General features: G+C 70.9%; 46 protein-coding genes and 1 tRNA gene. 16 read left to right on the top strand and 31 right to left on the bottom strand.

Annotation, left to right across the window (positions count from 1 at the left end):
- Positions 1-325: 325 nt before the first annotated feature.
- Entirely contained in the window at positions 326-1,366 is a 1,041-nt protein-coding gene (locus tag ISU10_RS19310) for an alkaline phosphatase family protein (protein WP_194698069.1), read from the bottom strand.
- Between the two features lie 89 nt (positions 1,367-1,455).
- Between ISU10_RS19310 and murI the strand changes: the two genes are divergently transcribed.
- The 4 genes from murI (at position 1,456) to ISU10_RS23905 (ending at position 8,305) form a co-directional block, all read left to right on the top strand.
- The gene (gene murI / locus ISU10_RS19305; RefSeq protein ID WP_370865717.1) at positions 1,456-2,313 is read left to right on the top strand and encodes a glutamate racemase; all 858 of its coding nucleotides are present in this window, start codon (positions 1,456-1,458) and stop codon (positions 2,311-2,313) included.
- On the top strand, positions 2,310-3,068 hold the full coding sequence (locus ISU10_RS19300; protein WP_194698068.1) for an MBL fold metallo-hydrolase: 759 nt from the start codon (positions 2,310-2,312) through the stop codon (positions 3,066-3,068). Before murI ends, ISU10_RS19300 begins: the two co-directional genes overlap by 4 nt.
- A gap of 256 nt (positions 3,069-3,324) precedes the next feature.
- Positions 3,325-5,565 carry a fibronectin type III domain-containing protein gene (locus tag ISU10_RS19295; protein ID WP_194698067.1) on the top strand — a complete coding sequence of 747 codons (2,241 nt, stop codon included), beginning with the start codon at positions 3,325-3,327 and terminating at the stop codon, positions 5,563-5,565.
- Positions 5,566-5,728: 163 nt separating this feature from the next.
- Positions 5,729-8,305: a fibronectin type III domain-containing protein gene (locus ISU10_RS23905; protein ID WP_194698066.1), complete on the top strand. Its 2,577-nt coding sequence runs from the start codon at positions 5,729-5,731 to the stop codon at positions 8,303-8,305.
- 9 nt (positions 8,306-8,314) lie between these two features.
- Here the strand turns inward: ISU10_RS23905 and ISU10_RS19285 are convergent, their stop codons facing one another.
- Together ISU10_RS19285 and ISU10_RS19280 are read right to left on the bottom strand one after the other, a co-directional pair.
- Entirely contained in the window at positions 8,315-8,974 is a 660-nt protein-coding gene (locus ISU10_RS19285) for a response regulator (protein ID WP_194698065.1), read from the bottom strand.
- Positions 8,974-10,125 carry a sensor histidine kinase gene (locus tag ISU10_RS19280; RefSeq protein ID WP_194698064.1) on the bottom strand — a complete coding sequence of 384 codons (1,152 nt, stop codon included), beginning with the start codon at positions 10,123-10,125 and terminating at the stop codon, positions 8,974-8,976. The genes ISU10_RS19285 and ISU10_RS19280 overlap by 1 nt, the downstream gene beginning before the upstream one ends.
- A gap of 132 nt (positions 10,126-10,257) precedes the next feature.
- Here ISU10_RS19280 and ISU10_RS19275 point away from each other — a divergent pair, with 132 nt between their 5' ends.
- From ISU10_RS19275 to rdgB, 4 genes are read left to right on the top strand one after another with little or no spacing between them, the layout of a single operon-like run.
- Positions 10,258-11,187 (top strand): ABC transporter ATP-binding protein, encoded by a 930-nt coding sequence (locus tag ISU10_RS19275; RefSeq protein WP_194698063.1) that lies wholly within the window; start codon positions 10,258-10,260, stop codon positions 11,185-11,187.
- A complete protein-coding gene (locus ISU10_RS19270) occupies positions 11,184-11,987 on the top strand; it encodes an ABC transporter permease subunit (protein WP_370865714.1) in 804 nt (267 codons plus the stop codon). The genes ISU10_RS19275 and ISU10_RS19270 overlap by 4 nt, the downstream gene beginning before the upstream one ends.
- Positions 11,988-12,031: 44 nt before the next feature.
- Complete coding sequence (gene rph, locus ISU10_RS19265) at positions 12,032-12,754, top strand: ribonuclease PH (RefSeq protein WP_194698062.1); 723 nt, start codon at positions 12,032-12,034, stop codon at positions 12,752-12,754.
- Between the two features lie 4 nt (positions 12,755-12,758).
- The gene (rdgB, locus tag ISU10_RS19260; protein WP_194698061.1) at positions 12,759-13,403 is read left to right on the top strand and encodes an RdgB/HAM1 family non-canonical purine NTP pyrophosphatase; all 645 of its coding nucleotides are present in this window, start codon (positions 12,759-12,761) and stop codon (positions 13,401-13,403) included.
- Positions 13,404-13,460: 57 nt separating this feature from the next.
- On the opposite strand, the gene ISU10_RS19255 is transcribed toward rdgB, so the two are convergent.
- From ISU10_RS19255 to bcp, 4 genes are all read right to left on the bottom strand, one after another.
- A complete protein-coding gene (locus tag ISU10_RS19255) occupies positions 13,461-14,081 on the bottom strand; it encodes an HAAS signaling domain-containing protein (RefSeq protein ID WP_194698060.1) in 621 nt (206 codons plus the stop codon).
- Positions 14,078-14,422, bottom strand: a complete 345-nt coding sequence (locus ISU10_RS19250; protein ID WP_194698059.1) for a PadR family transcriptional regulator — start codon at positions 14,420-14,422, stop codon at positions 14,078-14,080. Before ISU10_RS19250 ends, ISU10_RS19255 begins: the two co-directional genes overlap by 4 nt.
- A 59-nt stretch (positions 14,423-14,481) precedes the next feature.
- Positions 14,482-14,563: transfer RNA gene (locus ISU10_RS19245), tRNA-Leu, on the bottom strand.
- A gap of 29 nt (positions 14,564-14,592) precedes the next feature.
- Entirely contained in the window at positions 14,593-15,066 is a 474-nt protein-coding gene (gene bcp, locus ISU10_RS19240) for a thioredoxin-dependent thiol peroxidase (protein WP_194698058.1), read from the bottom strand.
- A 44-nt stretch (positions 15,067-15,110) separates the two neighbouring features.
- Here bcp and ISU10_RS19235 point away from each other — a divergent pair, with 44 nt between their 5' ends.
- From ISU10_RS19235 to ISU10_RS19225, 3 genes are all read left to right on the top strand, one after another.
- Positions 15,111-15,359, top strand: coding sequence for a DUF3618 domain-containing protein (locus tag ISU10_RS19235; RefSeq protein WP_370865711.1), 249 nt, complete (start codon positions 15,111-15,113; stop codon positions 15,357-15,359).
- A gap of 65 nt (positions 15,360-15,424) precedes the next feature.
- Positions 15,425-15,727, top strand: coding sequence for a GroES family chaperonin (locus ISU10_RS19230; protein ID WP_194698071.1), 303 nt, complete (start codon positions 15,425-15,427; stop codon positions 15,725-15,727).
- A 65-nt stretch (positions 15,728-15,792) separates the two neighbouring features.
- Positions 15,793-16,698 carry a hypothetical protein gene (locus tag ISU10_RS19225; protein WP_194698057.1) on the top strand — a complete coding sequence of 302 codons (906 nt, stop codon included), beginning with the start codon at positions 15,793-15,795 and terminating at the stop codon, positions 16,696-16,698.
- A 309-nt stretch (positions 16,699-17,007) separates the two neighbouring features.
- Here ISU10_RS19225 and ISU10_RS24240 read toward each other — a convergent pair whose 3' ends face one another.
- From ISU10_RS24240 to ISU10_RS19185, 8 genes are all read right to left on the bottom strand, one after another.
- Positions 17,008-19,476, bottom strand: a complete 2,469-nt coding sequence (locus ISU10_RS24240) for a CHAT domain-containing protein (protein ID WP_194698056.1) — start codon at positions 19,474-19,476, stop codon at positions 17,008-17,010.
- 7 nt (positions 19,477-19,483) lie between these two features.
- On the bottom strand, positions 19,484-21,118 hold the full coding sequence (locus ISU10_RS24235) for a S8 family peptidase (protein WP_194698055.1): 1,635 nt from the start codon (positions 21,116-21,118) through the stop codon (positions 19,484-19,486).
- Positions 21,119-21,325: 207 nt separating this feature from the next.
- Positions 21,326-21,862: a hypothetical protein gene (locus tag ISU10_RS19210; protein ID WP_194698054.1), complete on the bottom strand. Its 537-nt coding sequence runs from the start codon at positions 21,860-21,862 to the stop codon at positions 21,326-21,328.
- Entirely contained in the window at positions 21,859-22,455 is a 597-nt protein-coding gene (locus ISU10_RS19205) for an RNA polymerase sigma factor (RefSeq protein ID WP_194698053.1), read from the bottom strand. The genes ISU10_RS19210 and ISU10_RS19205 overlap by 4 nt, the downstream gene beginning before the upstream one ends.
- 74 nt (positions 22,456-22,529) lie before the next feature.
- The gene (locus ISU10_RS19200) at positions 22,530-23,096 is read right to left on the bottom strand and encodes a hypothetical protein (RefSeq protein WP_194698052.1); all 567 of its coding nucleotides are present in this window, start codon (positions 23,094-23,096) and stop codon (positions 22,530-22,532) included.
- A 10-nt stretch (positions 23,097-23,106) separates the two neighbouring features.
- Positions 23,107-24,489: an alpha/beta hydrolase gene (locus tag ISU10_RS19195; RefSeq protein ID WP_194698051.1), complete on the bottom strand. Its 1,383-nt coding sequence runs from the start codon at positions 24,487-24,489 to the stop codon at positions 23,107-23,109.
- Positions 24,490-24,519: 30 nt separating this feature from the next.
- Positions 24,520-25,101, bottom strand: a complete 582-nt coding sequence (locus ISU10_RS19190; RefSeq protein ID WP_194698050.1) for a hypothetical protein — start codon at positions 25,099-25,101, stop codon at positions 24,520-24,522.
- Positions 25,098-25,607: an RNA polymerase sigma factor gene (locus ISU10_RS19185; RefSeq protein ID WP_194698049.1), complete on the bottom strand. Its 510-nt coding sequence runs from the start codon at positions 25,605-25,607 to the stop codon at positions 25,098-25,100. Before ISU10_RS19185 ends, ISU10_RS19190 begins: the two co-directional genes overlap by 4 nt.
- 180 nt (positions 25,608-25,787) lie before the next feature.
- Between ISU10_RS19185 and ISU10_RS19180 the strand changes: the two genes are divergently transcribed.
- Positions 25,788-26,753, top strand: a complete 966-nt coding sequence (locus ISU10_RS19180) for a cation diffusion facilitator family transporter (RefSeq protein WP_194698048.1) — start codon at positions 25,788-25,790, stop codon at positions 26,751-26,753.
- A gap of 151 nt (positions 26,754-26,904) precedes the next feature.
- Positions 26,905-27,681 (top strand): hypothetical protein, encoded by a 777-nt coding sequence (locus ISU10_RS19175; RefSeq protein WP_194698047.1) that lies wholly within the window; start codon positions 26,905-26,907, stop codon positions 27,679-27,681.
- A 19-nt stretch (positions 27,682-27,700) separates the two neighbouring features.
- On the opposite strand, the gene ISU10_RS19170 is transcribed toward ISU10_RS19175, so the two are convergent.
- The 6 genes from ISU10_RS19170 to ISU10_RS19145 form a co-directional block, all read right to left on the bottom strand.
- Positions 27,701-28,429, bottom strand: coding sequence for a sigma-70 family RNA polymerase sigma factor (locus tag ISU10_RS19170; protein WP_228501356.1), 729 nt, complete (start codon positions 28,427-28,429; stop codon positions 27,701-27,703).
- Between the two features lie 328 nt (positions 28,430-28,757).
- The gene (locus ISU10_RS19165) at positions 28,758-29,489 is read right to left on the bottom strand and encodes a response regulator transcription factor (protein WP_194698045.1); all 732 of its coding nucleotides are present in this window, start codon (positions 29,487-29,489) and stop codon (positions 28,758-28,760) included.
- Positions 29,490-29,564: 75 nt separating this feature from the next.
- Positions 29,565-30,266, bottom strand: a complete 702-nt coding sequence (locus tag ISU10_RS19160; RefSeq protein ID WP_194698044.1) for a hypothetical protein — start codon at positions 30,264-30,266, stop codon at positions 29,565-29,567.
- Positions 30,266-31,495, bottom strand: a complete 1,230-nt coding sequence (locus ISU10_RS19155; RefSeq protein WP_194698043.1) for an NRAMP family divalent metal transporter — start codon at positions 31,493-31,495, stop codon at positions 30,266-30,268. The genes ISU10_RS19160 and ISU10_RS19155 overlap by 1 nt, the downstream gene beginning before the upstream one ends.
- Positions 31,492-31,965 carry a hypothetical protein gene (locus ISU10_RS19150; protein ID WP_194698042.1) on the bottom strand — a complete coding sequence of 158 codons (474 nt, stop codon included), beginning with the start codon at positions 31,963-31,965 and terminating at the stop codon, positions 31,492-31,494. Before ISU10_RS19150 ends, ISU10_RS19155 begins: the two co-directional genes overlap by 4 nt.
- 80 nt (positions 31,966-32,045) lie before the next feature.
- Complete coding sequence (locus ISU10_RS19145; protein ID WP_194698041.1) at positions 32,046-32,378, bottom strand: hypothetical protein; 333 nt, start codon at positions 32,376-32,378, stop codon at positions 32,046-32,048.
- 182 nt (positions 32,379-32,560) lie between these two features.
- Here ISU10_RS19145 and ISU10_RS19140 point away from each other — a divergent pair, with 182 nt between their 5' ends.
- Together ISU10_RS19140 and ISU10_RS19135 are read left to right on the top strand one after the other, a co-directional pair.
- Positions 32,561-34,432: an ELWxxDGT repeat protein gene (locus ISU10_RS19140; protein WP_194698040.1), complete on the top strand. Its 1,872-nt coding sequence runs from the start codon at positions 32,561-32,563 to the stop codon at positions 34,430-34,432.
- Entirely contained in the window at positions 34,429-35,502 is a 1,074-nt protein-coding gene (locus tag ISU10_RS19135) for a TIGR03032 family protein (RefSeq protein WP_194698039.1), read from the top strand. The genes ISU10_RS19140 and ISU10_RS19135 overlap by 4 nt, the downstream gene beginning before the upstream one ends.
- A gap of 268 nt (positions 35,503-35,770) precedes the next feature.
- Here ISU10_RS19135 and ISU10_RS19130 read toward each other — a convergent pair whose 3' ends face one another.
- The 6 genes from ISU10_RS19130 to ISU10_RS19105 form a co-directional block, all read right to left on the bottom strand.
- The gene (locus ISU10_RS19130) at positions 35,771-36,925 is read right to left on the bottom strand and encodes an SAM-dependent methyltransferase (RefSeq protein ID WP_194698038.1); all 1,155 of its coding nucleotides are present in this window, start codon (positions 36,923-36,925) and stop codon (positions 35,771-35,773) included.
- 195 nt (positions 36,926-37,120) lie between these two features.
- Positions 37,121-38,251 carry a sensor histidine kinase gene (locus ISU10_RS19125; RefSeq protein WP_194698037.1) on the bottom strand — a complete coding sequence of 377 codons (1,131 nt, stop codon included), beginning with the start codon at positions 38,249-38,251 and terminating at the stop codon, positions 37,121-37,123.
- Between the two features lie 7 nt (positions 38,252-38,258).
- Positions 38,259-38,969 carry a response regulator transcription factor gene (locus ISU10_RS19120; protein WP_194698036.1) on the bottom strand — a complete coding sequence of 237 codons (711 nt, stop codon included), beginning with the start codon at positions 38,967-38,969 and terminating at the stop codon, positions 38,259-38,261.
- Between the two features lie 46 nt (positions 38,970-39,015).
- Positions 39,016-39,270 carry an anti-sigma factor family protein gene (locus tag ISU10_RS19115; protein ID WP_194698035.1) on the bottom strand — a complete coding sequence of 85 codons (255 nt, stop codon included), beginning with the start codon at positions 39,268-39,270 and terminating at the stop codon, positions 39,016-39,018.
- Positions 39,267-40,046, bottom strand: coding sequence for an RNA polymerase sigma factor (locus tag ISU10_RS19110; RefSeq protein WP_370865703.1), 780 nt, complete (start codon positions 40,044-40,046; stop codon positions 39,267-39,269). Before ISU10_RS19110 ends, ISU10_RS19115 begins: the two co-directional genes overlap by 4 nt.
- Positions 40,043-40,753: a flavodoxin family protein gene (locus ISU10_RS19105; protein WP_194698034.1), complete on the bottom strand. Its 711-nt coding sequence runs from the start codon at positions 40,751-40,753 to the stop codon at positions 40,043-40,045. The genes ISU10_RS19110 and ISU10_RS19105 overlap by 4 nt, the downstream gene beginning before the upstream one ends.
- Positions 40,754-40,900: 147 nt before the next feature.
- Between ISU10_RS19105 and ISU10_RS19100 the strand changes: the two genes are divergently transcribed.
- Positions 40,901-41,992 carry a lactonase family protein gene (locus tag ISU10_RS19100; protein WP_194698033.1) on the top strand — a complete coding sequence of 364 codons (1,092 nt, stop codon included), beginning with the start codon at positions 40,901-40,903 and terminating at the stop codon, positions 41,990-41,992.
- A 69-nt stretch (positions 41,993-42,061) separates the two neighbouring features.
- Here the strand turns inward: ISU10_RS19100 and ISU10_RS19095 are convergent, their stop codons facing one another.
- The 4 genes from ISU10_RS19095 to ISU10_RS19080 form a co-directional block, all read right to left on the bottom strand.
- Complete coding sequence (locus ISU10_RS19095) at positions 42,062-44,080, bottom strand: DNA/RNA non-specific endonuclease (RefSeq protein ID WP_194698032.1); 2,019 nt, start codon at positions 44,078-44,080, stop codon at positions 42,062-42,064.
- On the bottom strand, positions 44,077-47,358 hold the full coding sequence (locus ISU10_RS19090) for an ATP-binding protein (protein WP_194698031.1): 3,282 nt from the start codon (positions 47,356-47,358) through the stop codon (positions 44,077-44,079). The genes ISU10_RS19095 and ISU10_RS19090 overlap by 4 nt, the downstream gene beginning before the upstream one ends.
- On the bottom strand, positions 47,355-49,118 hold the full coding sequence (locus tag ISU10_RS19085; protein ID WP_194698030.1) for a trypsin-like serine peptidase: 1,764 nt from the start codon (positions 49,116-49,118) through the stop codon (positions 47,355-47,357). Before ISU10_RS19085 ends, ISU10_RS19090 begins: the two co-directional genes overlap by 4 nt.
- Positions 49,119-49,382: 264 nt before the next feature.
- Positions 49,383-50,141 (bottom strand): MBL fold metallo-hydrolase, encoded by a 759-nt coding sequence (locus tag ISU10_RS19080; protein WP_194698029.1) that lies wholly within the window; start codon positions 50,139-50,141, stop codon positions 49,383-49,385.
- Positions 50,142-50,348: the final 207 nt, after the last annotated feature.

Here is a 50,348-nt window from a genome sequence, read left to right as displayed (position 1 = left end):
AAGGCGCGCTAGCGCCTGTCTCGAAACCCCGCGAGTGAACCGCCGACGTCGCGGTCACCGGGTTTCGAGACGGTTGCTAGCGCAACCTCCTCAACCAGCAGAGACCGCGCAACCTCCTCAACCAGCGACACGGGCGAGCGACTGTCCACTCACCGGGTTTCGAGACGGTTGCTAGCGCAACCTCCTCAACCAGCGGAGACCGGCGCAACCTCCTCAACCAGCAGAGACCGGCGCGCCCTCCTCAACCAACGACACCCACCGGGTTTCGAGACGGTTGCTGCGCAACCTCCTCAACCAGCGAACGGTGCGGGCCTGGCAGCAGCGATCAGGGCGTCGGGGTGAAGACCTCGAGGTCCTGGTCGGCGTCGAGCTCGCTGTGGGGGATGGCTGGCAGGCCGAGTACGTCGAGCACCAGGTTGGCGACGTCGGCGTTGCGGATGGGCTGACGGTTGGCGCCATAGCCGGGACGGCGGGTGCCGGGATCGCGGTACGTCGGGTTGAGGTCGTAGAGGTCGACGCCGGCCGGCACTCCAGGGCCCCAGACGAAGAACGGGATCCGGTAGTCGGCCAGCAGGCCTGGGTTGGAGTGGCCCTTGCCCTTGCCGCCGTGGTCGGAGGTGACGACGACCAGCGTGTGGTCGCTGGACGCGGTGGTGGCGGTGACCGTGTCGAGGATCTCCGCGATCCGGTCGTCGGTCTGCTCCACGGCCTTGAGGTACGGCGCCGAGAGCCACCCGTAGGCGTGGCCCTTGACGTCGGGCAAGGAGAGATGGACGAACGTCAGCGCCCGCCACTGCGTGGTCAGGTCCTGGTCGACGTCGTCGACCAGCGTCGGGTTGTAGCCCTGGATCACCATCCGGTCGACCCCCGAGGGCCACGACCTCTTGAACAGCTTGAACTTGCTCTTGGAGGCGAACAGCGCGGCGTCCAGGCCCGCCCGGTCCAGGGAGGAGAACACCGATCCCACGGGATGGCCGGCCGCGCGCTGGACTGTCCGCGGCACGAGGCGGTCGTCGTTCCAGGTGACCCCGTGCCCGCCGTACGCCTTGTCGATGCGTCGGCTGGTCACCATCCCCGTGTGGTTGGGCAGCGTGATGGTCTTCTCGACCTCGGTGCGCGCGTTGAGCGTCGAGGCCCCCTCGTCGATGAGCCGGTGGAACGTCGGGGTCTTGGCCCGACCCAGCCGGGACAGCGCCGTCGGGTTGAGCCCGTCGACGGAGATCACCACCACGCGGGTGATCTCATCGGGCGCGGTGGCGCTGCGGGTGGGCGAGGCGATGGCGGCAGGGACGATGGGCGTCGCTGCCGACACGACGAGAGCTGCTGTGCAGACCGCGGCCGAGAGCGCCGCACGGGGAAGGAGCATGGGCCCACGCTACGCGGAGGTCGGGGCGGCCAACGTGATCTCGGTCGCGTCGGCATGCGTGCGGCCAGTGCAGCCCCTAGCCTTTCCGGGTGCAGGAAGAGAGGCCCACGGGCGGCGCGGTGTCCCCTGGCGTGGACGCTCCGATCGGCATCTTCGACTCGGGTTTCGGTGGGCTGACCGTCGCCCGTTCCGTGATCGACCAGCTACCCCACGAATCCATCCTCTACGTCGGCGACACCGCCCGTCAGCCCTACGGACCCAAGCCGATCGGTGAGGTCCGCGAGTACGCGCTGGAGTGTCTCGACCACCTGGTCACCCTGGGGGTCAAGGCCCTGGTCATCGCCTGCAACTCCGCGAGCGCGGCGATGCTCCGCGACGCGCGGGAGCGTTACGACGTCCCGGTGGTGGAGGTGATCCTGCCGGCGGTCAGGCGAGCAGTGGCGGCCAGCCGCAGCGGCGACATCGGCGTGATCTGCACGCGATCGACGGCCGAGTCGATGGCCTACGACGACGCCTTCGCAGCGGCGCCGCACGTCACGCTCTCCACCCAGGTCTGCCCGCGCTTCGTCGACTTCGTCGAGGCCGGCGTCACGGGCGGGGACGAGCTCATCGGTGTCGCCCACGACTACCTCGACCCGCTGGTGGCAGCCGGGGTCGACACGCTGATCCTCGGCTGCACGCACTACCCACTGCTGACCGGTGTCATCTCCTACGTGATAGGCGATGGCGTGACCCTGGTCAGCAGTGCCGAGGAGTGCGCCAAGGACGTCTACAAGATGCTCGTGTCGACCGGCCTGATGCGCGAGTCGGGGGAGCCGACCTACCGCTTCTTGACCACCGGCTCGCCCGAGGAGTTCGAGCGGATCGGTCGACGGTTCCTCGGCCCCGAGCTCGCCGACGCGCGCCAGTTCGTGGGCACCCCGGGCCTGTTCGGGGTGGTCTCATGAGGATCACCGTCGTCGGGTGCTCGGGCTCCTATCCCGGGCCCGACTCGCCGGCCAGCTGCTACCTCGTCGAGCATGACGACGCTGCCAGCCGCACCTGGCGGGCGCTGTTCGACCTCGGCTCGGGATCGCTGGGTGCCCTGCAGCGCTACGTCGACCCGCTCGCGGTCGACGCCGTCTTCGTCAGCCACCTGCATCCCGACCACTGCGCCGACCTCTGCGGCTACTACGTGCTGCGCGCCTACCACCCCGACGGCGCCCAGCCACGTCTGCCCGTGTGGGGTCCCGACGGTACCGCCGAGCGAATGGCCGCCGCCTACGGTCTCCCGGCCGATCCCGGCATGAGCAGCGTGTTCGACTTCCTCACTCTCGGCGAGAGCGTCGCCGTCGGCCCGTTCACCATCGAACCGGTTCCGGTCGTGCATCCCGTGCCGGCGTACGGCTTCCGGGTCGTGGCTGGTGGCCGCACGTTCGCGTACTCCGGGGACACCGGGCCGTGCGAGGGTCTCGACGACCTCGCCACGGGCGCCGACCTGCTCCTCGCCGAGGCGTCGTTTCGCAGCGGCGACGACAACCCGCCCGATCTGCACCTCACCGGCGCCGACTGCGGCCGAGCCGCCGCCCACGGCAACAGTGGGCGACTCGTCCTGACCCACGTGCCGCCGTGGTACGACCCGGCCCTGGCCGTCGCCGAGGCCAAGGAGCAGTTCGCCGGCGAGATCGACCTCGCGGTCGCCGGCGCTCGCTTCGACGTCTAGCGCCGCGCGTCGGGAGTTCTTGTGCGCTTCGCGCACCCATGGCGCGCACCTCCCAGCGTTGCCGTCGCTCGCGAGACGACCGGGTATGGCTTCGCTCCGGCGCCTTGCGACGCACACACCCTGAGCACGCCAACCGTTCAACAACTCCCGACGCGCGACACTAGCCACCAGCGCCTGTCTAGCCGAATCGCGCGCAACCGGTGTGATCCACCGGAATCGGCCGGTGCACAGCCACGGGCTCCGTCACCCTGTCCCCGTGCCTACGACGTCCCCCTACGTCGGCCCCGCAGCTGTGGGTGCTGTCCTGCTCCTGGTCGCACCCATCTGCGCTGCCGTGCTCGCGACCGGTCCCGCGGCGGGTGCCGGCACACCTCGCGCCGAGAGTCACCTGATCGCCAAGCGGGCACACGGCAAGGCGGCCATCGACGCGCTCGGAAGCCATCTCGAGGTGGCCGCGGCGCGCAGCAGCATGACGCCGGCGCGGCTGCGCCGGGTGCTGGCCGAGGACTCCTCGGCCTGGGTCGACGTCACCGGACACCTCTTCTACGTCGAGCGCGACCACGCAGCCGACGACCCGGTGGCCATCATCGAATCCACGACGGGGTCCACGACGGGACCTGCCGCGGCCGCGTTCCCCTACCCCGACACCTTCACGCTGCACTCGCGACCCAACGCCACCCGCAAGCTCTTCCTCGACTTCGACGGCCACACCGTCAGCGGCACCGCGTGGAACGACGCGACGCATCCCGTCATCGACGTGGCCGCCTACACGCGCGACGGGAGCGCGGACTTCTCCGACAGCGAGCTCGATGTCGTGCAGGAGGTCTGGGCCCGGGTCGCCGAGGACTACGCACCCTTCAACATCGACGTCACCACCGAGGACCCGGGGACCGCGGGGCTGTTGCGCACCTCGACCGAGGACGCGTCGTACGGCATGCGCGCCGCCATCACCAGTGACACCGGGATGCGCACGATCGTGTGCGGCGGCGGGTGCGCAGGCGTTGCCTACGTCGGGGTGTTCGACTACATCACCTCGGCGTCCTACGACCCTGCCTTCGTGCTGCCGACGCCGACCTACACCGCCGCGCAGATCGCCGAGATCGTCAGCCACGAGATCGGTCACACGTTGGGGCTCTCCCACGACGGACTGGGCTCCGCGCCCTACTACCAGGACTCCACCGGCACCAAGATCTGGTCGCCCCTGATGGGGGCGGGCTACACGCCGCTGACGCAGTTCTCCAACGGCGACTACTCCGGCGCCACGCAGACCGAGGACGACTTCGCGGTGATCGCCCAGAACGGGCCGACCCTGGTCAGCGACGACTACGGCGACACGCGCGGTGCCGCGCGTCCTCTAGGAGAGGGCACCGTGTCGGTGGACGGGCTGATCACGACTCGCACCGACGTCGACGTCTTCGAGGTGACCAGGGCCTGCACCGGCACCCTGTCCGCGTCCCTCACGCCCGCAGCACTCGGACCAGACCTCGACACGCAGCTGCGCCTGCTCGACGCGAGCGGCTCCGAGGTGGCTGTCTCGGCGCCACCCGCGGCCCGTGGTGGCACGTGGTCGCCGGTGCTCACCGGGATGGCCTCGGCCGTCGCGCCGAACGTCGGTCCGGGCACCTACTACCTCGAGGTCGACGGCGTCGGGCTCACAGATGTGACGCTCGGCTACAGCGACTACGGCTCGGTCGGCACCTACACCCTGACGGTCGACGGCTGCCCCGGCACGACGCACGCCGCCACGCCGCCGAGCGCACCCGTGGTCGAGGCCATCGAGCGAGACGGCGCAGCCCACGGTCTGCGCCTGGTGTGGGACCCGCCCGCGGACGACGGGGGAGCACCCGTGACGTCGTACGTCGTCACGGGGGGCGGTCAGGAGGTGACGGTGCCCGCGGACACGCGGTCCTACACGCTGGCGCCGCTTGCCTCGAACACCGGCTACACGCTGCAGGTATCCGCCGTGAACAGTGCCGGAACCGGCCCGGCGGCCAGCCGCTCGGCGACCACCGGCACGTTCTCGGGCACGCCATCGACCTCGACCCCGACGACCTCGACCCCGACCGTGACCCCGACCGTGACCCCGACCGTGAGCCCGACCGTGAGCCCGACCGTCACGAGCACCACGACGACCACGACCACCAGCACGCCGACGAGTACGCCGACCAGTACGCCGACCACCGGGAGCGCCGTACCTTCGGCTCCGCAGGGTCTCAGGGCGACGAGAGGCAGGTCGGGACGCCCGCTGACGGTGCGGGTCTCGTGGCGCCAACCGACGAGCGTCGGCAGCTCGCTGTTGAACGGGTACGTCCTGAAGGTGTGGAAGGCGAGGCCGGACGGCCGGTCGGTGCTGTCCCGCACGTTCTTCATGCCACCCACGAAGCGCTCGCTGACGCTGACCCTGCTGGCTGGTCGCTACCGGTTCGCGGTCGCGGCCTCCAACGCCGAGGGCACCGGTCCCCGTTCGGCTCGAACGGCGTGGATCCGGCCGCGCTAGCACGCCGGGCGCGGCTTGGTCGGCCAGTTCGGCACGGACGGGTGAGTTCGGTGCCGCCCGTCTAGATGTCTAGTCGACCCTTTGCCACCAAAGACCTAGTCACAACAGGTGGTTTAGCCCAGTTAGGCCGGTCTATTGCGGCGAATCCGGCCAACCTCGCCCCGTGCGAACGACGTCCCCCCGCGTCGGTTCGGTCGCTGTCGGTGCTGTCCTGCTCCTGGTCACATCGATCTGTGCGGCTGTCCTGGCGACCGTCCCGGCATCCGGCGCTGCCTCCAACCCCGCCCCGAGTCGACTGCTGCCTGCGAAGGCCAACGGCCACGCTGCCCTGAAGGCGCTCGGCGCCAACCTCGGTGCAGCCGCGCAGCGCAACGAGATGTCGGCCGCCCGGCTCAGCGAGCTGATGGGCAACGACTCGACAGCGTGGCTGGACCAGACAGGACACCTCTTCTACGTCGATCGTGCCGAGGTGGCCGACACGACGGTCAACGCGACCACCACAGAGGCGAGCTACGCGTACTCCGACACCTTCCTGCTCCACTCGCGCCCGAACGCGACCCGCAAGATCTTCTTGGACTTCGACGGCTCACAGGTCAGCGGCACCGGCTGGAACGACGCCGCCCACCCCGTCCTCGACATCGCGCCCTACAGCATGGACAGCAACACGAACTTCTCCCGCAGCGAGATGGACGTGATCCAGGAGGTCTGGGCGCGCGTCGCCGAGGACTACGCGGCCTTCAACATCGACGTGACGACCGAGGACCCCGGGACCGACGGGCTGCTGCGTACCTCCACGGAGGACGTCCGCTACGGCATGCGCGCAGCGATCTCGACCGACACCTCGCTCCGGACGATCCTGTGCGGCAGCAGCTGCGCCGGCATCGCCTACCTCAATGCCTTCAACCGGGTCTCGACCACTGGCTTCCAGCAACCCGCGTTCGGCCTGCCCACGTCGACGGCGTCGGCCCGGCAGGTGGCGGGCATCGTCAGCCACGAGCTCGGCCACGGCCTCGGGCTGAACCACGACGGGTACTACTCCTCGGACTACTACCTCGACGGCACCGGCCTGAAGATCTGGTCGCCCACGATGGGCGCGGCCTTCACGCCCCTGACCCAGTTCTCCAACGGCGACTACCCCGGTGCGACCGATACGCAGGACGACTTCGCCGTCATCGGGCAGCACGGCCCGTCCCTGCTCAGCGACGACTTCGGCGACACCCCGGCCACGGCGCGGCTGCTGGGCAACGCCGATGTCACCGTCCAGGGCCTGATCAGCACCCGATCCGACCTCGACGTGTTCGCCGTGGACCGCACGTGCAGCGGAACCCTGTCCGCGACGCTCAACCCCGTGGCCGTCGGTGCAGACCTCGACACCAAGCTGCGCCTGCTCGACGCGTCGGGTCGCCAGGTCGCGGTCTCGGACCCCCCGACCGCGCGCAGCGGCTCGAGCCTGACGGGCATGGACTCCGCCATCGCCACCTCGGTGGCGCCGGGCACGTACTACCTCGAGGTCGACGGCACCGGCCTGAGCGACCCGACGCAGACGGCGGGCATGTTCTACAGCGACTACGGCTCGGTGGGCCACTACACGCTGACCGTCGACGGCTGCCTGAGCTCTCGCACGGCCTCCCCGCCGAGCGCCCCGGTCGTGGTGGCCGTCGAGCCGGACAGTGCGGCCCAGGGACTGCGCCTGGTGTGGGACCCGCCCGCTGACAACGGCGGCGCCGCCGTGACGTCGTACGTCGCCCGCGCCGGTGGCCAGCAGGTCACCGTGCCTGCGACCACCCGCGAGATCACGGTCGCCCCCCTCGCGACCAACGCGACGTACACCATCGAGATCGCGGCGGTGAACAGCGCCGGCACCGGTCTGGTCGCGAGTCGGACGGTGACGATCGGAACGGCGCCCACCTCGTCGCCGACGCCTACGCCGACGCCGACACCGACGCCGACACCTACGCCGACACCTACGCCGACGCCTACGCCGACGCCTACGCCGACGCCTACGCCTACGCCGACGCCTACGCCTACGCCGACGCCGACGCCGACGCCGACGCCGACGCCGACGCCGACGCCGACGCCGACGCCTACTCCGACGCCCACGCCGACGCCTACCCCCACGCCGACGCCCACGCCGACGCCCACCCCCACGCCGACGCCCACGCCGACGCCCACGCCGACGCCTACTCCGACGCCGACCCCGACGCCGACCCCGACGGTCACGCTGACGCCGACGCCGACGCCGACGCCGACGGTCACGCTGACGCCGACGCCCACCCCGACGCCCACGCCCACGCCGACGGAGACCATCACGCTCACGCCGACGCCCGACCCGACGGCTACCTCGACGCCGACCGAGACGATCACGTTGACGCCGACGCCGACTCCCAGCCCGACGGTGACCGAGACGGTGACCGACACGCCGACGACGGCCGAACTGCCGGGCAAACCCCGCAGGGTCAGCGTCACGCGAGGCAAGCGCGACCGGCCCCTGACGCTGCGCGTGACGTGGCGGGCGCCGTCCGCCACGGGCGACGCGCCGATCACCGGCTACGAGGTGGCGGTCTTCGGGTTCCGCGCAGACGGGCGCCTGGCCCGGGTCGCCACGCGCGTCCTGTCTCCGAGGAAGAGGTACGTGAACCTCAGGCTCGCGGCTGGGCGCTACCGCTTCAGCGTGGCCGCGGTGAACGCCCTCGGCGAGGGACCCCACTCGGCCCGCACGCCGTGGCGGCGACCGCGCTAGGACTCGATGTCAGCTTTGGCCGGCGTCGTGGACGGCGAGCGCGATCTGGACGCGGTTGGTGACCTCGAGCTTGTCGAACAGCCTCGACACGTGGGCCTTGACCGTCGGCACCGAGAGGTAGAGCTCGGCGGCGATCTCGGCATTGCTCAGCCCGCGGCCGACCGCCAGTGCCACCTCGCGTTCGCGGTCGGTGAGGTCGGCCAGGCGTGCCGCAGCCTCGGGGGAGCGGGTGGCCGCGGCCACCTGCCGGATCAGTGACCGGGTGACGGTGGGCGACAGCATGGGGTCACCTTGCGCGACCTTGCGGATCGCGTCGACCACCTCGCGCGGCGCGGTGTCCTTGAGGAGGAACCCGTCGGCGCCGGCGGCCAGCGCCTCGACGACGTACTCGTCGGCATCGAAGGTGGTCAGCACCAGCACGTGCGGCGGATGCTCGGAGGCGAGCAGCTGACGAGTGGCGTCGAGACCGTTCATCCGCGGCATCCGGATATCCATCAGCACCACGTCGGGACGCAGCCGCGCCGCCATCGCGATGCCCTCGAGGCCATCGCCGGCCTGGCCCACCACCACGAGATCGGGCTGCCCGCCGAGCATGAAGGTGAGTGCCGAACGGACCAGCGGGTCGTCGTCGACGATCAGCAGGCGGGTGGCATCGGGTCGCTTCTCCATCAGGCCGCCCACGGTATCCAGCCGCGGAGCACGAACTGCTGACCGTCGCGGCGGCCTTCCAGGCGCCCGCCACGCAGCTCAGCGCGCTCGGCGAGACCGATCAGGCCCAGTCCCGCACCAGGGGTCCGCGAGGGTCCGAACCCGAGCGGGTTGCGCAGCACGATGGCGACCCCGTCGTCCGGTGAGCCGCTGACCTCGATGCGGACGACGGCTCCCGGCGCGTGCTTGCCCGCGTTGGTGATGCCCTCTTGGACGATGCGGTACAGCGTGCGGCCGACCACGTCGGGGACGGGCTCGTCGGAGAGCAGGTGGTCGGAGAACTCGACGTGCACGCCGGCCTCCCGAGCCTGCTCGACCAGGTTCGGCAGGTCCGAGAAGGTGGGCTGCGGGCTGCTGGCCAGCTCGCCGGTCTCGGGGTCGCGGAGCACGCCGAGCACACTGCGCAGGTCGGTCAGCGCGTTGTTGGCGAGGTCGCGGATGACGTTGGCGTTGGCGCGCAGCTCCTCGGCGTCGAGGTCGGCACGGAACCCGAGAGCGCCAGCGTGCATGGAGATCTGTGAGATGCGGTGGGCCAGCACGTCGTGCATCTCTCGGGCGATGCGGGCACGTTCGGTGCTGCGAGCCTGCGACACCCGCAGCTCCTGTTCGGCCTCCGCGCGGTCGGCGCGCTGCTCGAGCGTCCAGACCAGCTCGCGCCGCGACCCGATGTAGAGGCCCCAGCCGAGGACTCCAGCGGTGACGATCACGTTGACGATGAGGTCGACCCACCACGTGTCGTTGTTGTCGGGCTGGGCCTTGGAGAAGAGCTGGGCGCAGCAGATGCTGACGACCCCCGTCACGGCCACCTGCCAGTAGACGCGCCGCGTGGCCAGTGACACCGCGGCCAGCACGGCGGGACCAGCGGCCAGGGCAGCGAACCCGCTGATGGCGGTGGTCACCAGGGCGATGGGCAACGGCCACCGCCGCCGCCAGTGGACGAGCGCCAAGGAGACCGCGCCCGCCGAGATCTCGGCAGCCAGCCAGCTCCCGTGGCGATGGTCGGGGACGGAGACCAGGGCGATCGTGCTGATGAACGCGACCCCGACCAGCCGGGCCACCACACCCCAACCCGTGACCGGGCGGTGCACGGCCAGGGGAGCAGGACCGTCCATGGGACCAGGCTAGAGCCGCCGTACGACGTCGAGCACCGGACGCGAGTATGCCGTGAGCCCCCTACTTTCGTCGGCCCCGTCCAGCCCGGGGGTCGATGCCGGGTGGGGGTGGGGGTTGGCAAGATGGCCGCCATGATCAAGGTCGAAGGGCTCACCAGGGACTATGGGAACTTCGTCGCGGTCGACGACATCAGCTTCACGTGCAAGCCGGGCACGGTCACCGGCTTCCTCGGACCCAACGGCGCCGGCAAGACCACCACCATGCGGGTCATGGTCGGGCTGACGCCGGCGACCAGGGGCGAGGTCACGATCGGCGGCCTCCACTTCCACGACATCCCCAACCCGGGCCGTCACGTCGGGGTGCTCCTCGACGCGTCCGCCCAGCACGCCGGCCGCACCGGCCGCGAGGTGCTCACGCTGGGCGCCCGCACGATGGGCCTGCCGATGTCGAGGGTCGAGGAGATGCTCGCGCTGGTCGCCCTCGACGACACCGAGTCCAGGCGACGGGTGCGCAACTACTCCCTGGGCATGCGCCAGCGTCTCGGCATCGCCCACGCCCTCCTCGGCGACCCGTCCGTGCTGATCCTCGACGAGCCGGCCAACGGCCTCGACCCGGCCGGCATCCGCTGGATGCGCGGTCTCCTCAAGGGGTACGCCGACCGCGGCGGCACCGTGCTGCTGTCCAGCCACCTCCTCAACGAGGTCGAGCAGATCGCCGACGAGATGCTGCTGATCGGCCGCGGCAAGATCGTGGCGCGCGGCACCAAGGCCGAGCTCCTCGCAGGGGCCGGCGGTGCCGGCACCCTCGTCGTGGCCGAGGACAACGACCGACTCGTCGCGGCGCTCGACGAGCGCGGCATCTCGCACACGCCGGTCGGGCTCGGCTTCCGCGTGGACGCACAGCCGGTCGACGTCGGGCGCCTCTCGGTGGAGAAGTCGATCGTGCTCACCGATCTGCGCCCCGTCGAGGGCGGTCTCGAGGACCTGTTCCTGGAGCTCACCTCCGACACCCAGCGCGACGACCTCGCGCACCTTCCCGCACCGACAGGAGCTCCGCTGTGACGACCCAGGCCGCTGCCGCGCCGATGACCCTCGACGTCAGCCAGACCCCGCGCGTCCCGTTCACCCGACTGGTGCAGGTCGAGCTGCGCAAGATGTTCGACACCCGTGCGGGTCGGTGGCTGCTGATCTCGATCGCGGCGACGACCGCCCTGGTGCTGGTGATCCAGCTCTGGGTGGTGCTCGCCCAGGACATGTCCGTGACCTTCGGAGACTTCGGGGGCGGGGCCAACATCCCGATGAACGTGCTGCTGCCGGTGCTCGGCATCATGTCCGTCACGAGCGAGTGGAGCCAGCGCACCGCGATGGTGACCTTCTCCCTGGAGCCCTCACGCTCGCGGTTCCTCCGTGCGAAGTTCGTCAGCACGCTGCTCGTGGCGCTGGTCGCGGTGCTGGTCGGACTCGGGCTCACCATCTTGGCCAACGCCGTCTATGCCGGACTGTCCGACAACCCCGTGACGTGGGAGCTCTCGCCGTTCCAGATCTTCTGCTTCTTCCTGCTCTACGTCTTCTCGATGGCCACCGGCTTCGCGTTCGGGACGCTGCTGCTCAACACCGCCGCGGCGATTGTCATCTACTTCGTCTACTCCTTCATCGTGCCGGGACTGATGGAGCTCGGCACCTTGCTGGACTGGTTCAAGGACATCCGACCCTGGATCGACTTCGCCAACGCCCAGAACCCGATCATCGAGGCAGACGTGAGCGGCAAGGAGTGGGCCCAGCTCGCGACGTCAGGGCTGATCTGGCTGGTGCTGCCCCTGGTGATCGGCGTCTGGCGCGTGCTCCGGGCCGAGGTGAAGTAAGCCCCTGAGACTCCTGTCAGACCCGCCCACTAGGGTCGCCATTCATGAGCGAGCGATCCGACGGCCGAGCCGACGACCAGCTGCGTCCCGTCACGCTGACGCGCCACTGGCTCGACCATGCCGCGGGCTCGGTGCTGGTCGAGTTCGGCCGCACCAGGGTGCTGTGCGTGGCCTCCGCGTCCGAGGGCGTGCCCCGCTGGCGCAAGGGTTCGGGCCTGGGCTGGGTGACCGCCGAATACGCGATGCTGCCCGGCTCCACCAACACCCGCACCGACCGTGAGTCGGTCAGGGGCCGGATCGGCGGACGCACCCACGAGATCTCGCGACTCATCGGCCGCTCGCTGAGAGCGGTCATCGACTACCAGGCGCTCGGCGAGAACACGATCGTCCTCGACTGCGACGTCCTCCAGGCAGACGGCGGCACCCGCACGGCCGCCATCACCGGCGCCTACGTCGCGCTGGCCGACGCCGTGTCCCACCTGCGTGGGGCCGGTGCCCTGGCCGGCGAGCCGCTCATCGGCTCGGTCGCTGCGGTGAGCGTCGGCATCGTCGACGGCACGCCCCGGCTCGACCTCCACTACGACGACGACGTCCGCGCCGAGACCGACATGAACGTCGTGATGACCGGCGATGGCCGTTTCGTCGAGGTGCAGGGCACCGCCGAGGGGGCGCCGTTCGACAGGGCAGAGCTCGATGCGCTGCTGGCGCTCGCCGAGCAGGGCTGCGGTGAGCTGACCCGACTCCAGTCGGAGGCGCTGGCCCGGTGACCAGATGCCCGTGAGCCGGCTGTTCCTGGCCTCGCGCAACGCCGGCAAGCTCGCCGAGATGGAGCGGATCCTGGCTCCGCTCGCCCCTGGCATCGAGGTGGTCGGACTCGAGGCCGTGGCGTCCTACGACGAACCCGCCGAGGACCGCCCGACGTTCGAGGGCAACGCCTTGCTCAAGGCTCGCGCAGGGCTCGCGGCCACCGGCCTGCCCACGGTCGCCGACGACAGCGGCCTGTGCGTCGACGCCCTCAACGGCATGCCCGGCGTGCTGTCGGCCCGTTGGTCCGGGCCCGCGCTGGGCGGCAAGATGGGCGACAAGAGAGGCGCCGATGCCCGCAACAACGAGCTACTGCTCGCCCAGCTCGCCGACGTACCCGACGAACGGCGCGGAGCCCACTTCGTGTGCGTGGTGGCGTTCTGTCACCCCGACGGCACCGAGGTCGTGGTGCGCGGCGAGATGCGCGGGCGGGTGACCCACGCGGCCCGGGGGAGCGGTGGCTTCGGCTACGACGTGGTCTTCGAGGCCGCGGACCGACCGGGTGTCACGACAGCCGAGCTGTCGGTCGAGGACAAGGACGCCATCTCCCACCGCGGCAAGGCGTTGCGCGAGGCCGGCCCGCTCATCGCCGCGCAGCTGAGAGGCGATTGACGCGATTCCTGCCGCGCGGCCCTCAGCCCGTGGATCCTGCGGGCGACGCAACCATCGTCACCGACGACGAGCCGACCTCGTGAGTCGCCAGATCGCGAAGGCCTGGAGCGCCAGGTAGCCCAGCAGGATCGACCACGAGGTGACGGCCACCCAGTTGGTGCCCCCGCACGTGTCGCTGACCAGCTGCCCGTTCTCGTAGACCTGTGAGCACGAGGTGACGATCGCGGTGCTGAGGAACACTGCTCCGAACGCGAGGGGAAGTCCGGTGCCGAGCCCGACGAAGCCGAGCATGCGATCGCGCTCGGACCAGACCGTGACGCGCGCCATCATCACCAGACCGATGATCCACAGCGGCACGGAGACCGGCAGCAGGATGCACAAGATCTCGGCGAAGACCAGGCAGGCGATGGCGCCGCCCGGCGAGGCGAAGGACTTCTTCGCAGGCTCCTGGGGCTGGTCGGGAGCGGCGGCAGCCGCGACCAGCTCGGTCGGCGTGCCCAGGCGCTCCAGCGCGTTGCGCACCTCGGACTCGGTCGAGTCCGGCGGCAGGGCGGTGGCGATGTGCTCCTCGATGTCGGCCACCAGCTCGCGCGCTTGGTCGACGGGCAGCCGGCCGGCCTCGGTCCACAGTCGTCGCAGGTAGTCCTCGACCAGAGGGTGGCGGGCAGTGGTGGTCATCGGTCCTCCTGGTGCTTGCGGTGCAGGATCGTCTCGACCGCGGCGGCAAACCCGGTCCACGCGACGCGGAAGTCGTCCAGAGCGCGCTGACCCGGCCGGGTCAGCGCGTAGTAGCGGCGGGGAGGACCAGCGGGCGAGTCGCGCCAGACCGTTGCCACCAGGTCGTCCTTGCGGAGCCGGCTGAGCAAGGGGTAGACGGTGCCCTCGCTGGCGACCAGACCGGCGGCCGTGAGCTCGTGGACCAGGTCGTAGCCGTAGCGCTCCTCGTCCTCGAGCAGGGCGAGCACGCAGTGCTCGACCGCGCCGCGACGCAGCTGCGTGACCGCGGCTTCCGCTCCCATGCACCACAAGGTAGTTCGAAGTACCCTGCGGCGCAAGGTAGTGCCGGGGGCTGCACGTGTGCCGGAGGCGGGACTCGAACCCGCACACCCGAAGGCACAGGTACCTAAAACCTGCGTGTCTGCCAGTTCCACCACTCCGGCTGGTGCGGGGACAGCCTAGAGATCTCGCATCAGGCGGCTATCTCGAGGTCCCGGCGAAGCTTGGCGACGTGGCCGGTGGCCTTGACGTTGTACTGCGCCAACGCGATCTTGCCGTCCTCATCGACGACGAAGGTCGAGCGCAGCACACCTTCGACCAGCTTGCCGTAGAGCTTCTTCTCGCCCCAGGCGGCGTAGGCCTGGTGCACGGACTTGTCCTCGTCGGAGAGCAGGGTGATGGTCAGGCCGTCGCGCTCGCGGAACTTGGCGAGCTTGGCGGGGGAGTCCTTGGAGATGCCGAGGACCTCGTAGCCGGCAGCCTCGAGCGAGGAGAGCGAGTCGCTGAAGTCGCAGGCCTGGGTCGTACAGCCGGGTGTCATCGCGGCCGGGTAGAAGTACACGATCACCTTGCGACCGCGCAGGCCCGACAGCGTCACGTCCTGGCCCGTGTCGGAGGGCAGCGTGAAGTCGGGGGCGGTATCTCCGGGACTGAGTCGATCGGTCACAGTCGCACCCTAGCCAGCGTGAGGCCATTGGTAGCCTCAGCCCCGTGACCAACGAGATGTCCTCGCTCGAACGCGAGATCGAGGCAACGCGGGACCGCTTGGCCGACACCATCGACCAGCTGGTCTACCGGGCCAACCCCAAGACGATCGTGAGTCGCGAGGTGAGCTCGATCAAGGCCTACTTCGTCGACCCGGTCACCGGCGCTCCGCGCACCGACAACATCCTCAAGGTGGCTGGCGGCGTGGTCGGCGTCGTCGTGCTGTTCGCGGCCATCCGTCGCGTCGTCCGCTGAGGCCGGTCCCACCAACCGTGTCCGCGAAGTCCGCTGCCAGGTCGCCCTCGGGAGCGCCCATCAAGATGCTCCACGACCGGCTCCTGGTCGAGGTCGACCGCGAGGCCGGCGAGCGCAAGTCCTCCGGCGGTATCGTCATCCCCGCCACCGCGGCCATGGGCGCTCGTCGACTCGTCTGGTCGAAGGTCGCCGCGGTCGGTCCCCACGCGCGCGCGGTCGTCGTGGGTGACCGCGTCCTGTTCGACCCTGACGACAAGGCCGAGGTCGAGGTGCAGGGCGAGACCTACTTCGTGATGCGCGAGCGTGACGTCCACGCGGTTGCCGCCGAACGCCTCGGCGACTCGGACAACACCGGCCTCTACCTCTGATCGCTGCCTGACTGCCCGCCGCGTCGATTCAATGTCGACCGGGCGGCTCGACTAACATCGGGCGGGTGTCGACCCCGGCCGTGAGCCACCTGCCGTCGTACGGCGAGGACGTGCGGGTGGTCGTGCCGGCGCCGGGGATCGGGGCGGGCAACTGGGCCGGCGCGGCGAGTGCGGTGCTGGTCGACGGCGTGTTCTGGCTGACGTGGCGCGTGCGGCGACCCCTCACCGACGGACGCGGAGTCTCTGTCGTCGTGGGCAGGTCCGACGACGGTGAGCACTTCGAGCCGGTGACCGAGGTGCATCGCGAGACCTTCGGGGCCGAGTCGTTCGAACGACCGGTCCTGGTGCCCGTGGGAGAGCTCGGGTGGCGGCTCTACCTCTCGTGCGCGACTCCGGGCTCCAAGCATTGGTGGGTCGACAGCCTCACCGCCCCGACCGTGCAGGACCTGCCGGCGGGCCACCGGCAGGTCGTGCTGGCCGGCGACGCCCACGTCGGCGTGAAGGATCCCGTCATCACTGTCGACCCTCGGTCAGCGGCTGGCGGCTGGCGCCTGTGGTTGTGCTGTCACCCGCTCGACGACCCGGGTCACGAGGACCGGATGACCACGCGCTACCTGACCAGTGACGACGGCCTCGACTGGACCGACCGCGGTGAGGTGCTCGCAGGCCGGACCGGCGAGTGGGACGCTCGCGGCGCGCGGGTCACCACCGTCATCGGCCACGACCCGCTGTCCGTGCTCTACGACGGGCGGCGCGACGCGGAGTCCAACTGGTTCGAGACCACGGGGGTGGCCACCTGGGACGGCGAGCGGCTGGTGCCCGATGCCCGCGTCGGGCCGATCGCGTCGCCGTACGGCGACGGGGCCTTCCGCTACGCATCGGCCGTGCACCTGCCCGACGGTCGGGTCCGCTACTACGTCGAGGCGGCGCGCGATGACGGCGCCCACGACCTGGTGACCTTCGTCCGCTAGGACGCGGCGCGCTGGGCTGCGCGGTGCCAGAGCGATCGTGCCGGCCTTCTGAAGTTTTTTCGTCCGTCGGCGTATCAGGACGCGGCGCCGGGTCTCCTGGGCGGTCAAGGGGGGATCCGGTCGGGTGTGCCGGCATCGGGGGATCCGAGCACACCGCCGCGCCGGGAGCGGGCCAACGGACTCACAGGCGTTGGTCCGCTCCGTCGCGCGCTCCCTTGGGTCGCCCCACTCGCCGTCCGTGACGAACGTGTCGTCTGAGCGCGATCGAGACAACCAGTACCGGCACAGCGCGCCTGGTGGCTGGCGAGTTCACCAGCCGGCCCCGAAGGTGACGAACGGCGACGGGGCGGAGTCGTGGTCGAGATCGGCGACGGCGTCGGCCAGTGCGTCTGCCGGCGCGTCGCCCTTGGCCAGCCTCGCGTGCCAGCCGGCCAGTACTTCGCAGGCGACGTCGTCGGCCACCAGGGTCGGGGAAGACGTCACGCAACGTGCCCCCGCGTGCAGCCAGGCGGCGGTCATGCCCACCACCTCGTCGCCCGAGCGAACCGACGCGCGCCCCAGCTCGCACGACGACAGCACGACCAGGTCGGGAGTGTGCGGCAGCTGGTCGATGTCGTAGCCGAACCACGGACCGTCGGCGAGGTCCACCGCTGCGAACAGCGGGTTGTCGCCAGGGTGCCTCCCGTGGCCCGCGAGATGGAGCAGGTCGACCCTCGCCGCCAGGGACGCGACCCTGGCAGCGGCCGCCCGGTCTCCGGCGAGCACCGTCGCGCCCGGCCAGACGGCGGCTGCCCGGGTGACCTCCTCCTCGGCTCGCTCGACAGCTGGACCGGCGACCAGGCCGACCCGCGGCTTCCGGCGACGACGGGTGCGGCGCAGCTCGAGCCATCGGGTCGCTGACGGAGGCACCGTGATCGGTCGGCCCACGAGCCCGGGCAGCAGCGTCCACGGCGTGCCCGACAGCTGTGCCGACGGTGTCAACACCACCCGCCGCTCGCCGATCAGCGGCAGCAGCGGAGCGACCAGCAGCTCCGAGACGAGCTGGACCCGCTCGTCGAGCGAGCCCCGGATGGCAGCGGCGAACGGACCGGCCAGGTGCGAGGCGGCGATGTCGAGGTCGGCTGCGATGCGGTCGAGGTCCGCGCGTACGGGTCCGGCCGGGCACAAGGAGACGGTGCGGACGTCGCTGCCCGTCACGACCACGGCGGTCACCTTGTCGTCGACGACCACGTGCGCGACCAGGCAGGAGTCGGTGCTCCCGAGCTCGGCCTGCACCTCGTCGAGCGCAGCGGGCTCACCGACACGGCCGCCACCGTCGCCGTACCAGCTCTGCTCGCGGATGTGGTCGCGCAGCTGGTCGAGGCGGCGACCGTCGGTCGACCTCGGCTCGGGGTCGGCGGCGTAGAGCACCCGCAGCTCGGTGAGCTCCGAGGCCAGGGCAGCGTCCGAGGGTGGCCGGACGGGCGTGACCCTGCTGACCAGGGCCCGGGCTCGCTCGGACCACTCGTAGGCGAGTGCCGGGTTGCCCTCGTCGAGCGCCAGGTGCAGTCCCTGCATCGCGAGTGCCCGACCGTGGCCGACCAGCGTGCTCTGGAGGTCGAGACTCCCGAACGACGACTGCCAGGCGTGCAGATCGGCGAGGCCGGCCTGCACGTGCTGGCGCGCCCGTCGCCGGTCGCCCCGGGCGGCGGCGAGCTCCGAGCGCACTTCACGCCACAGCAGCCGGGTCGCGACGGGGGAGTCCTCGGTGACGCGCACTCCCGCGATGCGACGACGCGCGTCGTCCAGGTCACCACGAACCACGGCGAGCCGAGCCGTGAGCAGCTGCAAGATGGCGGCGTCGCGCCGGTGCTGGTGCGCCCGGAGTCCGGCCACCAGACGGTCGGCGCGCCGCAGCACCGAGAGCGAGGCCTTCCCCTCTGCGATCTCGGCCATCACGACGACCGCGTCAGCGCGCAGCGCCTGCACCTCACCGCCTTGGCCACGAAACCTTCGTGCAGCCCGCTTGGCCACCACGGCCGCCCGCGAGGCATCCTCACGCAACAAGGTGCGCGACAGCGCCAGCTCGCACTCGGCCTGGTAGCGGCGCAGGCCGCGGTCGCCGTAGGCCGCCGCGGCGTTCTCCAGGGCCACGATGGCCTCGTGGGCCCGGCCGGCAGCGGTCAGCACCTCCGCCCTGTCCTGCTCGCCGACCGCCCGGCTGACCGGGGACAGCGGTGCGAGCACCGGTCGCGCCGCGTCCATCGCCTGCAGCGCGCCGACCAGGTCCCCGGTGAGCAGCCGGGCGTAGCCCAGGTTGTGCTCGGCCCGGGCGCGACGCTCGCGCGCATCGTCGTCGTGCAGCATCTCGACGGCGGTGGTCAGGTCATGGACGGCCTGGCTCGCATCGCCGCGGAGCAGGTGCAGGCTGGCCCGGTTGAGCAACGCCCGGCTCAGCTCGTCACTCCCGGCGAGCAGGCCGACGGCGGCGGTGTAGTCGGCCAGCGCGGCGCGATGGTCACCTTGGTACTTGTGCATGAGGGCCAGCTGCGACCAGATCAGCCCCTGGGTCTCCGAGCTGAGACCCGGCCGCTGGAGGAGTGCGCGGCAGCTGGCGAAGCCGCCGCGCAGGTCGCCCTTCTGGGCACGGACGTAGGCCCGGGTGAGGTCGATGCGAGCGACCAGGTCGATGTCGTCGGTCTGCCCGCTCGCCTCGTCGAGCAGCTCGTTGGCCGCGTCGTAGTCGCCGTCGTTCATGCGCTGCACAGCGCGGCGATGCAGCACTGCGGCGGCGGGCACTAGCCCATCATGGCGCGATGTCAGTCAGGGCAGCCACAGCGGCCCATCCGCGCGTGACCGCTTCCGCACGGGTGTCGTGCGCCGGGTCGACGGGTCCGATCGCCTTCGCGAGCCGACCCGCGAAGAGCGGCGCGGAGAACGATGTGCCGCTCCAGAGCGCGAACTGCGAGGCGTAGTCGTCGGGGTCGATCGACTCCCGGATGCGGTGCTCGTCGGTCTCGACCCGGGCGATGGGCTGGAGCCCGCCCTGGAAGGCGGGCATGGTGCTCATCACCGAGGCGCCGTAGTCGTGGACGCGCACCCATGGCCCGTCGTTGCTGAACAACGCGTCGGTCCCGTTGGGGTTGAGCGCTCCGACCGCCACGATGGGTACGGCGCCGGGGTCGGCGGTCACCAGCGTCTGCGTGGCGTCGGGCCACGGGCACCATGCCGCTGGGAAGCAGGGCCGATCGGTCGCGTCGTTGCCGACCGAGCAGACCACGGCGACGCCCGCCTCGCCGAGCTCACGAAGGATGGAGTACATCGTCGGGTCGAACAGCTCGTCTTGGGGCGTCTCGTGGTAGTAGCCCAGCGACAGGCTGAGCACGTCGAGTGCGTGCCCACCCTTGCCGTCGCGGTGCAGGCGCGCGACGTCGCGGATGTCCTTGAGCGCCTGGACGAGGTCGCTCTCGACGATCGGGCCCTCTGAGGGGAACACCCGCCACGCGACGATGTCGGCGTCGGGGCACGCCTGGTGGATCAGGCCGGCGATGAAGGTGCCGTGGCCGGCGAGTCCGTCGATCCCGCCGTCGAGGGGCCCGACGAGGTCGGGGTGGCGCTCGGGGTCGGTGGCCGGGTCGACGTAGCCGATCGGGGTGCCGCTCAGGCCCACGCCGGTCTCCACGAAGCCGAGCCACGGGTGGTCGCCGCAGCCGGTGTCGAGGGTCCCGACGACCGGCCGTCGGCCCTTGACGCCGGCGCTGCGCACCGGCGGCTCGCCGACGTAGCGCATCGGCTGCCGGCCGCCGCTGCCACGACTGCCGTAGCTGCCGACGGCGCCGCTGTGGCCTTCGTCGTAGGGGTGGCCCTCGTCGTAGGGATGGCCTTCGTCGTAGGGATGGCCTTCGTCGTAGGGCGTCTGGAGGAGCACGATGTGATCCAGGCCCACGTGCTGGAGGTCGCCGAGGCGCTCGGCTCGTGCGCGAGCAGTCTGGAGGAGGACCCACCCGTCGGGGGCGGAAGCAGCAGCGCCGCGCGGTACGTCGAGGTCGACGCGCACCACCTCGCCAGGGTTCTCATCGCTGAACCAGCGCCCGTCGGTGTTGCGCTCGACGGGCTCCCACACCGGCCGCGCGGAGGTGAGCCTGCGCTCCTCGTCGCGCGTCACCTCGGTGCGGGCCCGGCTGACGACAGCCCGCCAGCCGAGCTCTCCGGCGATCTGCTCGAGCACGCCCAGGGACTCCTCGTCGCGCGGACCGCGTGAGACGAGGAGTCGGGGACCTACGTAGGCGGTCGGGCGTGGGGCGACCCCGTCGACCGCCAGTGCGGTCCCCGGATCGAGCACCCGTCCGTTGACGCGCGCCAGGGCGCTGCGGCTCGGCAGGCGCGGCTCCCGCCTCAGGACGGGTCGCGGTCGGCGTACGGGTCGCTCGTTGTCCTGCACGGCTCTCCTCTGTCAGGCCTGGTGTGGAGCAGGAGGGGCAGGGTGCTAGTGCCCCTCGTCATACGGCCGTGGCTCCGGGCCGGTCGGCGCGGGCTTGGTGGGCTTGGGCTTGTCCTTGGCCATCGTTCTCCCCGTTCTCGGTGGTTGTCCCGAGCATCTTGCAACAAATCGCTCCGGGGCCGGGCGAGTTCGAGCCCGCGCGCAGAGCTAGATCCAAAAAGGCGGCGTGGCGACCGGCAGCCGCGTGTCACCGGAGTCGGCAGCGGTGTCCGGGAGGAACCACAGCCGGGACAGACCGGGGGAGACGTTGGTGATCTCGAACCGGCCATGGGCATCGACCTCGACACCGTCGTAGGACGGGTGGCCGCTCGAAGCGCTCGCGACCTGGATGCGCATCGGCAGGCGGGGCAGCACCCAGCCGTCGATGCGGCGACGCTCGTTGATCGTGCTCACCCGCAGGAGCACCCGGAAGTCGGGACCTGCGAACTCCAGGGACCACTGGCCGACCTCGGACATCTGCGAGGTGAGCGAGCGGGCGCCGGCGACGGCGTCGTGGGACTCCACGAGCGTGAGGAGCTCGAACTCGAACTCGAGGTCGATGGCCGCGAGCGTGGCGAGGACGCCGTCGGCCAGGTCGCCGGGCGGCGGGTCGAGGGTCTCCCAGAGCCGACGGATCTCGAGCATGAGGATGTCGTCGCCCATGCTGTCGCGCGTCTCACCGGTGTTGTCAGGCGTCGGGTTCATCGTCCCGCTCCCGTTCGTTCGAGCTCGTGGCGGAGCTTGTCGAGGCAACGGCCGCGGGTCGGGCCGATGCTGCCGATGGGCATCTTGAGCTCGCCCGCGATCCTCGCGTAGTCGGGCCGTGGCTCCATCGCGACGATGCGGAGCAGCTTCTGGCAGCGTTCGGGCAGCTGGCCGAGGGACTCCCACAGCCGGGCCTGCTCGTCGCTGAGCACCACCGCGGACTCGGGCGAGGCCTCGTGGGGCAGGTGCCACTCGAGAGCGTCGTCCTCGACCACGGTGCTGCGGCTGGCGCTCTTGCTGACGCGCCAGGCCTCGCGGCGGGCCGTCGTGCAGAGCCAGCGCGCCACTGCCTGGGGGTCTCCCACGGACTGGGCGTTGCGCACCAGGGCGAGCCACGCGGTCTGCACGACGTCTTCGGACTGTTCGCGACTGAGCCCGGTGGCCCGGACGACGTGCCACAGGATGGGGCTCATCACCTTGACCAGCTCGTCGAGCGCGGCGGGGTCGCCGGCGCGCCAGCGTGCGAACGAAGTGCCGGCGGCGTCCCAGACGGACGCCGGGTCCTCTGTGGTGCCCGTGTCCTGCATCGTCATCACTCCTCCTAAGAGCATGCCTCAGGCGGGCTGATACGACCTAACGGGAATCTGCCGGCGTGACCTGTGTCGTCTCAGCCCTCGGCGCGGCTCCACGTGGTGCTGGCCCACATGACGGCACCCGGAGCCCAGCCGGGAACACCGGGGATGAACTGCCCGCCGCCTCCGGTGTCACCCGGACTGTCGTAGGTGAGTACGTCCCCGTCGAGGTGCACAGCGAACGTCAGCTCGCCGACCGGCGCCTCGTCGTCGAGGTAGATGCGGCCGTCCTCGATCCGGAATGTGCCCGACTGCCACTGTTCGTCGGTCGCCACCTGGGCCATCCGGAACCGGTCGCCGACGAAGTCCACGCGGAACTGCGTCTGCTCGGGGCCGGCCATGTCGGGGGCGAGGAGGAACTCCTCGGCCTGCTCGCCCCAGCCCTGCCCGCGGATGTAGGCGCGAACGGCCTTGCGGGTGAGGTCCGTGGTCCAGGTGCCCTCGAGCTCGGTCACCGCGGGGGCCGTCGGTGAGGACCCAACGTCCGAGGCGGCTTCGGTCGGTGCGGCCGCGGCGCCGGAGACCGAGCTGTCGTCGGCGCCGCACGCGGCGAGGACGAGGACCGCGGTCAGGACGGGGATGGCGGTGAGGTGGTGGCGCATGGTGGTCCTCCTAGGGCTGGAAGTCGATCGGATCGGCGAGGCAGGCGAGCTCGGGGGGTGGGTCGCGGACGGCGGTGGCGAGCCACTCGTTGCGCACCAGGCGCGGGCACTCGGAGCCGAGCACGTTGTGCGCCCCGGAGGCCTGCTCGACGACGAACGCGTCGGGCGCCAGCGCGGCCAGGCGCTCGCGGATCGCGCTGGGTGAGGCGAACGGGTCGTGCGTGCCGAACAGCGCGAGGGTGGGCACGCCTGTCAGGGGCTTTAGGTCCGCTGGCGCCGCGCTCACGCCCCACGCGTTGCATGCTGCCGACCAGGCGGCCGTCTCGGCCATCGTCGGGCACATCGCCGACAACGTGCTGCCGATGACCAGACGCTGCTGCGTCTCGCACTTGGGCACGTACCCGACGCACAGCGGCGGTGCGACGCTCAGCGTGTCGGCGAACAGCTGCAGCTGCGGCCCGGGCCTGCCGGCGGCGGCTTCGGCCAGCAGCGCGGGCAGCAGGCCGGGCCCGGTCGCGGCCGGTGCGACCAGCCAGCGGATCGCGCGGTCGAGGTTGGCCGCGTCGATCGAGATCGTGGTGGTGGTACCCGGGATGTCGACGCTGATGGGCTCTCGTGCCAGTTGCTGCGACGCCCGCTGCCAGGTCTCGGTGAGGTCGCCGTAGGTGCGCCGACAGCGGCGGTCCTCCCGGCAGGACCCTGCGATCGACGCCACGACGTCTCGGGTGCGGGCGGCCGGGTCGACGACGACCGAGTCCAGGACCAGCGCCTCGACACGGCCCGGGTGGGCAAGGGCGAGCTGACGCCCGGCCTCGGCGGTGGTTCCGTGGCCCATCACCACCCAGTGAGGGACATCGAGTGCCCGGGTCACGGCATACAGCGCCTCGCCGAGCCGCTCGGGGGTGACCATCAGCGGGTCGATGCCCGCTGACTCCACCTGCCGGCGGCACTCCTCGACCGCGGCGATCACTGCCGACTCCGCTGCGGCGTCGCCGAGCCCGTCGACGCCAGGGCAGTCGAGGGAGGGGAGGGAGTGACCCGTACCCGGCAGGTCGACGATCACTACCCGCCGGCCGGTCCGTTGTGCGATGGGCGCGAGACCGCCGTACGAGGGGGTCATGCCGAGGTCGACGCCGGTCTCGAGGACGGGGCTGAGGTCTGAGGGCTCGGGTGGCTCCACACTCACCACGAAGATCTGGAGGGACCCGTCGCGATCAGGCCTGACGAAGCCGCACTCGTGTTCGGGCACAACCAGCACCTCGACGTCGTCGGGGCAGGCGACCCGCTCGTAGGTCGGGCCGGATGCGGGCTCCCCGGGATCCGAGCTGCAGCCCGTGCCGACCGCGAGCAGAGCGAGGGCCACCGCGACGCGTGCCTTCTGCCGGATCCTCATGCTGACCACACTTCCGGCGGCCCCACGAGGTTACGAGACCCTCGTCCAGTCGCCGGCGAGGAGCCCGGCGCGCGCTGGGCACACGTCGTCGAGTACGACCAGGAGCAGGTGGTCGCCTCGGGTCCTCCACCGGTACTCCCCAGCGGTCTGCTCCGCGCAGGCGCTGTTGACGAAGACATCCACGCGCACGTGGTCGCCGGTGACGGCGTACGACGCCCCCTCCGTGGAGTCCATGGCGCCGGCAGGTCCGGTCAGCGTGAGGACGCCGTCCTCGTCGAACGAGAGCAGCCACCGGCCCCGCCACCCGGGGTCGGTCAGCCCTGCCGCGTCCAGCTCCCACTGGCCGCTGAGCGACGGGGGCGGCGCCTGACCGGCCTGCGGCGACTCGGGACGGTCGACCACGACCGCCAGCAGTGCGACCAGCGCGACCACCGCCGCGGCCGCCAGGGCCGGCATCGCCCAGGTGCGTGGGCTGCGTCGTGGGCTGCGTCGTGGGCCGCGGGACCGGTCGAGCACCGCGACGAGCGCGTCGCGCGTCTCCAGGTCGCCGGGGACCGGCAGCTCGGTCAGGGCGCCGCGCACGCGTGCGTCGAAGCGGGTGTCATCGGTCATGGCGTCACACCCTCGGTGTCGTTCAGCAGCTCTGCCAGGCGGCGGCGAGCCCGGTGGAGGGCGACCTTGGCGGCACCGGGGCGCAGGCCGAGCACCTCGGCCACCTCGGCCAGCGGACGATCCTCCAGGTGGTAGAGCCCGACGAGCGCCCGGTCTCTGGGCGGCAGTGCACGGACGGCCCGCAGTACGTCCTCGCGCTCACCGGTCGCAGCGTCAACCTCAGGTGCTGGGGCGGCTGCGAGCTCGATGTGCGGCCGGCGCGCCTCACGTCGACGCCAGGAGAAGGCCCGGTTGAGTGCGACCCGGCGCACCCACGCCTCGGGGCTGTCGAACTGTGAGACCTTCGCCCAGCTGCGGTGCAGCCGGACGAACGCCTCCTGCGCGAGATCCTCCGCGGCGGCGTGGTCGTTCACGACGACGGTCAGCAGCCGCACGACCTGCGGGTACTCGGACGTGAAGAACCACGAGAACGCCTCGAGGTCGGCAGTCCGCCGATCCTGGCCCATGTCTGGTACACCCACGGCCGACTCCGGTGGTTACAGGTGAGGTGGATCGTAGTTTCCGCACAGGCACCGTGTCAGGCACCGTGTCAGGCACCGTGTCAGGCACCGCACAGGCACCGTGTCAGGTTCTGCCCCGCCCAGGGGGATGAGCCGCCTGGCGCAGGGCCGAACCACGATGAAGGTGTGAGCGAAGGTGAGTCCGAGTCCGCCCGGACCGTGCTGATAGCGGGAGCCGCCAACCTCCTGATCGCCGTGGCCAAGCTGGTCGCCGGGCTGGTCTCGGGGTCCTCGGCGATGCTGGCCGAGGCGGCGCACTCGGTCGGAGACACCATCAACCAGGCGTTCTTGCTTACCGCGCTGCGCCGCAGCCAGCGTCCTGCCGACCCCAAGCACCCGTTCGGCTACGGAAAGGCCAGGTACTTCTGGGCCTTGCTGGCGGCGGTCTGCATCTTCGTGCTCGGCGCCGGGTTCGCGGCATACGAGGGCATCGGCGCGTTGCTGCACCCCCGCGAGACCGGGTCGCCGGTGATCTCGTTCGCCGTGCTCGGTGTCGCGTTCCTCGTCGAGGGGGTCTCGTTCGTCCGGGCGATCTGGCAGCTTCGCAGCGACGCCGTGGCGGCTGACGCCTCGGTCGTCGACCACCTGCGAAGCGAGGCCGAGCCAGCACTCAGGGCGGTCGTCTTCGAGGATGGTGCCGCTCTCCTCGGTCTCCTGCTCGCCGCCGCCGGGATCGCGCTCGACGAGCTGACGGGCACCCAGGTCTGGGATGCCTGTGTGTCGCTGGCCATCGCCGCGCTGCTCGTGGCCGTGGCCTTCGGGCTGGGACGCCAGAACGCAGGCTTCCTGGTCGGCAAGGCGGTTCCGGCCCAGATGCAGCGGGGCATCGTGGACCTGATCGGCGATGTCGACGGCGTGGACGGCGTGATCGAGCTGCTGACGATGCGACTGGGTCCGGACGAGGTGCTGGTGGCGGCCCGGGTCGCCCTCACCGATGATTACTCTCCCGACGAGCTGGAGGCCGCCGCTGACGAGGTCGAGCGACGCGTGCGTGAGCAGTTCCCCGAGGTCCGACACCTGTTCCTCGACCCGACGCCGGGAGACCCGGTGAGCTCGTCCTGCATCCTGGATCCGGGCGAGCCGCTGGTCTAAACATCTGGTCCGGACCACCGGCCGTTTGATGCTCCGTTCGGTCACGGAACGGCCTCGGAGGGGTCAGATGCGCCCAAAACGCTGATCGCACGGGGTAGTTCGGGCATCTTCGCTGGGGTAGACCGCCGAGGAGTCAAGGGAAGGGTTCGTCATGCGGATGAGGCTCGTGGGTGCTGCGGTGCTGGTCGCCGCGGGATCCGTTGCCGCCTACGTGATGATGTCGGGCCCCTCCTACAGCGACGGACCGATGCCGTCCGTACGCGGCGCACTCGGCTGCAAGGGCGAGGTGTACGTCGCCCGTCAGGTAGCCCGTCAGGCCACCGGCGAGCCCAGTGCCGAGGCCGCGCTGCAGTCCGGTCTCCTGTCCACCGAGCAGTGGTGGCTGGAGACCGATGCGGTGCGCGTGGCCCACAACGCGAAGAACAAGGTTCTCTACGTCTACGACGTCGACGCGAGCGCGCGCTTCAGCGCGATCGTCGAGCGAGACGACGACAGCCAGTGGCGGCTGACCTCGTGGGCCATGTGCGACCCGGACGCCCTCACCAACAGCCAGGCAGAGGCCATCGGGTATGGCGTGTGGCTGGATGCTGCGGGGGCGCCGGTCCCGACCGACCGGGTGATGAGCCTGCACGGTTCGGATCGCTGCGGCTGGCAGGACGTGGGCTTCATCTTGTTGAACCGTGACGCCGACAAGCCGCTCGTGCTGGTCAACGACCCCGGACGTCACTTCACCGACAAGCAGCTGATGAGCACCTACAGCGGGCACGCCACGCTGCCGGACGACGCGCGTGACTCGGGCTGGCGCCGGGGAGGGTTCTCGCTGTGGACCCAGCCCTTCGGCGATGCCGCCTACCTGGTGAACCTGGCCGACCCGAGCGACGTGGTGCGTCTGCCGCGCGCCCGGTTCGTCATCACCTGTCAGGAGTGACGCGGGCCCGGCTGCGGCGTCAGCTCGCCGCCTGGGCCCCTTCGAGCCCGGTGCGCAGCTCACCGAAGATCCGCGCCAGGAGTCGCGACACCTGGGTCTGCGTCACGCCGATCTGCTCGGCGATCTCCTGTTGCGTGCGGTCGTCGTAGAACCGCATCTGGAGGACCAACCGGTCACGGTCGCTGAGCTTGCGCACCAGCGGTGCCAGCACCACTCGTGCTTCGGCGGCCGAACGGCTGCCGTCGACGCCTCGCAGCAGGTCGCCGATCGTCATGTCGGAGTCGCTGGTCAGCGGGCGGTCGAGGCTGGTGGGAGTGAAGCAGCCCTCGGCGGCCAGGGCTTCCTCGACGTCACCGAGCGGCTCGCTCAGGAGGGCCGCCACCTCGGTGGGCGAGGGGGACCGGCCCAGCGTCAAGGAGAGCTCGGTCTGAGCCGCGAAGATGCGGCTCTGCAGCTCCTGCACCTTCCGCGGCGGCCGCACCATCCAGCCGCAGTCGCGGAAGTAGCGGCACACCTCGCCGCGGATCGTCGGCACGGCGTATGACAAGAAGTCGTGGCCGGCGTCGGGATCGAACTTGCGCGCTGCCTTGGTCAGTGCCAGGTACGCGACCTGCCGCAGGTCTTCGTCGGCCACACCGCGTCCGCGGTAGCGCGATGCGATCGCGTCGGCGACGCACATGTTGAGCTCGACGACGACGCCGAGCAGGCGCGCTCGCTCGGGCTGGGGACACGTGGCAGCCCGGGCCATCAGCTCTGTTGTGCTTGCTGCCCGCTCCGCGCGCCGCTCTGCCTCGTTGGAGTGGCGAGGCGGATCGAGATGTCGGGGTCGATCACGTTCCAGGGTCGTCGAAGTCATGCGGTGGCCTGTCTGGGAGCCCGCCAGCAGGCGGGAAGCGGTGTGCTCTCGACCGAGGCCGGTCGACAGTCGGGTGGTTGCGCTGGCATCGGCTCGGCTCCCGAAGCCGAGACGGCCTCCCCCAGGTCGTCCCCGCCAACCTAGTCCGGCCCGCGGGCGCGCGACTACACCCCGGTGGGCGGAAGTGCCGCTCACCCCCAGGGGCGAGCGGTGACAGCGGTCAGGCCGAGAAGACAGGTCGGCGCCGGCGCACCGGGTCGATGTCGGCGAGCAGGTCCTCGGCCTCCGCTACCACAGTTGAGGGCCCAGTTGAGGGCACAGTTGAGGGCACCGTTGAGGGCTGGTGGACGCACGCGTTCTCCAGGGCCCACAGCACCGCTTGCGACCGCGTGGTCACGTGGATCTTGCGGTATGCGCCGCGGATGTAGGACTTCACCGAGTTGATGCTCAGCCCGGTGGAGCAGGCGATGTCGTGGTTGGACAGGCCTGAGGCGATGAGTCCCACCACCTCGGCCTCGCGGGGCGTGAGCGCCGCGCGCTCGACCTCGGAGGAGGGCCCACTTTCGATGCCGCGGACGACAGTCTCGCCCTGGGCGATGCGCACGAGCGCCTCGACCAGATCCTCCGCCGGCAGGCTCTTCGAGAGGCAACCGGCCACCCCGTGCCCCAGTGCTGTGTCGACCAGTCCCTGACGGAGGTTCCAGGTGTAGACGACCAGTCGTCCGCCGGACGGACGGTTGACCAGCCGGTCGAGCCGCTCCTGGTCGAGAGGCACGTGGCCGAAGGTGTCGTGGAGGGTCAGGTCGACGAAGGTGGCCAGACCGCCCCCCGGGGCGGGCGGCACGAGGGTCAGCTCGTCGTGTCCGGCGAACATCGCGGCGAGCCCCTCGGTCACCAACTCGCATTCGTCGGCGACGGTGACGCGCACGGGACCGTGCGGGCGTAGTGTCATGGCCCCCCAGTACCCAGGCCCGTGAAGGTCATACGAATCCGACGCTATCGCCAAGACACCGCCGCCGGCGCACCTCTAGGGATGGTCGAGCGGCAGCAGCGGGCCGCGGATCTCCACGACCTGTGCCTCCCAGTCGGTCGGCCCGGTGTCGTGCAGCGGCACGTAGGCAGAGTGCCGATGGATGCGCCGCACGAGGCGGTTGAGCAGCCACGGCCCCTGCTGCGGCTCCCGGTCGTAGCCCAGGTAGCCGCCGGGGCGACCGCGTCCGATCACCAGGCCCTCGGCGAGGAGCTGGAGCGGCTCGCGCCGCACGGCGCGCAGGCGTACGTCGAGCACGCGGCCCAGGCGCTCACCGTCGGGCGCGCGGGCCTCGAGCTGGAGCACGTCGTTGAGCCGGCGGCGTACCTCGCCGGGAGCCGGGGGCGAGTCGGTCTGTCGCTGGAGGAGGTCATCGCGGGCCGCGAGCACCCTCACGCCGCTGCCGAGCTCGCCGACGAGGGCGAGTGGGATCCGCCATGGCACGAGACGGTCGCCCTCCTCAACGCCCAGTCGCCGCCAGCTCTCCTCGAGGGCGCGACCGAGGCGACCGCCGAACCGGGGCACCAGCGCCGGCGGTCCGGCCAGCAGGCCGGTGACCTCCCACGTGCGATCGGGATGCTCGGTGAGCTCGACGTCGTCGACCTTGCAGACCATCCGTCCGTCGCGGTCGACCACCTGGCGGTCCATCAGGTGCAGGACCGCGTCGAGGGCACGGCCGGGTGCGAGCTCAGCCGACATCAGGCACCCATCCTCGTCCAGATCATCAGCGGGATCGCCGCGGTGGCGGCCACGCCGATGAGCACCAGGTAGATCATGCCGAGACCGTTGGCGAGGCGTCCGTTGACGTGCTCGCCGAGGTAGTCGGGGTCGTTGGCCACGACCAGGATCGGGAAGTACGTCAGCGGCAGCGCGACAGCGGAGAACACGACCGAGACCTCGGTGACCAGGATCGGGTCGACCCCCGTCACGAGGATCGCCATCGCCAGCAGGGTCACGATGATCAGCGTCAGGTGGAAGCGAGAGGCATCGCGAGGCTTGACGTACTTGCCCCACTGCCAGCCGAAGTACTGGGCGATGCTGTAGCCCGTCGAGAGCCCGGTCTCGCAGGCGGCGCCGAGGGTTGCGGCGACGAAGCCGATGATCGCGAACGCCAGCCCGAGCTTGCCGAGCGCGACAGCGACCGGCAGGCCGACCTGGCCGAGCGTGTCGACGCTGGCGTCGAGGGGACCGAAGACGACGGCGGTGCAGCCCGCGATCGCCAGCGACAGCAGGCCGCCCAGCGGGAAGCCGATGAAGACGTTGAGCCGCATGGTCGTGAGGTCCTCGACCTGCCAATGCTCCTCGACGCCCCCGGACGAGAAGAAGAACACCTCGTACGGCGTCAGGGCCGCGCCGAAGAGCGCGACCGCGTAGTAGGACCACACCGGCCACGTCTCGTCTGACGGCTTGTCGACGGTGACCAGCTGGCTGCCCAGGTGTCCCCAGTCGGGGTCGAGCTGCCACAGGGCCACGACGAACACGATCAGCGACAGGCCGACGAGTCCCAGCACGTTCTCCATCAGGGAGAACCGGGCCTTCCAGAGGATGAGCCACACCAGGCCGGCGACCAGGGGCACGAGGAGCACGTAGTGCACCGAGACGACCAGCTCGATCGCGAGCGCGACGCCGCCGATCTCGGCGATGAAGGTCAGCAGCGTGACCGCCATCGAGCCCAGCAGGTTGAGGAGGCCGACGCGCGGGCCGAGCCGCTCACGCACCAGGTCGAAGGTGGCACGGTGGCTCACTGCGGCCACGCGCCCCGACATCTCCGCGAACACGCAGATGCCGAGCACGCCCACCATGACCACGAGCCCGAGCGACCAGCCCAGCCGCGCACCGACCTGGGCGTTGGTCACGAGGTCGCCGATGTCGACGAAGCCGCCGATGGCGGTGAGGATGCCCAGCGCGACGCTGAAGAACTTCTTCACCGGGCATCCCCCGGTGGCGCCTCGAGGTCGGTCTCGAGCTGTTGCAGGGAGCTCGCCGTTCGCTCCAGCCGGTCCACGAGGTCGGCGTACTCGCCGGTGTCATGGGCGACGACGGCGATGCGGGCCTCTTGCAGGAGACCCGTCGCCTGCTCGAGCTGGTCGTCGACGTCGGACGAGCGCCGCCGCTCGATGTCGGGAGGCTGCACCGATGACAGCGCATCGGCAGCCAACCCGCCGGTGCGCTCGGCATCGACGAGCACGGCCTGCAGGTAGGCGTGGTGGAGGTGGTCCTGTTGGGACGCCTCCAGCGCGATCCGTGCCGTCTGCACGGCGCTGGCCACGTCGCCCACCGCGCGGGTGGCGTCACCTCGCCAGGAGTCCTCGTCGGGCGTGCCGGGTGCACAGCCGGTGAGGGCTGCGGCCACGACAGTGGCAGCGACCAGCCTCGCCAGGACCGAGAATCCCTCCACGCACCCATGGTGGCGACCGGCGGCCCCGGTGTGCTCACCCCTTGGTGCTGCTCCGGCTCACACGCCTCGGGTGCCCACCCTCACAGCTTCATGATCGCGGCGCAGATCAGGTAGGAGCGGGCCACGCTCTGGGGGTCGTGCAGGTCGCCCGGATCGAGCTCGAGGGTGCGGGCGCGCTCGCGGATCGCCTCGCCCGGGGCGGACGACACGAGGTCGATGCAGAGCCCGGCGACCACCGCCTCGGCGTCGTGCTCGTCGAGCCCGTCGAGGGCGAGACCGTTGTAGAGCAGGGTCGCCGCCTCCAAGAACACCTCGCGAGCCAGCTCGAGATCGACCTCGGGCCTGGCCGCGGCCACCGACTCCGCGGTGGCGAGGAGCTGGTCGAACGGAGGATCCACCGCGCTGAGGGCCATCGGCCGAGCGTCGCAGCTGCCCGAAATCGCCGACAAGCGAATATCTCCACAACCAAATCCGGGCGGCGGTCGTCTGATGCGTTGACGGGTGTGGTTGCATCGGCCGCGGACCACCGTTTTGGGCTACCTTCTGGGGGCTGCCCTCTGGGGCCGACTGACAACACGGGGAGAGGTCGGACGCAATGACTAGTCGACGACGCACGGCGCACGAGCAGGTCCTGCGAGCACGGGTGGCACGGGCCAAGGCCCTGCGGCGCCGCGGTCGGGACAGCACAGCCAGACGAGCCGCGATCGCCGCAACCGCGGCCACGGCGGCAGCCGCCGGCGTGGCCGGAGCGGCCCCGAGCGTGGCCGCGGGGCCTAGTGCGGGTTCGGGCGCCAGCGCGAGTGTCAGCACCTCGGGCGCGCTGCTCGCAGTGTGCACCGCGAAGACACCCCCGAGCAGCCCCTCGGACTTCGTCAAGGCGGGCGAGACCTGGTTCTTCATCGCCGACGACGGCGTGCACGGGCGCGAGCTGTGGAAGACCAACGGCACCAAGGCTGGCACCGTACTGGTCCGTGACGTCGGCAACGACGACAACGAGTACTACAGCGGGCCGTCCTCGCTCACCGCTGTCGGCAACAAGGTGTTCTTCACCGTCGATGACGGCGTGCACGGCCGCGAGCTGTGGAAGTCCGACGGCACTCGCGCGGGCACCGCCCTGGTCAAGGACATCAACCCCGTCAACGACAGCTACTCCGACTCCGGTCCGACCCGGCTCACCGCGGTCGGCTCCACGCTGTACTTCACCGCCGACAACGGCAAGGCGGGACGCGAGCTGTGGCGGTCCGACGGATCGGCTGCGGGCACCGTGATGGTCAAGAACATCGCCCCCGGCGACGACTACTACGCGGCGCCGGCCAACCTGACGCCGTTCGGCTCGGGTCTGCTGTTCACGGCCGGCGACCAGGCACACGGCATCGAGCTGTGGAAGTCCGACGGCACCTCGACCGGCACCGTCCTCGTCAAGGACATCCGCCCGGGTGACTACGACGGTCAGCCCAGCGGACTCACGGTGATGGGTCCCGACGTCTACTTCAGTGCGCGTGACGGCGTCCACGGCCCCGAGCTGTGGAAGTCCGACGGCTCGGCCGACGGCACCACGCTGGTCAAGGACATCCGGCCCGGTGCACGCTCCTCGGACCCGTCCTCGTTGACAGCGAGCGGCGGCGCGCTGTTCTTCAGCGCCGACGACGGCACCGCAGGCCGCGAGCTCTGGGTCTCCGACGGCAGCGAGATCGGCACCACTCTGGTCAAGGACATCGACCCGACCGACGAGAGCTACTACAGCGGTCCGCTCGAGATCACGGCGCTGGGCGGGTCCGTGCTGTTCCGGGCCGACGACGGCATCCACGGGTCCGAGCTCTGGCAGTCCAACGGCACCGGGGCCGGCACCTCGATCGTCAAGGACATCCGCCCCGGCGAGTACGACAGCGACGCGCGCAGCCTGACCCGTTCGGGCTCCGTGGTGTACTTCGTCGCGCGCGACGGCGTGCACGGACCTGAGCTGTGGAAGTCCGACGGCAGCGAGGTCGGCACCGTCCTGGTCAAGGACATCAGCCCTGAGGTCGGCTACGGCTACCCCATGGGCCTGGCGGGGGCCGACGGCACGGTGTACTTCGCGGCCGACGACGGCGTGCACGGCACCGAGGTCTGGAAGTCCGACGGCACCGAGGGCGGGACCGTCTTGGTGCGCGACGTCAACGCCGGCGGTGAGTTCTCCGTGGCCCGCAGAGGCACGCCCAACCTCGCCACCGGCGCGCTGAGGGTCAAGGTGAAGGTGGCCGCTCCGGGCCGGATCGTCGTGCGTCCGGTCGGCGGCTCGCTGCTCAAGAAGACGGTCAAGGACGTCACCCGGGCCGGCGGCACCAAGGTCACGCTCAAGCCGACCGCCGCCGGTGTGCGCCAGCTGCAGCGCACCGGCACCTTGAAGGTGAGGGCCAAGGTCAGCTTCACGCCCTGTGGCGGGACAGCCAGCAGCATCACCCGCACGTACACGCTGTCGATGAGGTGAGCGCGCCTCCCGCGACGGACGGTGGCACGCAGGTCGGCTACCACCACAGCGAGGGCCTCCCCGAGGTCCTCCAGGAGGCGGGCTGCTCGCTGCTCGTCTCGACGTACCAGGCCGGTCAGCTGGTCGCCGTCGGCGTCGCTGAGGGGCGGTTGTCGCTGAGCTTTCGCGGCTTCGACCGCGCCATGGGCATCGCGGTGGGCGACGACCAGCTCGTGGTGGGCGGCAAGGACCAGGTGTGGTCGCTGCGCGACCACTCCGAGCTGGCCGGTGCGCTCACCCCGGACGGGCGCCACGACCGCTGCTGGCTCCCGCGGGCCACGACGGTGACCGGCCCCATCCAGTGCCACGAGGTGGTGTGGGGGAGCGCGCCCGGCCAGCCAGGCCAGCCCGGCGAGCCCGACCTCTGGCTGGTCAACACCTTGTTCTCCTGCCTGGCCGGTCTGGACCCTCGCTACAGCTTCGTGCCGCGTTGGCGCCCGCCGTTCATCACCCGGCTCGCAGCGGAGGACAGGTGCCATCTCAACGGGCTGGCGATGCGTGACGGCGCGCCCGCGTTCGTGACCGTGATGGCGCGCAGCGACGAGCCGCGTGGCTGGCGGCAGGCTCGCAACGACAGCGGCGCGGTGCTGGAGGTGCCCTCGGGTGAGGTGGTGACGAGCGGGCTGGCCATGCCGCACTCGCCCCGCTGGCACGACGGCACGCTCTACGTGCTCAACTCCGGGCTCGGCGTTCTCGAGCGCGTGGACCTGGCCAGCGCACAGCGCGACGCCGTCGCCGCCGTGCCCGGCTACGCGCGCGGACTGGCATTCCACGGCGACCTGGCCTTCGTCGGACTCAGCAAGATCCGCGAGACCGCCATCTTCGGCGGCGCGCCCATCGCCGCCTACCACGACCAGCTCGTCTGCGGTGTCGGAGTGATCGAGCTGAGCACGGGCAACACGGTCGCGACGCTGCGGTTCGACAACGCGGTGGAGGAGATCTTCGATGTGCAGGTCGTGCCGGGTGCGCGCTGCCCGACGTTCGGCAACGTCGAGGGCGGAGACGGCGAGGTCTGGCTGCTTCCGGGCTAGCACCCGGGCTGTGTCCGCGCGGGTTGCCTCGAGCGGGCCTGAGGGCACCACGACGCCGAGAACCTTGGTGCTGTCCTCGGCGCCGGGTGGGGGGATCACTGCGGGGGATCCGGTGGATGGTGGCCGGTGGGTTGGCCTGCGCCCCGTCTTCTTGGATCTTCTTCACGCAAAGCGAGCTCTCTACTCGCGCATGGCCCTTCTGGAATTCCCAACGCGCCATGTGCGACGGGGTTACGCACGTATCTTCCCGAGCTCTCGGAATTCGCCCTCAGGGGTTGCGCAGCACCATTCGGTAGGCCTGGATGACATCGCGTGAGAAGGCGTCGACGCAGCCCCACAGGTAGAGCCGGAACAACCGGTACTGCCGCGAACCCCAGCGTGGCTCGATGAAGTCGCGGGCGGCGTCGAGGTTCTCGGCCCAGCGGCGGGTGGTGATCTCGTAGTTGACCCGGTCGTTGAGCACGACCTCGAGCTCGAGCTGTGAGCGGCTCAGGGCCGCGGTGTACCCGGCCAGCGACAGCGGGGTGCCGTTACCGCGGAAGATCTGGTTCTCGAAGAAGGTGGTGACCTTGTTCTTGCGCCGCTGCGCGCTCGCGTCGAGGTAGACGCGGCCACCGGGCTTGAGCAGCGAACGGTACGTCGCGAGCGTTCGCGCGTAGTCGGGCAGGTGCTCGGTGACCCCGAGGTTGACGATCGCGTCGTAGGGCGCCTCGGGGCGGTGGGCGAAGAAGTGCTCGCGCCGGATCTCGCAGGGCAGGCCCTGCTCGTCGATGATGCCCTGCACGAACTTCCGGGACTCCTCGGAAATGGTCAGCGAGGTGACGTGCAGCCCGTGCTGCCCGCCGTACTCGACGAATGCGCCCCAGCCGCCGCCGATATCGAGGACACGGGCCCCGGGGCCGACGTCGATGGCGCCGAGGGCGTAGTCGAGCTTGCGGGTGATACCGGCTTCGAGGGACTCCTCGGCGCTTTCGAAGACGCCTTGCGAATAGGCGCGGTAGCGACGGTCCAGGAAGGACAAGAAGAACTCGGGATCGTTCTCGTAGTGGTGCTCGATGTAGTCGTGGTCACTCTTGACCTGGCCGCGCAGGAAGGGCCGCACGAACTTGCCGACGTACTGCACGGGGTGGAAGTCGGTGAAGATCGGCCGCAGGCCGAGCATCTGGGCCAGGTCGCCCTCGACGTCGAGATGTCCCTCGAGGAAGGCCTCTCCCGCGCGGACGATGTCGAAGGAGGCGAGGGCATCCAGGCCGAGCTGGTCGGTCACGACGAGGGTCGCCGCAGGCACTCCCGAGCCGATCAGGCTCTCCTGCCCGTCGGGCGTGCGCACCAGCAGGGCGGTGGTGCCGCCGGCGGCCTCGTAGCGCTTGCGAACTTCGGCGACCACGCGCGGCGGCGTCGGTCGTGACACGGTCGTGGTCATCGGGCCGCAGCCTTCCAGCGGCCGCGAGCAGGTGTAAATCAGGGCGGAGCGAGGGTGTCACCTGGCTAGACCACCGGGCTTGGGTGCCGCCCCCGCCACGGACTCGGGGACATGGCGGGAGCGGCTGGGACGAGCATGTTCGACCCCGTGCCGCAGCGTCTGTCGCCCGGCCGACACAGGTGCCGAATCGGTGTACTACGCGGGCAGCGTGACCACGAACCGGCAGCCCGGCGGGTGGTTGTCGACCGACACCTGGCCGCGGTGCGCCTCGACGAGCCCCTTGACGATGGCCAGGCCCAGACCCGCCCCCCGGCCCATCGGCGACTGCGGCGTCTCCGGTGTCGGGGTCCGTGCGGAGCTGCCCTGCCAGGCCACGTCGAAGACGCGGGCCAGGTCGTGGCTGGTGAGCCCACCACAGGCGTCGGTGACGCTCAGCTCCACCTCGTCGCCGATCCGCCGGCCGGTGATGTCGACGACACCATCGGCGGGAGTGTGGCGGATCGCGTTGACGACCAGGTTGGACACGACCCGTGAGAGGTGCCCCGGGTCCGCGGTCACGAACAGGCCGTCATCGACCCTGCCGCCCAGACGCACCCCGCCGGCTCGCGCCACCGCATCGGCGCCGGCGATCGCCTCGCTGACCACGTCACGGACCGCGACGGGCTGGAGGTTCAGGGCGAGAACGCCCGCATGGATGCGCGAGAGCTCGAAGAGGTCGTCGACCATGCGCACCATCCGGTCGACCTCGGCGCGGATCTGGCGGTGGTAGCGCTGCGGGTCGTCGGCCAGCCCGTCCTCGAGCGCCTCGGTCATCGCGCGCAGCGCCGCCAGCGGCGAGCGCAGGTCGTGGGAGACCCAGGAGATCAGCTCGCGCCGGGACTCCTCCAGCCGCTGCTCGCGCGCGCGGGACTCCCGCAGCCGACCGGCGGTGTGGGCCAGCTCGTCGCTGAGTGCCTGGAGCTCTGCGGGTCCGCGCGAGCCGGCATCGAAGCGGCCGCTCTCGCCGAAGCGGCGGGCGTCGTCGCGCATCGTGAGCGACCAGCGGGAGAACGCCGAGCCGACGATGGCGGACACCCCCAGCCCGACCACGGCCGCGACCACCACGACCCACAACACCACCGACAGGTCGTGGTCGGAGAGGAACATGGCGCGGGCGGTCCCGACCACGCCCGCGACGACGGCGAGCACAGCGGTTGCGGCCACGACGGCGATCTGCCAGCGGAAGGAGCGTCGCCGGACGGCGTAGGCGACCATCAGGCCCACCGCCCCCGCCCCGGCGGCCCAGGCGCCGCCGGTCCCGATGATCGCCCATTGGTCGTCGGTCATGGGCGGCTCACTCGACTCCGACGACGGCGGGTTCCCACCGGTAGCCGACCCCCCAGACGGTGACCAGCCGCTCGGGCATGGTCGGGTCGCGCTCGACCTTCTCGCGCAGCCGCCGCACGTGCACGGTCACGGTGGAGTGGTCGCCGAACGACCAGCCCCACACCTGCTGCAGCAGGTCCTCGCGGGAGAACGCGACGCCGGGGTGGGTGAGCATGAAGCGCAGCAGGTCGTACTCGCGGGTGGTCAGGGCCAGCACCCGGCCGGCCAGGGTGACCTCGTGACGAGACAGGTCCACGGCGAGGTCGCCATCCTCGAGCCGGCCCTGGTCCGGCTCGCCGCGGTCCCCGGCACGGCGCAGCACCGACTCGATGCGCAGCACGAGCTCTCGCGGGCTGAACGGCTTGGTCACGTAGTCGTCGGCGCCTCGTTCGAGGCCGACGACTCGGTCGGTCTCCGAGCCCAGGGCCGTGAGCATGATGACCGGCACGTCGTCGCCGCCGGCCCGCAGCCGGCGACAGACCTCGAGCCCGTCGATGCCCGGAAGCATCAGGTCCAGCACCACGAGGTCGACCCGCTGGTCGCGCACGATGGCCGCGACCGACTCCCCGTCGGCCGCCTCGACCACCTCATGCCGGGCTGCCTTGAGGTAGGACACCACGACCTCGCGCACGGTCGGGTCGTCGTCGACCACCAGCACGCGCGCCACGCGCCCAGACATGTCACCAGCCTGCCATCGACGGCCGCCGCGCGAGGGACGCTCGGGGTTACGGATCGCTGACATCCGCGGCGCCGCCACTGCCCCACTCGGCGAAGGCGTCGAGCAGGTGGGTGCGGGCAGGTCCTGTGATGGACTCCTCGGGCAGCTGGCCCAACAGGGAGATCGTGGTGCGGAACTGGACGAGGTACCGCTCGCACCCAGGACAGAGGCTCAGATGCTCCTCGAACTCGGAGCGCTGGTCGGCGGGGAGCTGGTCCTCGAGGTAGGCCGTGACCAGCTCGACGAACTCGTTGCACTTCATCGGGTCGCCTCCAGCGCGCTCTGGTAGTAGCGCTCGAGCCGCGCCCTCACCACGGCTCGGCCGCGGTGGAGCAGCACTCGCTGGTTGCCGGGCGAGATGTCCAGCAGCTCGCTGACCTCTTCGGCCGTGTGACCGTCCAGGTCGCGCATGGCGACCACCACCCGCTGGCGGGGCGGCAGCGCGTCGAGTGCCAGGCGGACGACGTCGTGCAGCTCACGGGAGAGCGTCGAGTGCTCGGGCCACTCGTCGGGGAACCGACGCCACCCGCCGGGGTACTGCTCGTCGGGTCCCTGGAAGCGTTCGGGGTCGACCGTCGGTCGGTCGCCGTCGCCGTAGCCGTAGCCGTCACCAGCGAGGCTGGCGAACGGGACCGTACGGCGCTCGCGTGCGCCGCGGGTCTTGGCCTGGTTGAGCAGGATCCGGTAGACCCAGGTCCGCAAGGACGACTCGGCGCGGAACCGGTCGAGCCCCGTCAGCACCGCGAGCCAGGTCTCCTGGACGACCTCCTCTGCGACGCTGTCGGTCGGCACGTGCAGCCGGGCCATCCGCAGCATCGAGCCCGACCAGCCGTCGATCATCGCGGCGAACGCCTGCTGGTCCCCGGCCCGGAGTGCCGTGACCAGGTCGCGGTCGTCGCCCATGACCGGAACGTACCGCGCCGCGTCCGTCGCCGTACCTTTCGGTTCGATGACAGCGGCACCGACCAGCGCCCCGGCCACCGCACCGACCACCGCACCGGCCACCGCATCGTCTACGGGGCACGTCAACACGGTCACGACCGGTACTCGGGGTTCTCCCAGTCGAAGCGGGTGCCGGCGTTCCACTCCGAGCGCTGGTTGCCGTAGCCGGGCACACCGCCCGCGTCCTTGAGCAGCTTGGCCAGGTGCATCAGGTTCCAGGTCATGAAGGTGGTGTTGCGGTTGGTGAAGTCGTTCTCGGGACCGCCGCTGCCAGGGTCGAGGTAGGACGGTCCGGGCCCGGCCTCGCCGATCCACCCGGCGTCGGCGTTGGGCGGGATCGTGTAGCCGACGTGCTGGAGGCTGTAGAGGACGTTCTGCGCGCAGTGCTTGATGCCGTCCTCGTTGCCGGTGATGATGCAGCCCGCAACCCGGCCGTAGTACAGGTACTGGCCCTTCTCGTTGAGCTCACCCGAGAGCGAGTAGAGCCGCTCGATGAGCTTCTTGGTCATCGATGAGTTGTCGCCCAGCCAGATCGGCCCGGCGACGACCAGGATGTCGCTGGCCAGGATGCCCGGATACATCTGCGGCCACTCGTCGCTGGCCCAGCCGTGCTCGCGCATGTCGGGCCAGACGCCCGTCGCGATGTCGTGGTCGACGAAGCGGATCTCGTCGACCTCGACGCCGTGCTTGCGCATGATCGAGGCGCTCGCGTCAATGAGCCCCTGGGTGTTGCTGACCTCGGGGCTCTTCTTGAGGGTGCAGTTGACGAAGGTCGCCTTGAGGTCTGAGAAGTCATGGTCCATGCGCGCACAGTCTCCATGGGAGGCCGCATCGTTACGCCGGCTCCGCGTCATCTTCTCGTCATTCTTCGGGCCGTAACGAATCGGTCGTCAGGTCCGACGGAGTGGACCGGAGCGTCGTGCTCCATCCCACTCGAAAGGACCTGAATCATGCGCAAGCTCGCCTTTGCCGGAACCGCCGCGCTGGCCGTCTCCTCCACCTTGCTGGCCCTCGGCGGCCAGGCGGTCGCGGTCGACCCGACCGCGGGGCCGGTCGTCGGTCACGTCTACCAGCCGACCAATGCCGCCGCAGGCAACGCGATCGCGGTCTTCGACCGCCACGCCGACGGCAGCCTGACGGGAGCCGGCTCGGTGCCGACCGGCGGCCTGGGCACCGGCGCCTCCCTCGCCTCGCAAGGCGCCATCGTCCGCGACGGCAGGCTCCTGTTCGTCGTGAACGCCGGCGACGACACCATCTCGGCCCTGCGCGTCCGCGGCTCCAAGGTCGTCGTCGCCGACCGGATCGCCTCCGGCGGCGACCGTCCGGTCAGCATCACCGTGCACGACGGTGTCGGCTACGTGCTCAACCACGACAGCGACACCATCGTCGGGTTCACCTACGACGGATCCGGCGACCTGCACCGCCTCCGTGGCTCGCATCGCGACCTGACCGCCAACCCGGCGGGAGGTCTGACCGACGCGGCCCAGGTCGAGTTCAGCCCCAGCGGACGCACCCTCGCGGTCACCGAGCGCGGCTCCAACGCGATCGACACGTTCCGGGTCCAGGGCGCCTACGCCGGGCAGGCCACCTCCCACGCGTCCGCCGGCCTGGTCCCCTACGGGTTCGACTTCGACCGTCGCGGCACCCTGGTGGTCTCCGAGGCGGCATCCGGCTCCGCGTCGTCGTACCGCGTCGCCCCCGGGTTCCGCAGCATCACCGAGGCGCTCGGCGACACCCAGGCGGCTGCGTGCTGGCTGGTGATCTCCGGTGACTACGCCTGGGTGGTCAACGCCGCGAGCGCCTCGATCTCCAGCTACCGGATCGCGGCTGACGGCAGCCTGACCCTGGTCGAGGCCGTCGCGGCCGGCACCGGCGCCGGTCCGACCGACGCTGCGGTCGCCCCCGACGGCGGCAGCCTGCACGTGCGGATGCGCGACGGCTCGGTCTCCTCGTTCACCATCGGCGCGGGCGGCAGCCTGACGCCGGCCGGGTCGGCGTTCGTCGCCACGGCGTTCGGTGTCGCCGGCCTCGTGGCCGACTGACCTCTGTCCCACCCGTCCGAGCCTGCGATCGCCTGGTGCGTCGCAGGCTCGGACTGGGCATCTCCACCCTCAGGTGACGACCTGCTGCAGGTCCTCGAGCGGGACGAAGACCGGGTCGCCCTCGGCAACGCCCTCGGTGTCGGCCGAGGCTCCGAGCGGGTCGACGGCCGCGTAGGCCGACAGGTCGTAGCCGGTCGCGTCGGCGAGGTCGCGCACGGCGATCTGGAACGTGCGGTACTCGCCGAGCGTGAACCCCTCGACGGCCTCGTTGCGCGAGCGTCGCTCGAGGAGGTCGCGGATCAGGTCGCCCTGGCTCAGGAGGTACGCCGTGGCGTGCAGCCTCTCGGTCCCGGTGTCGTCGGTGGCGACCATCACCGCGACCTTCCAGAACTCCCGCGGCACCAGCAGCGGGGACCGGCCGTCCTCGTGGAGGTCGGGGTCGTCGGGCCGGAAGACCGGTCCGGTGAAGACGCTGAGCCTGAAGCCCTTGGTGCGGGCGCTGTCGAGGAGGTAGTTCTCCAGTCCCTGCCACAGCTGCGAGCCCTGGTTGAGCTTCGAGGTCTGCAGCGCTGCGTTGACGTAGTGGAAGGTGTCGTCGTTGGCGAGGCTGGCGGTCACGCTCGTGGGGCCATCGGGGCCGGCGACGATGTCGTCGCCCCAGTTGGGGTCCTCGCGCCGCACCAGGTGACCGCGGTCGATCTCGCGGTCGCCGAAGTCGTCCTGGTTGAGCTGGATCTCCAGCGGCACGCGCTTGTCGAAGAACCACCTGTCCCGGCTGCGCTTGATGCGCACCGACTTGGCGCCGTCGATGTTCACCGCCGTCATCAACGGCTGGCGGCGGTCGCTGCGGTACTTCACGCCGAAGTGGGTGTAGCGCAGCTCGTGCGGGTTCGCGGCCGTGCCGTCGGTGGGCGTGGCCAGCACGGCAGTCACCGCGTCGGGCAGCCCCGGCCACGGAGCCAGGTGCTGACCGCCGCCGAGGAAGGCCGGGTCGTATCCCTGCCGGCCGGCGAAGAAGTCGGCCTCGTGGGTGCCGTCGGACGTCGCCTCGGTCGTCGTCGCCGGGCTCGAGAACGGCGTCACCGGCGGGTTGCCGTCGAGGACGCGGCGCAGCGTGGTCACGCCGACAGCGCTGTTGGCGACGCCGAACTTCCCGGCGAAGTGGAGGCCCACCACCTTGCCGTCGCGCAGCCGCAGCAGCGGCGAACCCGAGTTGCCGCCGAGACTCGTGCAGTCGTGGGTGAAGATGGTCTCGGTCCCGAGCGGTTGCAGCACCTTGCCGGGTGCGTAGCGCTTCACGTCGTACAGGTCGTGGAAGTAGAACTCCTGGGCCGCCACGTCGTTGCGGGAGTCGAACGCCGGGTAGCCGATCAGGGCCACCAGCTCCTCGGCGTCGGCCTCCTCGTCGGCCAGCTCGAAGGCCGACGGCAGGCCGTCGCCCTCGATCTCCAGCAGCGCCACGTCGGGGGAGAGATCGTCGGCGAGGTAGATGACCCGGGTGACCTTGAACGGCTCCGGGGAGCCGGGTTGTGGCACGAGCGTCTCACCGAAGTCGACCATCGCGCCGTAACGCGGCCCGGCAGGCGAGCGCATGAAGAAGGCCGAGCCGTCTGCTGCTCGGCTCGCCACGATCTTGGCGACGTGACGGTTGGTGGCCACCACGCGCTTGCTCCCATCGGCCTTGACCACCCAGCCGGTGCCGCCCCAGGCCATCGAGGCGTTGACGAACGCGACCCTCCCGACCGACTGCACCAGCGGCTCGGTGCCCTTGATCAGCGCGGGCGTGGTGGCAGGGAAGTCGTCCAGCGGGACCAGCTGGATCTCGCGGTTCGCCACGAGCAGCGGCGGCCTGCCGATCCGCTTGACGATCGCCTCGAGCGCCAGCGGCGGAAGGGTCGACTCCAGGGCGTTGCCGTTGGCGATCGCTTCCAGGGCGGGGGTTCGCGCCAGCTCGGCCCGCAGGTTCGGGCCGACGAGGTCGGCCAGCGTGTTGTCCTCGGCCGCTCGGTGGATGGCTGCCCGGAGGTTGGGGGAGCGGTTCAACGTGCGGGTGACGCCAGCTAGGCGTTCCTCGTCGGAGATGGTCATCGGGAGCCCTTCCTTCGTCGCTGCTTCTTGGTAGGAGTCGCGTCCTGCCGGATCAGGACACTCAGGGCCGGAACGAACGCGCTCGGCACGTACCTCGCCAGCAGGACGCGGGCTGCGGCGGGGGCGTCAGGTGCCTCACCTGCTCGGCGCACGCTGGCTGCGGCGCGGCTGCGGACGGCCTTGAGGACGACCTCGTGGCCGTTGTCGGCCGCCGCCCACGCATCCAGCTGGGCCCGGCTGCCGGCGACCGGGTCGCCCGACCCGATCAGCGTCGCCACCCGGTCGGCGATCGACTCGTCGAGGTCGCGGTCCCAACCGGGGCCACCCGACGGTGCGGCGACCTTGCCGTAGGACCAGCTGCCGGCCATGGTGCGGCGCCAGCGCTCGGCGCTCCTGGCGATCAGGGCGAGGTCGGCGTCGCGCTGCAGATAGCCAGCAGCGCCGATCGCCTCGGCGAGGAGTCCGACATCGGTGAGTGCGTTCAGGCCACCGGCGTCGGACGCCGACGATGCTCGGTCGTGCCACTGCCCGGTCCCTGAGGGGGCCAGCAACCCCAGCGTGTCGAGCCGTCGGTAGGCGCCCTCGGCGTGAGCGAGGACCGCCGTACGCTGCCCGGTCGCGGTGATCGCGGTGACGAGGTCGGCGTAGGGCGAGAGCACCGCCAAGAGCCTGGCCCGGAAGGCGAGCCCCTGGGCCTGCCGGCCGCCCTGCACTCGGGCGCTCAGCCGGTTCCAGGCGGCTGCTTCCTCGATCCGCGGTCCGGCTGGCGCCTCGTCCGAACCCAGGGCGCCACCGGCCCACCACATCTTCGCCGCGCCTGCCGGGTCGAGCATCGAGGTGCTGTTCGCCTGGTAGCCGCTGACCACCTCGACGGCCAGGCGCAGCGCACCGTGGACGAGCGAGGATCGCAGCCCCTGGCTGACCAGGTACGTCGCCAGCCCGGCGAGCGGCTCCTGCGCGCGCAGGCGGGCCACCAGGTCGTCGAACTGCAGCTCGGCGCGCATCTCCAGGCGGCACGAAGCCTCCTGCGGGTACTTGCTGGCCAGCTCGGGCAGGTCGGAGTCGTCGGCGCCCAGACCATCGCGCTCCTGCAGGAGACGAACGGCCTCGGTCCAGCGCCCCGATCGCCACAAGAACGCTCGTGCGGTGTCGGCGTCGGGTGAGCGGGCGTCGTACAGGGCCTTGGCGAACACGCTGTCGTAGACCACCGCGCCCTCGACCCAGTCGCCGCGCTCGACGATGCTGCGCAGCTCGGCTGCCGCCTCGGGGTCGAGTGGACGGCCGATCTCGTCGTCGTCCTGTGACGTGTCGACCCCGCGGTAGCTCGTGGTCCGCTCGCCGCGAGTACGGAGTACCAGGTCCTTGGCGACGGTGGGCAGCTCCTCGAGGGTCTGGGCGTCGAGCTGGCCCAAGGTGCCGGGGTCGACGGCGGGTGGGCGTCGGTCGGCAGCACGCTTGCCGCGCATCAGCTGCAAGCGGTGGTAGGTCGCCTCGACCGCAGCCCAGGCCTCGGTGCGCTGAGCGAACCACTTGGCGGCGCTGCGATCGATGCGCGCGCACTGGGCCGGCTGGTTCTCGTAGAGCAGCGGCAGCAGCACGGCGCGCATGTCGGGGCGGTGCCGCACGAAGCCGGGCACCAGCGGGTCGGGCTGCACCAGCCAGTGCTGGCTGGACAGGCTCTCGAACAGCTCCTCGGCGCGGGCGGCGGCTCGCTCGCCGTCCCCGATCTCGAGGCCGACGGCCGGCGCCAGCACCTCGCGGATCACCTCGGCGTCGATGACCCGGACGACCAGGCCCGGGTTGGCCAGCCGCTCGAGGTCCTCGTCGTCGATGCGGGAGAGCAGGAAGCGGTAGAGGTAGGCGGCGGTGAAGGCGTCGCGACCCAGATCCTGACCGGCGACGTCGTCCAGGTCCTCGGCGTTTCCCTCCTGGGCGATCTTGGCCGCCAGCCGAAGAGCCAGCGGGTTGCCGCGCGCCACCGCCCTGACCCTGGCCAGGTCCTCACGCGCGACTCCGAGCCTGGTGAGCAGCTGGTCGGCGCTGGCGTCGTCGAGGCCTTCGAGCGTGATGCTCCTGGCCTCGCGCTCCGGGACTGCACCGAGCGCATCGCCGCGACCGGCGGTGATGACGGTGAGCGGCACGCCGTAGCCGGCGAGGTCGTCGAGCCAGTCGAAGAGCCGGGCCGGCTGGGTCTCGCCCCGGCTGCGGAGCACCTCGAGGGTGTCGATCAAGACCAGCACCCGACGGTGCTGCTGGCCGATCGCGGTCCCGAGTGCGGACCCGAGCTGCGGGTGCACCTGCTGGCGTCCGTCGCCCTTGAGTCCGTAGTCGAGGGAGGCCGTCGCCACGACCGACTCCCGGGCCTGGCCGAGCAGCTCGGCTCCGACCGGGTCGACCTGGGCCGCAACCTGGCGGGAGAGCTCGAGGGTGAGGCCCTGCCAGTCCTGCACGTCGAGGCCGGCGCGGTCGAAGTCGAGACGCACGACCAGCCAGTCGGGTGACTCGCGCACCAGCTGCGCCGCCGTTGCGTCGAGCAGCGTGGACTTGCCGATCCCGGGTAGGCCCTGGACGTAAAGCGTGGTCACGCGCCGGTCCGTCCCCTCGCGTGCGAACTCGCTGGTCGTGGCGAGCTCGGCTGTTCGGCCGACGAACCCGTCGAGCACTGACTGGCGGTTGACCTCCAGCCCGAGCCTGGTCAGCGCCGCCCGCAGCATCGGGACCAGGTCGTACTGCGGGGCGCTGGCGCCGGCCCGTTCGAGGGCCTCGGCCGTGCGGGCCAGCTCGGCCTGGTCGGTGCCTGTCGTCGCCAGGGTGGTGAGGCTGTCGCGTCCGAACCGGCCGTGGCCGAGCAGCGCGTCGAGGAGATCGGTGGTCTGCTGGTCGGTGCCGCGGCCGGCATCTTGCTGCTGGCGCCAGCCGACCGCCTCGGAGGTCCCGTCGGCGCCGATCGCCTCGAGCTCGCGCCGGCGCTCCGAGCCCCGCATCAGCCACCGCGGGGCCGAGCCGCTGGCGCCTGACCGTCCGGCTGCGTCACTGGCCGGCTGACTGGCCGGCTCACTGGCCGGCTCACTGGCCGGCTCACACGCCTGGGCCAGCCCGGCCGAGATCAGGGTCAGCTTGTCGGGGCCGAGCGAGGCCGCGTCGGTGCCGATGGCCCGCAGGGCCTGCACCGGTTCGAAGGGGCCGGACAAGGCGGCGTACTTGCGCACGGCGGCCAGCTCCTCGCGTACGTCGTCCAGCGAGACCGCGTCCCGCGCGCGCTTGCTGTGCTCGCTCATCCGCCGCTCGCTCGCTCGCGCAGGAGGGTCACGAAGTTGCGCAGCTCCTCGAGGACGGGCGGTAGCCCGGCCATCTCGAAGAAGCCGTTGACGTCCTTGCCCTTGAGGGGGAGCAGGGCGCGGTCGGCGGCGAGGCCGACCTCCGTCGGGTTCGTATCGCCCGTCAGCTCGTCGGACACCTGGGTCAAGAAGTTGAGCAGGTCGGCGCGCTGGAAGGAGCCGACGAACTCCACGACCAGTCCCGGTGCGCCCTCGCCCGCGGCCGCTCCGGGCGTCGCGAACTGCTGCCCGGCGAAGGTGAAGGTCTCCATGCCGGTCAGCACCAGTCGCAGCCGAGGTTGCGTCAGCACGGCAGCGACGAACGACTCCAGCGAGAAGCGGGACGCCTCGTCCAGCGGCACGGTCGGGTTGTCGACGAAGAACCAGACCGTCGTCCCGGCTGCCTCGGCCGCGCCGTTGACCGCCATGGTGAGCAGGTTGGCCGTGGCTCGGGAGGCTCCTTCGGTGGCTGTCTGGGTCGGCGCCGCGCCCTCGGCTGTCGGCATCGGCGGCAGGTCGACCCCGGCGGCGACCACGCGCTCGCGGATGTCGGCGAGGAGGTCCGGCACCACCGCGTCGTTGGCCACCCGGACCAGGGCGTGCTTGTCGCGCCGGCGCAGCAAGAGCTCCTGGAGGATGTCGAAGGAGTAGCCGAGCCCGACCTGGTTGGACGAGATGTTGCGCCGGCGTACCCATGCCCCCCGCACGCGCGTGACGGCCTCACCGGCCGCGCTGACCGACTCGACGAACAGGTCCCGTCCGATCACCAGCCGGGTGCCGGCGTCGTCGAGCGCCCACAGCTGTCGCGGTGCGATGTCCTTGTCGACATGCGGCGCGACGTCGGCGATGAACCGCTCGAGCGGCACCATGACGCCGCGCTTGTCCCAGACGCCCTGATGGATCCCGACGAAGGCCGTCGCGTTGTCGAAGCAGGCGCCGCCCGAGGAACCGGCATCGGTGTGTACGTCGTGGCGCCACCGAGCCGTCACGTTGCGGATCTTGGCGGTATGGCCGACACCGAGCCCGGGGTCCGCGCCCTCCGGGAAGTGTGCGAGGAACATGCTGGTGCCCGACCTGGCCGATGGGGCAGGCCGCGGCAGGCGCGCGTAGCCGAGGTGTCGGGGCGCCCTGGTCTTGAGCATCAGCAGGGCGACGTCGTGCCCACCGGCCACGTCCGTGTCAGCGCGCGGCGGGCGCTGCTCGAACTCGGCCTGGCTGCAGGGAGACGCGAACTGCGGTGGCATGAACGCCTCGTGCTTGGTGTCGTCGAACAGCTGGACCGTGATCGTGGGCGCCGGCTCCTGCGGCTGGCCGGGCGCCGCGACGGCGACGACGTGCCACGCGGTGAGCACCAGCCCGGGACCCACCAGGCAGCCGGTCCCCTTGTAGAAGTCGTTGACGAAGACGCGGCATCGCATCAACGGTGCCTTGACCATGAACTCGCTGGTCTCCTCCGGACTCACGTGGTCGTCCCACTCGACCCCGGCCGGCACCTCCGGCTCGCCCTCGAGTGCGATGCCCTGCGCCAACAGCGCATGGGCGAACGCCTCCAGCAGCGAGCGAGCGGCCAGCTGGTCGACCCACATCTCGGCCGGGTCGTTGCCCAGCAGGTCGGCCGCGGCCCTGATCGCCTCGGGTGTCAGCGGCTGCGTGCCGTTCCACGGCAACAGCTCCAGGGCCTTCGCCGCGGCGGCAGGCTCGTCTCGGACAGCGTCCACCACGTCCGCGTCCGTCCACACGGCAAGCCCCCCGCAGCCGATCGTCGTCCGGGTCTCCCTTCCCGGCCTGCCCCCGAGTCAACCCCTGCTGCGTGGTTCTTGCCACTAGTCACTTCGGGTGGTTCTGGCCGGAAGAGGTCCACCCACCCACCCAACGACGATCTGGCGCTTCCTGGTCTTCGAACAGTCCGCGCCCGGTTGCGTCCCCGAACATCACACGTTCACCCCGGGGCAGGTGACCGGCAGGCCTTCCTCGACGTGATCAGCTCATTGGGAACTGGCGAGCCGTCGCAGCTGGGCTGCGGCGTCTCGCTGGACAGGGGGACCGTGGCCGAAGAGGATGACCTGGGGCTCCAGGGCGGCGAGCTTGCGGACCGACTCTGCGGCTGTCGGCATGTCAGCGGAGAACTCCGACATCGGGCCTTGCAGCCCGTTGATGGTGTTAGAGATGGCGTCTCCGGCGACGAGCACCCGCGAGTCGGTATCGAAGACGGCGATGTGGCCGGCGGTGTGGCCGGGTGTGTCGACCATCTGCAGGCCGAAGATCTCCTCGCCGTCACTAACCGGGCGCAACTGCCGCCACAACCAGCCCGGCAATTGGCCCGTCTCGGCCGTGCCGGCGTAGACGGCCGCGTCCGGCGCCCGCGTGGTGACCTCCAGCAAGCCCTGCTGGTGGTCGAGGTGAGCGTGAGTGATCAGGACATGGCGCACGCGATCCCACCCAGTGCCAGCGGCTCCTAGCACCGCTCCGATTTCGTCCACACGACTCCCAAGGCCACAGTCGACCAACGCCGCCTCGCGGCCGCGCACGAGCACGTAGGCCGACACATAGGCGAAGTCGACTCGCCACCAGTCCAATCCGGCGGCGGAGCCGCTACGGCCAGGGCAGCCGCCAATATCCGTCTCGTTTTCGTCATCGGGGCTGCAGGCCGCCGCGAGCCCGAGCACCGCAAACCCGAGCACGCCTTTGCCTGCCTGCACAAGGAGCCACCGCCGCCCCTGGGTGCTCGTCGGGGCCATTGTCATCCCCCGAGCGTGCTGCGAGGGCTGACGGCAGTCAATGGCGCCAGGCCAGCGCTGCCCGCTCAGCGGCTGACAGTGCACGCAGACCACGGAAGTACGCGAGCCGCGGCATTCCTATTGGCGTCTGGTGTAGGTGGTGGTGCCGTCGGGGTGGTGGTGGGTGTCCCAGTTGGGGTGGTGGGCTCGGTGGTGGTGGAAGGGGCAGAGGAG

This window comes from Nocardioides agariphilus (assembly GCF_015352445.1).
In the GTDB taxonomy this organism is placed as follows: domain Bacteria; phylum Actinomycetota; class Actinomycetes; order Propionibacteriales; family Nocardioidaceae; genus Nocardioides; species Nocardioides agariphilus.
This window is presented reverse-complemented; position numbering and strand designations above follow the sequence as displayed.

Coding starts and splice junctions, on each gene's coding strand:
- ISU10_RS19310 (WP_194698069.1), bottom strand. CDS start 1,366: ATGCTCCTTCCCCGTGCGGCGCTCTCGGCCGCGGTCTGCACAGCAGCT.
- ISU10_RS19300 (WP_194698068.1), top strand. CDS start 2,310: ATGAGGATCACCGTCGTCGGGTGCTCGGGCTCCTATCCCGGGCCCGAC.
- ISU10_RS19285 (WP_194698065.1), bottom strand. CDS start 8,974: ATGGAGAAGCGACCCGATGCCACCCGCCTGCTGATCGTCGACGACGAC.
- ISU10_RS19280 (WP_194698064.1), bottom strand. CDS start 10,125: ATGGACGGTCCTGCTCCCCTGGCCGTGCACCGCCCGGTCACGGGTTGG.
- ISU10_RS19275 (WP_194698063.1), top strand. CDS start 10,258: ATGATCAAGGTCGAAGGGCTCACCAGGGACTATGGGAACTTCGTCGCG.
- rph (WP_194698062.1), top strand. CDS start 12,032: ATGAGCGAGCGATCCGACGGCCGAGCCGACGACCAGCTGCGTCCCGTC.
- rdgB (WP_194698061.1), top strand. CDS start 12,759: ATGCCCGTGAGCCGGCTGTTCCTGGCCTCGCGCAACGCCGGCAAGCTC.
- ISU10_RS19255 (WP_194698060.1), bottom strand. CDS start 14,081: ATGACCACCACTGCCCGCCACCCTCTGGTCGAGGACTACCTGCGACGA.
- ISU10_RS19250 (WP_194698059.1), bottom strand. CDS start 14,422: ATGGGAGCGGAAGCCGCGGTCACGCAGCTGCGTCGCGGCGCGGTCGAG.
- ISU10_RS19230 (WP_194698071.1), top strand. CDS start 15,425: ATGCTCCACGACCGGCTCCTGGTCGAGGTCGACCGCGAGGCCGGCGAG.
- ISU10_RS19210 (WP_194698054.1), bottom strand. CDS start 21,862: ATGAACCCGACGCCTGACAACACCGGTGAGACGCGCGACAGCATGGGC.
- ISU10_RS19205 (WP_194698053.1), bottom strand. CDS start 22,455: ATGACGATGCAGGACACGGGCACCACAGAGGACCCGGCGTCCGTCTGG.
- ISU10_RS19200 (WP_194698052.1), bottom strand. CDS start 23,096: ATGCGCCACCACCTCACCGCCATCCCCGTCCTGACCGCGGTCCTCGTC.
- ISU10_RS19195 (WP_194698051.1), bottom strand. CDS start 24,489: ATGAGGATCCGGCAGAAGGCACGCGTCGCGGTGGCCCTCGCTCTGCTC.
- ISU10_RS19190 (WP_194698050.1), bottom strand. CDS start 25,101: ATGACCGATGACACCCGCTTCGACGCACGCGTGCGCGGCGCCCTGACC.
- ISU10_RS19185 (WP_194698049.1), bottom strand. CDS start 25,607: ATGGGCCAGGATCGGCGGACTGCCGACCTCGAGGCGTTCTCGTGGTTC.
- ISU10_RS19175 (WP_194698047.1), top strand. CDS start 26,905: ATGCGGATGAGGCTCGTGGGTGCTGCGGTGCTGGTCGCCGCGGGATCC.
- ISU10_RS19170 (WP_228501356.1), bottom strand. CDS start 28,429: ATGGCCCGGGCTGCCACGTGTCCCCAGCCCGAGCGAGCGCGCCTGCTC.
- ISU10_RS19165 (WP_194698045.1), bottom strand. CDS start 29,489: ATGACACTACGCCCGCACGGTCCCGTGCGCGTCACCGTCGCCGACGAA.
- ISU10_RS19160 (WP_194698044.1), bottom strand. CDS start 30,266: ATGTCGGCTGAGCTCGCACCCGGCCGTGCCCTCGACGCGGTCCTGCAC.
- ISU10_RS19145 (WP_194698041.1), bottom strand. CDS start 32,378: ATGGCCCTCAGCGCGGTGGATCCTCCGTTCGACCAGCTCCTCGCCACC.
- ISU10_RS19140 (WP_194698040.1), top strand. CDS start 32,561: ATGACTAGTCGACGACGCACGGCGCACGAGCAGGTCCTGCGAGCACGG.
- ISU10_RS19130 (WP_194698038.1), bottom strand. CDS start 36,925: ATGACCACGACCGTGTCACGACCGACGCCGCCGCGCGTGGTCGCCGAA.
- ISU10_RS19125 (WP_194698037.1), bottom strand. CDS start 38,251: ATGACCGACGACCAATGGGCGATCATCGGGACCGGCGGCGCCTGGGCC.
- ISU10_RS19120 (WP_194698036.1), bottom strand. CDS start 38,969: ATGTCTGGGCGCGTGGCGCGCGTGCTGGTGGTCGACGACGACCCGACC.
- ISU10_RS19115 (WP_194698035.1), bottom strand. CDS start 39,270: ATGAAGTGCAACGAGTTCGTCGAGCTGGTCACGGCCTACCTCGAGGAC.
- ISU10_RS19105 (WP_194698034.1), bottom strand. CDS start 40,753: ATGGACCATGACTTCTCAGACCTCAAGGCGACCTTCGTCAACTGCACC.
- ISU10_RS19100 (WP_194698033.1), top strand. CDS start 40,901: ATGCGCAAGCTCGCCTTTGCCGGAACCGCCGCGCTGGCCGTCTCCTCC.
- ISU10_RS19095 (WP_194698032.1), bottom strand. CDS start 44,080: ATGACCATCTCCGACGAGGAACGCCTAGCTGGCGTCACCCGCACGTTG.
- ISU10_RS19090 (WP_194698031.1), bottom strand. CDS start 47,358: ATGAGCGAGCACAGCAAGCGCGCGCGGGACGCGGTCTCGCTGGACGAC.
- ISU10_RS19080 (WP_194698029.1), bottom strand. CDS start 50,141: ATGACAATGGCCCCGACGAGCACCCAGGGGCGGCGGTGGCTCCTTGTG.